46 protein-coding genes (2 of these 46 cut by a window edge) are annotated in these 57,671 nt (G+C 45.7%); 21 read left to right on the top strand and 25 right to left on the bottom strand.

The genetic code is table 11. The features are described 5' to 3' along the window. The 5 genes from nuoL to KUA49_RS13265 form a co-directional block, all read left to right on the top strand. Positions 1-1,828 carry the 3' portion of an NADH-quinone oxidoreductase subunit L gene (nuoL, locus tag KUA49_RS13285; protein ID WP_203039501.1) on the top strand. The gene continues 128 nt to the left of window position 1, outside the view, so the window shows 1,828 of its 1,956 coding nt (coding positions 129-1,956); the start codon falls outside the window, past its left edge; its stop codon occupies positions 1,826-1,828. 33 nt (positions 1,829-1,861) lie between these two features. Then, a complete protein-coding gene (locus tag KUA49_RS13280) occupies positions 1,862-3,361 on the top strand; it encodes a complex I subunit 4 family protein (protein WP_218411564.1) in 1,500 nt (499 codons plus the stop codon). A gap of 15 nt (positions 3,362-3,376) precedes the next feature. Further along, positions 3,377-4,828 carry an NADH-quinone oxidoreductase subunit N gene (locus KUA49_RS13275; protein WP_218411565.1) on the top strand — a complete coding sequence of 484 codons (1,452 nt, stop codon included), beginning with the start codon at positions 3,377-3,379 and terminating at the stop codon, positions 4,826-4,828. A gap of 152 nt (positions 4,829-4,980) precedes the next feature. Further along, the gene (locus KUA49_RS13270) at positions 4,981-5,166 is read left to right on the top strand and encodes a DUF4250 domain-containing protein (protein ID WP_203039495.1); all 186 of its coding nucleotides are present in this window, start codon (positions 4,981-4,983) and stop codon (positions 5,164-5,166) included. Between the two features lie 84 nt (positions 5,167-5,250). Continuing rightward, positions 5,251-6,144 (top strand): YitT family protein, encoded by an 894-nt coding sequence (locus KUA49_RS13265; RefSeq protein WP_203039493.1) that lies wholly within the window; start codon positions 5,251-5,253, stop codon positions 6,142-6,144. A 98-nt stretch (positions 6,145-6,242) separates the two neighbouring features. On the opposite strand, the gene uvrA is transcribed toward KUA49_RS13265, so the two are convergent. Both uvrA and KUA49_RS13255 read right to left on the bottom strand, forming a co-directional pair. Next, positions 6,243-9,068 (bottom strand): excinuclease ABC subunit UvrA, encoded by a 2,826-nt coding sequence (gene uvrA, locus KUA49_RS13260; protein WP_218411566.1) that lies wholly within the window; start codon positions 9,066-9,068, stop codon positions 6,243-6,245. 45 nt (positions 9,069-9,113) lie between these two features. Further along, positions 9,114-9,818: a gliding motility-associated C-terminal domain-containing protein gene (locus KUA49_RS13255; protein WP_218411567.1), complete on the bottom strand. Its 705-nt coding sequence runs from the start codon at positions 9,816-9,818 to the stop codon at positions 9,114-9,116. A gap of 147 nt (positions 9,819-9,965) precedes the next feature. Between KUA49_RS13255 and KUA49_RS13250 the strand changes: the two genes are divergently transcribed. From KUA49_RS13250 to KUA49_RS13235, 4 genes are all read left to right on the top strand, one after another. After that, positions 9,966-11,375, top strand: coding sequence for a LysM peptidoglycan-binding domain-containing protein (locus KUA49_RS13250; RefSeq protein ID WP_218411568.1), 1,410 nt, complete (start codon positions 9,966-9,968; stop codon positions 11,373-11,375). 55 nt (positions 11,376-11,430) lie between these two features. After that, the gene (locus tag KUA49_RS13245) at positions 11,431-12,192 is read left to right on the top strand and encodes a porin family protein (RefSeq protein WP_203039484.1); all 762 of its coding nucleotides are present in this window, start codon (positions 11,431-11,433) and stop codon (positions 12,190-12,192) included. A 96-nt stretch (positions 12,193-12,288) separates the two neighbouring features. After that, complete coding sequence (locus KUA49_RS13240; RefSeq protein WP_218411569.1) at positions 12,289-13,668, top strand: MFS transporter; 1,380 nt, start codon at positions 12,289-12,291, stop codon at positions 13,666-13,668. A 97-nt stretch (positions 13,669-13,765) separates the two neighbouring features. Further along, positions 13,766-14,440, top strand: a complete 675-nt coding sequence (locus KUA49_RS13235; protein WP_203039480.1) for a hypothetical protein — start codon at positions 13,766-13,768, stop codon at positions 14,438-14,440. Between the two features lie 153 nt (positions 14,441-14,593). On the opposite strand, the gene KUA49_RS13230 is transcribed toward KUA49_RS13235, so the two are convergent. Then, positions 14,594-15,469, bottom strand: a complete 876-nt coding sequence (locus tag KUA49_RS13230; protein WP_089542826.1) for an RNA polymerase sigma factor RpoD/SigA — start codon at positions 15,467-15,469, stop codon at positions 14,594-14,596. A gap of 298 nt (positions 15,470-15,767) precedes the next feature. Between KUA49_RS13230 and KUA49_RS13225 the strand changes: the two genes are divergently transcribed. After that, positions 15,768-17,294, top strand: a complete 1,527-nt coding sequence (locus tag KUA49_RS13225) for a peptide MFS transporter (RefSeq protein ID WP_218411570.1) — start codon at positions 15,768-15,770, stop codon at positions 17,292-17,294. A 114-nt stretch (positions 17,295-17,408) separates the two neighbouring features. Here the strand turns inward: KUA49_RS13225 and KUA49_RS13220 are convergent, their stop codons facing one another. From KUA49_RS13220 to KUA49_RS13210, 3 genes are all read right to left on the bottom strand, one after another. Continuing rightward, on the bottom strand, positions 17,409-17,504 hold the full coding sequence (locus KUA49_RS13220; protein ID WP_238405158.1) for a smalltalk protein: 96 nt from the start codon (positions 17,502-17,504) through the stop codon (positions 17,409-17,411). Positions 17,505-17,680: 176 nt separating this feature from the next. Beyond that, the gene (locus KUA49_RS13215) at positions 17,681-18,421 is read right to left on the bottom strand and encodes an HU family DNA-binding protein (RefSeq protein WP_412178587.1); all 741 of its coding nucleotides are present in this window, start codon (positions 18,419-18,421) and stop codon (positions 17,681-17,683) included. A 666-nt stretch (positions 18,422-19,087) separates the two neighbouring features. Next, complete coding sequence (locus tag KUA49_RS13210) at positions 19,088-19,285, bottom strand: hypothetical protein (RefSeq protein WP_318331617.1); 198 nt, start codon at positions 19,283-19,285, stop codon at positions 19,088-19,090. A gap of 625 nt (positions 19,286-19,910) precedes the next feature. Here KUA49_RS13210 and KUA49_RS13205 point away from each other — a divergent pair. After that, positions 19,911-21,275 (top strand): hypothetical protein, encoded by a 1,365-nt coding sequence (locus tag KUA49_RS13205; RefSeq protein ID WP_218411572.1) that lies wholly within the window; start codon positions 19,911-19,913, stop codon positions 21,273-21,275. Positions 21,276-21,417: 142 nt separating this feature from the next. On the opposite strand, the gene KUA49_RS13200 is transcribed toward KUA49_RS13205, so the two are convergent. Both KUA49_RS13200 and KUA49_RS13195 read right to left on the bottom strand, forming a co-directional pair. Continuing rightward, on the bottom strand, positions 21,418-21,939 hold the full coding sequence (locus KUA49_RS13200; RefSeq protein WP_218411573.1) for a hypothetical protein: 522 nt from the start codon (positions 21,937-21,939) through the stop codon (positions 21,418-21,420). Positions 21,940-22,037: 98 nt separating this feature from the next. Beyond that, a complete protein-coding gene (locus KUA49_RS13195) occupies positions 22,038-24,062 on the bottom strand; it encodes a GIY-YIG nuclease family protein (RefSeq protein ID WP_218411574.1) in 2,025 nt (674 codons plus the stop codon). 342 nt (positions 24,063-24,404) lie between these two features. Here KUA49_RS13195 and KUA49_RS13190 point away from each other — a divergent pair, with 342 nt between their 5' ends. The 3 genes from KUA49_RS13190 (at position 24,405) to KUA49_RS13180 (ending at position 25,948) form a co-directional block, all read left to right on the top strand. Continuing rightward, complete coding sequence (locus KUA49_RS13190) at positions 24,405-24,863, top strand: hypothetical protein (RefSeq protein ID WP_218411575.1); 459 nt, start codon at positions 24,405-24,407, stop codon at positions 24,861-24,863. Between the two features lie 35 nt (positions 24,864-24,898). Continuing rightward, entirely contained in the window at positions 24,899-25,462 is a 564-nt protein-coding gene (locus KUA49_RS13185) for a DUF4468 domain-containing protein (RefSeq protein WP_218411576.1), read from the top strand. 81 nt (positions 25,463-25,543) lie between these two features. Continuing rightward, positions 25,544-25,948 (top strand): hypothetical protein, encoded by a 405-nt coding sequence (locus KUA49_RS13180; RefSeq protein ID WP_218411577.1) that lies wholly within the window; start codon positions 25,544-25,546, stop codon positions 25,946-25,948. A gap of 51 nt (positions 25,949-25,999) precedes the next feature. Here KUA49_RS13180 and KUA49_RS13175 read toward each other — a convergent pair whose 3' ends face one another. Together KUA49_RS13175 and KUA49_RS13170 are read right to left on the bottom strand one after the other, a co-directional pair. Then, positions 26,000-26,521 carry a hypothetical protein gene (locus tag KUA49_RS13175; protein ID WP_218411578.1) on the bottom strand — a complete coding sequence of 174 codons (522 nt, stop codon included), beginning with the start codon at positions 26,519-26,521 and terminating at the stop codon, positions 26,000-26,002. A gap of 138 nt (positions 26,522-26,659) precedes the next feature. Continuing rightward, positions 26,660-27,520, bottom strand: coding sequence for an Rpn family recombination-promoting nuclease/putative transposase (locus KUA49_RS13170; protein ID WP_256624743.1), 861 nt, complete (start codon positions 27,518-27,520; stop codon positions 26,660-26,662). A 395-nt stretch (positions 27,521-27,915) separates the two neighbouring features. On the opposite strand from KUA49_RS13170, the gene KUA49_RS13165 reads away from it, so the two are divergent. From KUA49_RS13165 to KUA49_RS13145, 5 genes are all read left to right on the top strand, one after another. Further along, positions 27,916-28,197 (top strand): DUF3127 domain-containing protein, encoded by a 282-nt coding sequence (locus KUA49_RS13165; RefSeq protein ID WP_218411579.1) that lies wholly within the window; start codon positions 27,916-27,918, stop codon positions 28,195-28,197. Positions 28,198-28,328: 131 nt separating this feature from the next. Then, entirely contained in the window at positions 28,329-28,730 is a 402-nt protein-coding gene (locus KUA49_RS13160; RefSeq protein WP_218411580.1) for a hypothetical protein, read from the top strand. 44 nt (positions 28,731-28,774) lie between these two features. Then, positions 28,775-31,354: a DUF3987 domain-containing protein gene (locus tag KUA49_RS13155; protein WP_218411581.1), complete on the top strand. Its 2,580-nt coding sequence runs from the start codon at positions 28,775-28,777 to the stop codon at positions 31,352-31,354. A 58-nt stretch (positions 31,355-31,412) separates the two neighbouring features. Next, entirely contained in the window at positions 31,413-32,000 is a 588-nt protein-coding gene (locus tag KUA49_RS13150) for a hypothetical protein (protein WP_218411582.1), read from the top strand. A gap of 24 nt (positions 32,001-32,024) precedes the next feature. Continuing rightward, positions 32,025-32,429, top strand: coding sequence for an N-acetylmuramoyl-L-alanine amidase (locus KUA49_RS13145; RefSeq protein WP_218411583.1), 405 nt, complete (start codon positions 32,025-32,027; stop codon positions 32,427-32,429). 99 nt (positions 32,430-32,528) lie between these two features. Here KUA49_RS13145 and KUA49_RS13140 read toward each other — a convergent pair whose 3' ends face one another. Then, positions 32,529-34,694, bottom strand: coding sequence for an alpha/beta fold hydrolase (locus tag KUA49_RS13140; RefSeq protein WP_218411584.1), 2,166 nt, complete (start codon positions 34,692-34,694; stop codon positions 32,529-32,531). A 223-nt stretch (positions 34,695-34,917) separates the two neighbouring features. On the opposite strand from KUA49_RS13140, the gene KUA49_RS13135 reads away from it, so the two are divergent. Continuing rightward, the gene (locus KUA49_RS13135) at positions 34,918-36,381 is read left to right on the top strand and encodes a DUF1846 domain-containing protein (RefSeq protein ID WP_203040237.1); all 1,464 of its coding nucleotides are present in this window, start codon (positions 34,918-34,920) and stop codon (positions 36,379-36,381) included. 120 nt (positions 36,382-36,501) lie between these two features. Here KUA49_RS13135 and KUA49_RS13130 read toward each other — a convergent pair whose 3' ends face one another. The 10 genes from KUA49_RS13130 to KUA49_RS13085 form a co-directional block, all read right to left on the bottom strand. Continuing rightward, complete coding sequence (locus KUA49_RS13130; RefSeq protein WP_218411585.1) at positions 36,502-36,867, bottom strand: DUF86 domain-containing protein; 366 nt, start codon at positions 36,865-36,867, stop codon at positions 36,502-36,504. Further along, positions 36,860-37,153: a nucleotidyltransferase family protein gene (locus KUA49_RS13125; protein ID WP_218411586.1), complete on the bottom strand. Its 294-nt coding sequence runs from the start codon at positions 37,151-37,153 to the stop codon at positions 36,860-36,862. The genes KUA49_RS13130 and KUA49_RS13125 overlap by 8 nt, the downstream gene beginning before the upstream one ends. A gap of 67 nt (positions 37,154-37,220) precedes the next feature. Continuing rightward, entirely contained in the window at positions 37,221-37,640 is a 420-nt protein-coding gene (locus KUA49_RS13120; RefSeq protein WP_218411587.1) for a rhodanese-like domain-containing protein, read from the bottom strand. Between the two features lie 98 nt (positions 37,641-37,738). Further along, positions 37,739-38,680 (bottom strand): HipA domain-containing protein, encoded by a 942-nt coding sequence (locus tag KUA49_RS13115; protein ID WP_218411588.1) that lies wholly within the window; start codon positions 38,678-38,680, stop codon positions 37,739-37,741. Between the two features lie 15 nt (positions 38,681-38,695). Then, a complete protein-coding gene (locus tag KUA49_RS13110; protein ID WP_203049051.1) occupies positions 38,696-39,052 on the bottom strand; it encodes a HipA N-terminal domain-containing protein in 357 nt (118 codons plus the stop codon). A gap of 12 nt (positions 39,053-39,064) precedes the next feature. Then, positions 39,065-39,271, bottom strand: a complete 207-nt coding sequence (locus tag KUA49_RS13105) for a helix-turn-helix transcriptional regulator (RefSeq protein WP_022111675.1) — start codon at positions 39,269-39,271, stop codon at positions 39,065-39,067. Between the two features lie 159 nt (positions 39,272-39,430). Beyond that, positions 39,431-39,784, bottom strand: coding sequence for a type II toxin-antitoxin system HicB family antitoxin (locus tag KUA49_RS13100; RefSeq protein WP_218411589.1), 354 nt, complete (start codon positions 39,782-39,784; stop codon positions 39,431-39,433). A 12-nt stretch (positions 39,785-39,796) separates the two neighbouring features. Continuing rightward, on the bottom strand, positions 39,797-40,060 hold the full coding sequence (locus tag KUA49_RS13095) for a type II toxin-antitoxin system HicA family toxin (protein ID WP_218411590.1): 264 nt from the start codon (positions 40,058-40,060) through the stop codon (positions 39,797-39,799). Positions 40,061-40,235: 175 nt separating this feature from the next. After that, complete coding sequence (gene yidC, locus KUA49_RS13090) at positions 40,236-42,173, bottom strand: membrane protein insertase YidC (RefSeq protein ID WP_218411591.1); 1,938 nt, start codon at positions 42,171-42,173, stop codon at positions 40,236-40,238. A 121-nt stretch (positions 42,174-42,294) separates the two neighbouring features. After that, the gene (locus KUA49_RS13085) at positions 42,295-43,899 is read right to left on the bottom strand and encodes a CTP synthase (RefSeq protein ID WP_203049049.1); all 1,605 of its coding nucleotides are present in this window, start codon (positions 43,897-43,899) and stop codon (positions 42,295-42,297) included. A 137-nt stretch (positions 43,900-44,036) separates the two neighbouring features. Between KUA49_RS13085 and KUA49_RS13080 the strand changes: the two genes are divergently transcribed. After that, complete coding sequence (locus KUA49_RS13080) at positions 44,037-45,341, top strand: DUF3078 domain-containing protein (RefSeq protein ID WP_218411592.1); 1,305 nt, start codon at positions 44,037-44,039, stop codon at positions 45,339-45,341. A 271-nt stretch (positions 45,342-45,612) separates the two neighbouring features. On the opposite strand, the gene KUA49_RS13075 is transcribed toward KUA49_RS13080, so the two are convergent. The 4 genes from KUA49_RS13075 to KUA49_RS13060 form a co-directional block, all read right to left on the bottom strand. Then, on the bottom strand, positions 45,613-46,755 hold the full coding sequence (locus tag KUA49_RS13075) for a porin (RefSeq protein ID WP_218411593.1): 1,143 nt from the start codon (positions 46,753-46,755) through the stop codon (positions 45,613-45,615). 230 nt (positions 46,756-46,985) lie between these two features. Further along, complete coding sequence (locus KUA49_RS13070) at positions 46,986-53,825, bottom strand: CotH kinase family protein (RefSeq protein ID WP_218411594.1); 6,840 nt, start codon at positions 53,823-53,825, stop codon at positions 46,986-46,988. Between the two features lie 2 nt (positions 53,826-53,827). Further along, complete coding sequence (locus tag KUA49_RS13065; protein WP_118311832.1) at positions 53,828-54,112, bottom strand: hypothetical protein; 285 nt, start codon at positions 54,110-54,112, stop codon at positions 53,828-53,830. Between the two features lie 10 nt (positions 54,113-54,122). Next, positions 54,123-57,671 carry the 3' portion of a hypothetical protein gene (locus KUA49_RS13060; RefSeq protein WP_256624744.1) on the bottom strand. The gene runs 678 nt beyond the window's last position, so the window shows 3,549 of its 4,227 coding nt (coding positions 679-4,227); the start codon falls outside the window, past its right edge; its stop codon occupies positions 54,123-54,125.

Below are 57,671 nucleotides of genomic sequence, written 5' to 3'. Positions count from 1 at the left end.
ATTCGCGATGTCTGTCTATACAGCATACGAGTACTTCTTTGCAGTGGGTCGCGATGCCTCAACAGGTATGTACCCAACTGTTACCGTATTTAATTTCACATGGTTGAAGTTTACTGAGTTGCTCACCTTCAACATCGGTTTCCGCCTGAGCCCAATCTCCGTATTGATGCTCATCGTGATTACCACCGTCAGCTTCATGGTTCACATCTACAGTTTCGGCTATATGGCAGAGCGTGATGAGAACTACAAGGTTGAGGAATATGAGAAGGGTATGCAGCGTTTCTACGCTTACCTGAGCCTCTTCACCATGTCAATGTTGGGCTTGGTAGTAGCTACCAACATCTTCCAGATGTATCTTTTCTGGGAGTTGGTGGGTGTGTGCTCATACCTGCTCATCGGTTTCTACTATCCAAAGCATGCTGCAGTTCATGCCAGCAAGAAGGCGTTCATCGTTACCCGTTTCGCTGACCTCTTCTTCTTGATCGGTATCCTGTTCTACAGCTTCTACGTAGGAACCTTCAACTACGACTTGAATGCTCAGCCAGAGTTGAACTCTGCTTTGGCAGGTGCAGCTTGGGTAATGCCAACAGCGTTGTTCCTCATGTTCATCGGTGGTGCCGGTAAGAGTGCGATGTTCCCATTGCATATTTGGTTGCCAGATGCGATGGAGGGTCCAACACCTGTTTCTGCGTTGATCCACGCTGCTACCATGGTTGTAGCCGGTGTTTATCAGGTAGCCAGCCTCTTCCCAATCTGGGTACAGTATGCTCCTGAGGCTTTGCATTATGTAGCTTACATCGCAGCCTTCACTGCATTCTATGCAGCAGCAGTAGCTTGCTGCCAGCGTGATATCAAGCGTGGTCTGGCTTTCTCTACTATTTCTCAGATTGCCTACATGCTCGTAGCTCTCGGCGTTTGCTTCGCAGTAGATAACCACCACGGTGGTTTGGGTTACATGGCTGGTATCTTCCACTTGTTTACCCACGCTATGTTCAAGGCATTGCTCTTCCTCTGCTCTGGTGCCATCATCGTCATCATCGGCAGCAACTTCAAGGATTACATGGGCGGTTTGCACAAGTACATGCCTATTACCAACATCTGCTTCCTCATCGGTTGCTTGGCGATTGCAGGTATTCCTCCATTCGCAGGTTTCTGGTCAAAGGATGAGATTATCTCAGCATGCTTCCAGTTCTCTCCATTCATGGGCTGGTTCATGACAGTGGTAGCCGGTATGACCGCATTCTACATGTTCCGTCTCTACTACGTAATCTTCTGGGGACAGAGCTACTATGAGCTGGATCCAGAGAACCGTCGCAAGCCACAGGAGGTTCCTTTCGTGATGTGGGGTCCATTGGTATTCCTCGCCATCATCTCTTGCCTCTGCGGTTTGATTCCATTCGGTCACTTCGTATCTGCTACAGGTCAGAGCTACGATATCCATATCGACATGAGCGTGGCAACTACATCTGTGATTGTTGCAATCATCGGTATCGGTCTGGCTACTTACATGTATGCTCCTAAGAAGACTCCATTGGCAGATGCTTTGGCTAAGAAGATGCCTAAGTTGCACAAGGCAGCCTTGAATCGTTTCTATATCGACGATGCTTGGCAGTTCTTCACCCACAAGATTGTCTTCGGTTGCTTCTCAAAGCCAATCGCATGGTTCGACCGTCACGTTATCGATGGTACCTTCAACTTCATGGCTTGGGGTACACAGGAGGCAGGCGAGACCATCCGCCCATGGCAGAGTGGTGATGTTCGCAGCTATGCTATCTGGTTCCTCACCGGTACCGTGGCATTGACATTGTGCCTGCTCGCACTTCTTTAATGAAAGTCTCACAATTAAGTAAATAGAAAAGAAATGAATTTAAGTATATTCGTCATAGTACCACTCCTGATGTTGCTCGGCCTCTGGTTGGCACGCAACGACAAGCAGGTTCGTGGTGTGATGGTAGCCGGTGCCAGCGTACTGCTCGCACTCTCCATCTATTTGGTGTTTGCATTTCTCGAAGCTCGTGAGACAATGCCAGCCGACCAAGCTCCGATGCTCTTCACCTACTGTGTGCCTTGGTTTGAGCCATTGCACATTAACTATTCACTCGGTGTGGATGGTATTTCAGTGGTGATGATTCTCTTGACATCCATCATCGTGTTCACCGGAACATTTGCCTCTTGGCAGATGGAGCCAATGAAGAAGGAATACTTCCTCTGGTTCACCCTCTTGAGCATCGGTGTATATGGCTTCTTCATCTCTATCGACATGTTCACCATGTTCATGTTCTACGAGGTAGCGCTGATTCCAATGTACCTCCTCATCGGTGTATGGGGTAGTGGTGCAAAGGAGTATTCAGCCATGAAGTTGACTTTGATGTTGATGGGTGGTTCAGCCCTTTTGGTTATCGGTATCCTGGGAATCTACTTCTACAGTGGTGCTCAGACCTTCGAAATCCTCGATATCGCTCACCATACCAATGGTGCTCATGCGATTCCAGAGAGCGTGCAGAACGTGTTCTTCCCATTGCTCTTCATCGGTTTCGGTATTCTTGGTGCCCTGTTCCCATTCCACACATGGTCTCCTGATGGTCACGCAAGTGCGCCAACAGCCGTATCTATGTTGCACGCCGGTGTATTGATGAAGCTTGGTGGTTACGGTTGCTTCCGCATCGCCATGTTCCTCTTGCCAGCTGCTACTCACGGATTCTGGATCAAGGTGTTCCTCGTGCTGACTACCATCTCTATCGTATATGGTGCTTTGTCAGCTTGTGTACAGACCGACTTGAAGTACATCAACGCTTACTCATCAGTATCTCACTGTGGTATGGTGCTCTTCGCTCTCTGTATGATGACCGAGACAGCCGCTACTGGTGCAATCCTCCAGATGTTGTCTCACGGTTTGATGACCGCCCTCTTCTTCGCCGTTATCGGTATGATTTACCATCAGGCTGGTACACGTGACGTACGTTACCTGGGTGGTTTGATGAAGATTATCCCATTCCTCTCAGTAGGTTATGCAGTAGCTGGTTTGGCTAACCTCGGTTTGCCAGGTTTCTCAGGTTTCGTAGCCGAGATGACCATCTTCGTAGGTTCATTCCAGAATGCAGATACATTCCATCGTGTATGTACCATCATCGCATGTACCTCAATCGTAGTAACAGCGGTTTACATCTTGCGTTGTGTTGGTAAGATCCTTTATCAGAAGGTTCCTAATCCAAAGTTGGAGAAGCTTCACGATGCTACCTGGGACGAGCGTATCGCTGTAGCAGGTCTGATTGCCTGCGTTGCAGGTCTCGGTATGTTCCCACTCTGGGCAGAGGAGATTATCATGGACGCCGTAGGTCCTATCTTTAGTGTAATCATGTAATAAATATCAGAAGAAATGAATTACAGTCAATTTTTAAATATGATTCCAGAAGCTACCTTGATGATAGTTCTGTTGATCACTTTCATTGCTGACTTCTGCAGTTCCAAGAGCGCAGACCGTAAGTGGTTCAATCCTCTGGTATGTCTCTTGATGGTGGCTCACATCGCCTTCAACATCTTCCCTACAGAAGCCTCAGAGGCATTTGGCGGCATGTACACCACTGGTCCTGCTGCCGGTGTGTTGAAGACTATCCTGGCTCTGGGTACCCTCATCGTGATGGTACAGGCTAAGGAGTGGTTGAGCCGTAAGGACACAGCCTTCAAGGAGGGTGAGTTCTATATGTTGATTATCTCTACCTTGCTGGGTATGAACATGATGGTAAGTGCCAACCACTTCCTCCTGTTCTTCCTCGGTCTCGAAATGGCATCTGTGCCAATGGCCTGCTTGGTAGCCTTTGATAAGTACCGTCACAATTCTGCTGAGGCAGGTGCTAAGTTCGTTTTGACCGCTACTTTCTCTAGTGGTGTGATGATCTATGGTATTTCTCTGCTCTATGCAGCTTGCGGAACCTTGTACTTCAACGATATGGCTCATGTGATTTCAGCATCACCATTGACCATTGCCGGTATGGTATTCTTCTTCAGTGGTCTGGGCTTCAAGATTTCCTTGGTTCCATTCCACTTCTGGACAGCCGATTCATACCAGGGTGCACCAACTACTGTTACTGGTTATCTGTCAGTAGTTTCTAAGGGTGCTGCAGCGTTCACACTCTGCGCCATCCTGATGAAGGTGTTCCAGCCAATGGTAGAGTACTGGACCGTGTTGCTTTACATCGTGATTGTACTTTCTATCACTATCGCCAACCTGTTTGCCATCCGTCAGAGCGACCTGAAGCGTTTCATGGCATTCTCTTCTATCTCTCAGGCAGGTTACATTATGTTGGCTGTGGTAGGTAACTCAGCGATGAGCGTGAGCGCCCTGACCTACTATGTATTGATTTATGTAGTAGCCAACCTGAGCGTCTTCACCATCATCTCATCTATTGAGGAGCACAACAACGGTACTGTTCAGATGGACAGCTACAATGGTTTGTACAAGACCAACCCACGTCTGGCGTTCCTGATGACTTTGGCATTGTTCTCATTGGGTGGTATTCCTCCATTTGCCGGAATGTTCTCGAAGTTCTTCGTGTTCATGGCAGCGGTTGGAACTCACGACATCCACACCACATTGGGCGCCTGGGCTTACGGTGTAGTATTCATCGCATTGGTAAACACTGTTATCAGCTTGTACTACTACCTGCTCATCGTGAAGGCAATGTTCATCAAGCACAGCGATAATCCGCTTCCTACATTCCAGAGCGCATGCTCAACCAAGTTGGCGCTTGCTATCTGCACAGTAGGTATCGTAGCATTCGGTATTTGCTCATTCGTCTTCGACTGGATTTCAGTGGCAGTGAATGCGTAAAGATTCAATAAATTAGAAAAATCCCAGTAATCGTCAAAGATTGCTGGGATTTTTTTTTGTTTTATCTAAAATTTGCAGTAACTTTGCACCCGAGTAGGCATTGTGCCTCCTCTATAAATTATTAATTGTAAATTATAAATTATAAATTTAAAATGGATAAGTTACCAATGAATGATGTTCCGATGCTGGTAAGCGCCATCAACTTCCTGCTTCGTGACCACGAGTTTGATACACTCGATGAAATCTGTAATCACTTTAACGTGAACCGTGCGGCATTAGAGGCGAAAATGGCTACCCAAGGCTTTGAGTGGTCAGAGCAGCAGAATAAATTCTGGTAAAGAGCACCCTTTCAACTATAAAGAGTGCCCTATAAACTATAAACTATCAACTATTAGTAGTAAATTATAAATTATAAATTAATTATGAATCCTCCTCGACCCTTGTGGAAGTCTGTACAAGACTATGTAATGATTGCGATAGGAATGATTTCCTACGCCATTGGATGGAACGTATTCCTCTTGCCTACCAATGTGACGGCAAGCGGATTGCCAGGTATTTCCAGTATCATCTATTGGGCAACCGGTTGCCCTGTGCAAATCCCATATTTCATCGCCAACGCCACCTTATTAATATGTGCGTTCAAGATTTTGGGAGCTAAGTTCTGTGTCAAGACCGTTTATGCCGTTATCGTGGTAACCGCCTTGACCTCCTTCTTCTCCAGTCGTTTAGGCGATATTCATCTCTTGGAAAACCAACCTTTATGGGCTGCTTTCCTGGGTGCCGTTTTCTGCGGCTGCGGAATCGGACTCGGTTTCTCTGTTGGTGGAAGTACGGGTGGTACGGATATCATTGCCGCCATTGTCAACAAGTATCGCGACATTTCCTTAGGTAGAGTGATTATGATATGCGACATCTTCATCATCAGTTCCAGCTATCTGGTGGTTCACGATTGGGAGAAAGTGTTATATGGTTATGTGGTTCTTTGCGTTCAGGCATTCTGCATCGACCAGGTGGTGAACAGTCGCCGTAGAAGTGTACAGTTCTTCATCATTTCGCAGAAGTATGAGGAGATAGGCAAGCGCATCAACGTGGATGCTGATAGAGGAGTAACGGTGGTGAACGCCAGCGGTTTCTATTCCGGTCAGGATGTGAAGATGCTCTTCGTGCTTGCCAAGCAGCGCCAGGCTCCAGCCATTTTCCGCCTTATCAGCGAGATAGACCCGAATGCTTTTGTCAGTCAGAGTGCCGTGATCGGTGTTTATGGCGAAGGCTTTGATAAGATTAAGTACAAGGCTAAGAAGGAACATGGAGTATAGGCTTCATGGATAAAATAACTCCGTTTCAATTTCGTGTATGAATATTTGTAAAGTACACGGAATTGAAACGGAGTTTTTTTTTCTATCTTTTTTTCGCTTTATTTCTTCAGCATCTGTGCCAGAAACTTGCTGGTGTAGCCTACGCCGCTTTTCACCATGTCTTCCGGTGTTCCGGCAAAGAGGAGCTTTCCGCCACCTCGTCCGCCTTCCGGACCCATATCAATCAGCCAGTCGGCAAGTTTTATCACATCCAGGTTGTGCTCGATGATGATGACCGTGTTGCCTCTATCTACTAACTTCTGAAGCACATCCATCAGCATGCGGATGTCTTCGAAATGCAGTCCGGTGGTTGGCTCATCCAGGATATAGAGCGTCTGACCCGTATCTCGCTTCGAAAGCTCGGTGGCGAGTTTTACTCTTTGGCTCTCTCCGCCCGAAAGGGTAGTGGAACTCTGACCTAGTTTTATATATCCCAAGCCCACACTCTGCAAAGCCTTGATCTTGTTGAGAATCTGAGGCACGTTCTCGAAGAACTCCACAGCCTGGTTGATGGTCATATCCAGCACGTCGGCAATGCTCTTTCCCTTATATCTCACCTCCAGGGTTTCACGGTTGTAACGCTTGCCGTGGCAAACCTCGCAAGGCACATACACATTCGGCAGGAAATTCATTTCGATGGTCTTGTAGCCGTTGCCCTTGCATTCGTCGCATCTTCCACCCTTCACGTTAAAGGAGAAGCGAGCCGGCTTGTAGCCTCGAATCTTCGCCTCAGGGAGTCCTACGAAGAGGGTTCGGATATCGGCGAAGACTCCAGTGTAGGTGGCAGGATTGCTTCTCGGAGTTCTGCCTATCGGACTCTGGTCTACATTCACCACCTTGTCTATCAGGTCGATGCCCTCGATGCTGTCGTATGGCATCGGCTTCTTCAAGCTGCGATAGAAATGCTGCGAGAGAATCGGCTGCAGGGTCTCGTTGACCAGGGTTGATTTTCCCGAACCGCTCACACCCGTTACCACGATGAGCTTGCCCAATGGGAATTCCACATCCACATTCTTCAGGTTGTTACCCCTGGCACCGTGGATGGTGATGCTCTTGCCGTTGCCTTCGCGTCGTTTTTCCGGAACCTTTATCGCCATCTTGCCGTTCAGATACTGGGCGGTGATGGTGTCGGTCTTCAGCATTTCTGCCGGAGTTCCCTGGAAGACAACCTCGCCTCCCTTTCTGCCTGCCTTCGGACCGATGTCGATAATCCAGTCGGCGGCACGCATCATGTCTTCATCGTGTTCCACCACGATCACCGTGTTGCCCAGGTCGCGAAGTTCCTTGAGGCTTTTCAGAAGTCGCTCGTTGTCGCGCTGGTGCAAGCCGATGCTAGGCTCGTCGAGGATATAGAGTACATTGACCAGCTGACTGCCAATCTGAGTAGCGAGGCGGATGCGCTGACTCTCACCGCCCGAGAGCGAAGCCGACTGGCGGTTGAGCGAGAGATAAACCAATCCCACGTCGAGAAGGAAGTTGACACGGGTGTGCAGTTCCTTGATGATTTCGTGCGCCACCTTCGCCTTCATGGCAGGCAGATGCTCTTCCACCTGTTCGAGCCACGAGCGGAGTTCGGTGATGTCGAGGCTTGCCACCTCAGAGATGTTCTTGCCCCAGATGCGGAAGGCGAGCGACTCCTTCTTGAGTCGCAGACCGTGGCATTCCGGGCAGTCTACGGTAGAGACAAACTGGTCGGCCCATTTCTTTCCGGCGGAGCTCTCATCGTCTTCCATCACCTTCTGCAGGTAATCCACCACGCCATCGTAGGCGCAGAAATAATCCGAAGAAGTATCCACCTTCTCCTTGGCAATCTTCACGTTTTCCAGACAGCCATAGAGGATTTCCTGCATGGCATCTTCGGGAATCTCGCAGATAGGCGTCTTCAGTTTCAGGTCGTATTTCGCCAGCAGTGCCTCAATCTGCCAGAAAATCATCTGGTTCTTGTATTTTCCCAATGGCACGATACCGCCTTCGTAGATGCTGAGCTCATCATCCGGAATCACCTTCTTGAGGTCGATTTCGCCCACCTTTCCCAGTCCCTTGCAATGCGGACAGGCTCCTTCTGGGGAGTTGAAGGAAAACATGTTTGGCGCCGGGTCCTGATAGGCGATTCCGGTAACGGGGTCCATCAGTCGCTTGGAGAAGTTTTTGCCCTCTGTAGCGCCTTTTTCGATAACCATCACCATTCCGTCGCCCAGTTTCATCGCCGTAGCCACACTCTTGCGGATGCGTTCCTCGTCGTTTTCCTTCACCACGAGCTTGTCAACCACCGCCTCGATGTTGTGGTTCTTGTATCGGTCGATTTTCATACCTCTTTCTATCTCCCTGATTTCGCCGTCGATGCGCACGTAGAGGTAGCCCTTGCGGCGCAATCCCTCGAAGAGTTCACGATAGTGACCCTTGCGCATGCGCACGAGTGGGGCGAGGAGGAAGATGGCCTTGCCCTCGTATTCATCGAGGATAAGGTCGATGACCTGCTCTTCCGTATATTTCACCATCTCCTTGCCGCTCTGGTAGCTGTAGGCCGTTCCGGCACGTGCGAAGAGCAGGCGCAGGTAATCGTAAATCTCGGTGGTGGTGCCCACGGTGGAGCGCGGGTTCTTGTTGGTGGTCTTCTGCTCGATGCTGATCACAGGGCTCAAGCCTGTAATCTTGTCCACGTCAGGGCGCTCCATGTTGCCCAGAAAATTGCGGGCGTAAGCTGAAAAGGTTTCGATGTATCTGCGCTGACCTTCGGCGAAGATGGTGTCGAAAGCCAGCGAAGACTTGCCCGATCCAGAGAGACCGGTTATCACGGTGAGGGAGTCGCGCGGAATCTCTACATCAATGTTCTTGAGATTGTGAACTCGTGCGCCCCATACATTTATTTTTTCTTCTGAAATCATGCTCTTATCTTTCTTCTGAAATGAAACTTCATTGCTGAAATCAAATCATTGTCCTGAATTGTTTTGTGTTTCTGTGAATCCGCGCAGCAGATTTACATCTTTCTTGATGTTATACGTCTTGCCGTCGGCACCCTTTGCCTTGACGAGGCAGAAATAGACGCCATCCTTCACCGGCTTGCCCTTGTAGGTGCCGTCCCATCCTTCGGCAGGATGGGTCCACTCGAAGAGTTTCTGTCCCCATCGGTTGAAGATGTAGCCATGAAAGTCGGTGATGCTCTGGTAGCCGTCCTTCGCCTTGTAGATGTCGTTGATGCCGTCGCCGTTGGGGCTGAAGGCATTCGGCATGAGCAGCACGCTCTCTGAGATGGAGAGGGTGAAGGGACTCTCCTCGTTGGTTGTCTCTATCTCCAGTTCGCCTTGGGTAAACTTGGCGTAGAGCACCACGCGGATGCTTCCCGACTCGGTGAAGTCGAAGTCGGTGTTCTCCTCATACCTTATTATATATGGCTCCTGAGCCGCGTCTTTGTAGAACCTCCATTCGTAGTAGGCGTCCCATCCCGCATAGTCGGCAGGGTGCGCTTCAAAGGTGGCATGAACTGGTGCCGAACCGCTGTAGGATTCGTCGGTGGTGGTTTCGCCGTCAGGCCCCGTGAAGGCAGCGGTAGGCGTTGCCGATGGATAAACATCATCGGCATGAATGTGCCCAAAAACGAGCAACATGATGCAAAGTATCGTTATTTTTAGTCTCATTTTACAAATAATTTGTGCAAAGATAATAAAAAGCTTAGAGATTTTGGGCTAGATGCGAGATTTTTTGTATTTTTGCAGGTGAAAAGTTGAATTATTGCCGTGAAAGGCATGATTTCTGAAGATATTAACATTAAATTTGGAACGATTATGAGAAGAAGTATGAGATATTTCTTGATGATTGTGGGATTGACTTTGAGTATGGGTGTTTTCGCCCAGACCACCAAATGGCGTGACATTTATACGGTGAAGAAGAAGGATACGGTGTTTGGCATTGCCAACAAGTACGGACTGTCTTTGCCGGAACTGATGGAGGCGAATCCGGAGATGAAACAGGAGGGCTACGTCTTGCAGAAGGGTGCCACCCTGTTTATTCCTTATGAGAAGGATTTGAAGAAGAACCAGGAGAAAGCGGGGAATGCTGCCGGGGCTTCGGCTGCTGCCGCAACTGCGGGCACGGGGGCTTTAGCGCCTGCCAAGAGTGCTGCTGCGCCTGCCGTGGTGAGCAACGCCGTGAAGATTGGCGTGATGTTGCCTTTGCACGATGTGGATGGCGACGGAAAGAGAATGGTGGAGTATTACCGCGGACTGCTGATGGCTTGCGATGAGTTGAAGCAGAAGGGAATCTCTACCGATGTTCATGCCTGGAACGTGCCGATAGATGCGGATATCCGTACCACCCTGCTGCAGGAAGGTGCCGACAAGTGCGACATCATCTTCGGTCCGCTCTATACCAAGCAGGTGGCTCCGCTGACGGGCTTCTGCAAGACCTACGGCATCAAACTGGTGATTCCGTTCTCCATCAATGGGGATGACGTGGAGCGCAACAAGGAGATTTTCCAGGTTTACCAGAGTCAGGAGACGCTGAACGAATCCACCATCCAGGCTTTCCTGAAGCGATTCACCAATGTGCATCCTATCTTCGTAGATTGCAACGACTCTACATCGAGAAAGGGTGTCTTCACCTACGGACTCCGCAAGGAGCTGGAGAAGAGAAACATCAACTATAGCATCACCAACGTGAATTCCAGCATCGACCAGTTTGCCAAGGCTTTCCTGCCTAGCAAGCAGAATGTGGTTATCCTGAACACGGGCCGCTCACCACAGTTGACGGCGGTGCTCAACAAGCTGGATGAATTCGACAGCAAGTATCCGGGAGCAGCCATCTCGCTTTTCGGTTACACCGAATGGCTGATGTACGCCAAGTACAACTTGGAGCGATTCTATAAGTATGATACTTATATCCCTTCCACCTTCTATTATAATGCCAGCTCGGCAAAGACGCAGAGTTTGGAGAAGAATTATGCAGCCTGGTTCCATCAGCCGATGATGATAGCCCAGCCACGTTTCGCCATCACGGGCTACGACCACGGCATGTTCTTTATCCAGGGATTGAAGAAGCAGGGTGCCAGCTTCAACGGGGATGGCCAGCAGGTGAATTATCAGCCTGTTCAGACTCCTCTGCATTTCGTGAAGACCAGCAGGGGCGGATACAGAAACAAGAGCTTCCAGCTGATTCACTATACCTTCAATCATCAGATAGAGGCGATTAAGTACTAGTTTATAGTTTACAATTTATAGTTTACAATTTATAGTTTATAGTTTTGAGTTGATAATGAATAGATATTTTGGGCTGCTGGTTCTGTTGCTGGCTTTCGGAATCCCGGTTTCGGCACAGATAGGAGAACATCGCAACGACTTTAGCATCGGATTCAACGGCGGATACGTGATGAGTTCGGTGGGCTTCGAACCGGATGTGCAGCAGAAACAGCACGGGGGAATCACCGGAGGACTCTCGCTGAAATATACCTGCGAGAAATACTTCAAGACCATCTGCTCCATCTACGCCGAGGTGAACTACGCCCAGGTGGGATGGAAGGAAGATATCCTCGATATCGACAACCAGCCCGTGATTATCACGGATACGAAGCAGGCGATGGCCTACAGCCGCACCATCAACTATATCCAGGTGCCAGTGTTTGCCCATCTGGCATGGGGTAGAGAGGAGAGGGGATTGAACATCTTCGTGAATGCCGGTCCGCAATTCGGATTCTATCTGAGCGATTCGAAAGATACCAACTTCGACGTGAAGAACATGCCGAAGACGGATAACGACCGCGTAAGTCCCGTGGTGGCGCAGGATACCATGGCCATCAAGAACAAGTTGGATTACGGCATTGCCCTGGGCTTGGGTGCTGAATACAGCATCCCGAAGGTGGGACACTTCCTTGCCGAGGCGCGCTACTACTACGGATTGGGCAATATCTACGGTGCGTCGAAGCGTGATTACTTCGGAAAGAGTAACTACGGACAGATAGTATTGAAACTCTCTTATCTCTTCGATATTACAAGAACGAAGAACGTTAGGAGAAAGTAGTTTACAGTTAATAGTTTATAGTTAATAGTTTATAGTTAATAATTAATAGAAAATAGAAATTAGTGATAATCAAATTATCATTTATGTTTTGAAACGATGAGTACAACAGAAAAAATTCAGATGAAATTGAGCGACTCGAAGTCAGCTCGCTGGACCGCCCTCTTCATTGTGAGCGTCACGATGATGTTCGGTTACTTTTTTACAGATGTAATGTCTCCGCTGGAGCCACTCTTGACAGCAGCCAAGGGGGCAGAGAATGGCCTCGGACTCGGATGGAGTTCGGATGAATACGGCTTCTTCTCTGGAGCCTACGGATACTTTAATGTGTTCCTCCTGCTCCTCTTCTTTGGTGGACTCATTCTCGATAAGTTCGGCATCCGTTTTACGGGTATCCTCTCTACCGTCCTGATGTTTGGTGGAGCCTTGTTGAAGTGGTACGCAGTGGGGCATGAGTTTGCCGGATCAATGACAGTGCCATTCTTTGGTACTTATAGTACACAGGTAGTCATCGCTGCTCTTGGCTTCGCCATCTATGGCGTGGGCTGTGAGATATGCGGTATTACCGTGAGCAAGGTTATTGTGAAATGGTTTACGGGTCATGAGCTGGCTCTGGCAATGGGCGTGCAGGTGGCTACGGCTCGTTTGGGAACAGCCGCTGCCCTGGGTGCTTCTCTTCCTTTTGCCAAGGCAATGGGCGGCGTATCTGCTTCTATTGGCTTGGGTGCAGCCTTGCTTTGTGCCGGTGTGCTGGTCTATCTGGTTTATTGCGCAATGGATAAGAAGGAGGATGCTTCAGCAGCTGCTGCGGCTACTGAACCGGAAGAAGGATTCAAGTTCTCCGACCTGGGTGGACTTTTCAAGACAACAGGTTTCTGGTATGTAGCATTCCTTTGCCTGATGTTCTATGCAGGTGTATTCCCATTCCTGAAGTTTGCCACCAAGCTGATGATTTTCAAGTATGGTGTTGATGCTAATATGGCAGGTCTGATTCCTGCGATGTTGCCATTCGGTACCATCTTCCTCACTCCGCTCTTCGGCAGCGTATACGACAAGTATGGCAAGGGTGCCACGCTGATGATTATCGGCAGTTGCCTCCTTACTCTGGTACACGTAGTCTTTGCCCTGCCACTCAACTCATGGGTGCTTGCCATTGTGATGATGCTCATCCTGGGCATTGCCTTCGGATTGGTGCCTTCTGCCATGTGGCCATCCGTGCCAAAGATCATCCCAATGAAACTCTTAGGAACTGCATACGCACTTATCTTCTATATTCAGAATATCGGACTGGCTCTTATTCCGGTATGGATTGGTAAGGTGAACCAGGCAAACACGGGTGCTGATGGTGTAATCGACTATACTGAGACGATGACCATCTTTGCAGCCTTCGGCGTGATTGCCATCGTCATCTCCTTCCTTCTCCTCCTGGAAGACAAGCGCAAGGGCTATGGCCTGCAGCAGCCTAATGTGAAGAAATAAATGAAGTGAAGAGTGAAGAACGGAGAGTGAAGAATTCGTTTGCTTTTCGTTCTTCAGAATCTCTGAAAGTATAATTCTATAAAAGAAAGGAACAACCATGAACCCTACAGCTGAATCATTGATTAAGGACTATGCTGACCCTATAGAGCAGCAGGAGATAGACAAGTTTATCTGTTCGGAAATGGGCAGACAGATTCACCGATACATTAAAGGAATGTCGGGAACTAAACAAGCTATGCTCAAGTTTGAGGAAAGATTGGCAAGCCTCTCTGTTCCGGAGAAGGAGAAGGCGATTGCCAAGTATATCGATTTGAACCGAAAGGCATTGGACGGTTTGGACTTGAAGATGATTTTGGTTCGTTCGGTGGCAAACTATTGCGATACGTTCCAGTATATGCTGGACTTCGTGAACGACAAGCGCAAGATGGTGTTCTACTATCATCGCCTGAAGGAGAAGTACATCCGTTATCACGAGGTGTTCGAGGAGAACGGCAAGTTTGGCATGAAAGACCATCAGGGCAACGTGATGCTTCAGCCCGTGTATGATTTTCTCCGCACGTGCTACATCTACAATGATGACCTGAGCATCATGCCGGTAATAGCCGAGAAGAATGGCAAGATGGGATTGGTCATGCCAGACGGCAAGGACACCATCGTAGCCGATTTCCTCTATGATGAAATCTGTCTCAGAGATGAGTATCCTTATTTCGAGGCAGTGAGAGACGGAATAAGCGGCTTGATAGATAAGAATGGAAACTTTGTGAATAGTTAATAGTTAACAGTTTATAGTTAATAGAGAAAGGGCAATCAGATTGGGATGAACCAACTGATTGCCCTTTTTCCTTCGTTGCTATGAGCAACTTAGTTTTTATCTAATTTTCTCTCGTCTTCAAATCCGAATAAACTATAAACTATAAATTATAACTTATCCCAAGTATTTCATCAAGATCTTGATCTTTCCGCTTTCACGGAGCTTGATGATACTCTTTTCACGAATCTGGCGCACACGCTCGCGGGTGAGGTTGAACTCGCTGCCGATTTCCTCCAAACCCTTCTCGTGGCAACCGATGCCATAGCAGTAGCAGAGAATCTTGCGCTCGCGCTCTTTCAATACAGTGGCCAGCACACGCTGCAGCTCACTTGCCATAGACTCGAAATCCACACCCTTGTCGGTACGGCTGTCATCGCCCGAAGCCATCACGTCGACCATGGCATTGTCATCGTCATCGCTACCAAATGGAGCATCAATACTCATGTGGTGATTGTCAGCCTTGATGGTCTGGTCAATCTTGCTTTCCTCCATCTTGGTAATCTGTGCCAGCTCGGCAACAGAAGGCTTGCGCTGGTTCTCCTGCTCAAACTTGCTGATCTCTGCGCTGATCTTGCTCAACGCACCCACCTGGTTCAAAGGCAAGCGAACGATACGGCTCTGCTCAGCGATGGCCTGGAGAATGCTCTGGCGAATCCACCACACTGCGTATGAGATGAACTTAAAACCACGAGTCTCATCAAATTTCTCGGCAGCCTTCACCAAACCGATGTTTCCCTCGTCAATCAAGTCGGTAAGACCCAAACCCTGGTGCTGGTACTGCTTAGCAACAGACACCACGAATCGGAGGTTTGCCTTAACCAGTTTCTCCTTGGCACGCTCACCCTCGCGTCCGCCTTTGCGAATCTTCTGGGCCAGCTCAATCTCCTCGTCGATAGAGACCATAGGTTCTCGACCAATCTCCACCAAGTACTTGTCAAGTGCTTCGCTGGAACGGTTGGTAATACTCTTGCTAATCTTAAGTTGTCTCATAAATATCCTTTTACCTTTCTATTTTGTTTTTATCTTATAATACTGTCGGAATCCACCTTTACGGTTTCGGGCTGCAAAGTTACAAAAAAAAATGCAATCTTGTTGTAATAGAAATGGAAAACTTTTGCAGGATTTGTCTGTATTTTAGAAATTTAGCCGTTTTTGAATATAAAAATGGTATTTTATGTTAGGTTTTTGATGCAACAAGTTTGAAATATCGAAAAAAATGTGTATCTTTGCACGGAAATTGCGAGAAAAGAATAACTAAATAATAAATAATAGAAAAAAATAAAAAATTATGTTTGAGAATCAACCAAAAGGTCTATGGGCCTTAGCTTTGGCAAACACGGGTGAGCGTTTCGGCTATTACACCATGCTTGCTGTGTTCTTGCTCTATTTGCAGGCCAACTTCGGTTTTGAAACCGGATTGGCAAGTACTATCTACTCCACATTCCTGATGATGGTTTACTTCCTGCCTATCATCGGTGGTATTGCAGCCGACAAGTTTGGCTTCGGACGTATGGTTACCACGGGTATCTTCATCATGTTCATCGGCTATCTGGTCCTCTCTCTTCCTCTTGGCAAGGACACCGTTGCTGTAGCCGCCATGGGCGTTTCGCTTATCCTCATCGCCCTGGGCACCGGATTGTTCAAGGGTAATCTGCAGGTGATGGTAGGTCGCCTCTACGACGAGCCACAGTATTCCAGCAACCGTGATTCCGGTTTCTCGCTTTTCTACATGGCTATCAACATCGGCGCCATGTTTGCTCCTACTGCAGCCATCAAGATCATGAAGTGGGCGCAGGAGAGTCTGAGCGTATCAGTGGCGGATTCATACCACTTCGCATTCGCCGTGGCTTGTGCTTCGCTCATCATCAGTATCGCCATCTACTATGCCTTCAGCTCCACCTACAAGCACGTGCTTGCTTCTGAGAACAAGAGCAAGGACGATAAGACTCCTGCCAAGGAGACCAACGAGCTTTCCAAGGCAGAGACCAAGGAGCGCATCATCTGCCTCTGTCTCGTATTCGCCGTGGTTATCTTCTTCTGGATGGCTTTCCATCAGAACGGTAATACATTGACACTCTTTGCCCGCGACTATACTCAGAAGACTTCAGAGGGTCTGCAGTCAATGGCATTCGATGTTACCAACCTCGTGGCCTGCATCTTCGTGGTTTACGGATGCTTCGGATTGGCACAGAGCAAGACTGGCAAGGGTAAGGGCATTTCGTTCGGCGTAATCGTTGCAGCCATCGCGTTCCTCTTCTATAAGTATAGCAACCTTGAGGGTGCGGTAGAAGTTGAGGCTCCTATCTTCCAGCAGTTCAACCCATGCTACGTAGTGGCATTGACACCAGTGAGTGTAGCCTTGTTCTCTTGGCTCAACAAGATTGGCAAGGAGCCAACATCTCCTGAGAAGATAGGTTTGGGTATGCTCGTAGCCGCTCTCGGTTTCGTATGGATGGCAGTAGGTTCAATGGGCTTGGAGCTTCCTTTGGCGCAGGGTGATCCTGCTACTGAGGGTACACGTGTTAGCGCCAACCTCCTCATCTCTACCTATCTTATCCTTACCTTTGCCGAGCTTCTACTTTCTCCAATCGGTATTTCGTTTGTATCGAAGGTAGCTCCTCCAAAGTATGCAGGTTTGATGATGGGTCTCTGGTTCGGTGCCACAGCCATCGGTAACCAGCTGGTCATGGTACCAGGTATCATGTGGGGTCAGAACTTCAACCTCATCACCATTTGGGGTGTTCTTGCCGGCATCTGCCTTGTATCTGCTCTCTTCATCTTCTCTATCATCAAGAAGTTGAATCGTGTAAGCTAAATCAAAAATTTCATCTATACAAAAAAACGAGGTAACAGGTTGCGCCTGTTATCTCGTTTTTGCTTAATGACCCTTAATGACACTGACCCTTAATGACACTTTTGGGATTGTTGCTTACATGCAGCTCGTTACGCCGAGCGAGGTGGCGATGGCCGTCAGGATGCTGATGGCTATCTGAATCACCATTTTCCAGGTTTCCTTTTTCATCATCTTTTATTTTTTAGGCACGGATTACACGGATTACACGGATTTTTTTCACAATTATACGGGTTCTTGATGAGTTTTATAATCGGCTTTATTTACAAGAGTGCCATAAGTCCGTGTTATCCGTGTAATCCGTGCCTTATTATACTCTAGGCAAGATATTTATGGCACTCTCTTATCGGCTAGAGAGTAATGTGCTCGTTGTCGCCGTTAGAACCGCCGTCGGTATTGCCGCCGGAAGTACCCGTGTCACCCTTGTTGTCGCCTTCAGAACCGGTGGTTCCGCTGCCCTCGGTGCCGGTGGTTCCGCTGCCACCAGCATTGCTTCCGCCGCCAGTAGTGGTGCTTCCGCCGTTGCCGTCGTCGCCACCATCAGGGTCGATAGGCAGGTTGAGGTCAACGTTGGTCTTGCCCTCCTTGATGGCCTTGAGCACAGCAGCCTGGGCGCTGCGGCTAGCCACGAGGTTAAACTCGGCGTCGTCGAGCAGGTTCTTGAACTCCTTGCCAGGCTCCCACTGAACCTTCACCTGGGTGATGTTCTGCGCCGTAAACTTGTCGGCAGTCTCTGCGCCCTTGGAGCCGAGCAGGAGAGAGAAGTCACCCAGGTCGCCCAGACGAATCTTCTTGCCTTCGAGCAGCATCTCTCTCATGCAGTCTACTGCCATGTAGAGGATGGCGCTGATGTCAGCTCTTGAATACACACTGCCGTGAGAAGTGATGTGCTTGGCAAACTTCTCGATGGTCATCACATCGGTATACTGCGAGATGGCGAACGCATTCTGCTTCTCGGTCTTCACGAGGTCAAGGTCCTTCTGGTCAGGATTCTTACCCTCCTGCTTAGCCTGGTTGATGCGTGACTTTGCCTGGTTGATCTCCAAAAGGTTTGCGTTCACGCTGCGCATTACGATGCTGTAGTTAATCATACTCTGTTTCGTTTTAAGAGTTCTATAAAATCACAACTACCCAGAAAGCCCCGTTTTCTGTGCTTTTTCTGGTCTTCATTGATGACCGGCGCCTGCCATCATTTAAGACCCGCTGCGGTCTTCTATGATGACCGCCCTGAGGCACAAAAGGCTGTTCTTTCGATTGCCGGTGCAAAGATACGAAATTTTAAAGCCGAAATCAAGTTTTTACGGAAATAAGATGGTAAAAATGGCGTAAGTGGTTGATATATTGCAATTTAACCCAATGCTATTTTTACACGTTTCTTGCAGGAGTAACTTGCTGCGCTTCTGATGAAGAATATGCAGATGGTGCAAAGCGTGTCATTAAGGGTCATTAAGAGAATGCAAATGTCATTAAGAACTATAGTATAATATAAATATTATTTATATTATACTATATAGATATTTGCGCCCCCGAAAACCTTAATGACCCTTAATGACACTGACCCTTAATGACACCCTAGTGTTATGGAAAATTTATTCTGAAAGGAATGGTGTTGTGTTTGTAAAACGTTGATTATTAGTGCAAAGAGATTTTTGTAGACTGAATTGTTTTCTTGTTGTTTTACTTCGCAAAGAGTATGAAAATGCTATTTTATACCCAACGTGCTGCTCTTCTTGTATTGCGTTTTTATGTCAAATATGTTAATAATATTCTCGAAATGCCCATTTGTGCCCCTCTTCAACCTGCCTTGACCCCTCTCTTTTTACCCTTCTGTAGGGGTGAAAAGTGCCATCGGCGGCACATTTTTTTAGCCCCGAGAGCCAATTTCTGCTCATGATTCCTTGAAAAATCATTTCTTTCTCTCTTTCCATTTTCCGTGCAGATAAATAATCTTTCATAACAAAGATAATATAAGCATATTTTATCAAAGACTGAAAATATGCAGGATAAACGGATATTGAACGTAATATAATATTTTGATGTTTTGGTTTTGTTTAAAAATGCAATAAATCCCTCTTTGCCCATGTTTTTTGAAGTTTTTTCTCATTTTTTTGTGTTAATCTATATAAATATGCACGTTTTTCGCAATTATTTTGTAACTTTGGGGGCGAATTCTGTGCATGATGCGCAGAAAACTTCACTGGTGTTGCTATACAGTGATTGAGTTAGTAATCGTCAAGGAGGGTTTAACCCCGCCAAGACATTTGTTTAATTTGAATCGGATCCACTTTCAAAGTGAACTCGACTCTTTAAAAATTTTGAAGTAAGAAACAGAAAGTAAAATAGATAGAAATCATAATACGATAGACGCTGATTATCTGACACTTCTACGATATTCAGAACCTGCAAATTCAGAAATTCAACAAGAAGACGGTGACAGCAAGGCGTCCACTCCTCTACGGCGTGGGCTGTACTTGTTTGTACCTTGTTGAAGGTTCTTGCAGGTACCCGAATATCGGTGCTTACAGGGAAACCTACGCCGCTTATTTTTTTGTTAACATTTTAACCTGTATAAGTAAAACGATGGAAACAGAAGAACAACCTTTTAACGATAATCGTTACGTCTTTCTCCTGAAAATTACTTCAGAAGAAGATTTGTTGGTAACGGATGAGGCTACAGGAGAAAAGAAATACACACCTGTAACTAAGGATGATGTTGACCAGTTTAAGAGAGAAGCAGAGCATCTATCTAAGGAGATTCGTCATGCTATGGAAGATTTTCAATGGAAAACTGAAAAGCGAAAGGATCTTACTCATTACAATCATATTTACCAAAACCTTGCCGAGCAATTGACAGATTTTCTTGAATATATTCATACGCTCCATAAGAAAGTCTATATTAGCATCTACAAAAGCTATGATGATGAGCTGATGGCCATCTATAAGGAAGTTTTGGAGAAGGTACTGAATGACATTCAGGATATTGCTCATAAGCATGTAAACTATTTTTTGGATGTAGATGACTATGGACAATTTCTTAGTGACAATGCTATTTATGCTCAGTATGAGAAGCTAACTGCTCAGACTAGTGCTGAGTTTCCGCATTTTATAGCTAATTTGAAAGTTTTTATCTCTACCGGATTGAAGTTGGCTTTGGAGAAAACCATCGCTACAATTACCCGTATATACAATGATTTTAACGACTTGTGCAGAACCCGTTTTTCCCGCACTGATCAGGAGGCTGTGATTATTTATCATTATATCAAGCGAGATTTTGACGAGCATATGTTACCGGCTCATCTGGAGCATGAGGCAAAGGTGCAGAAGCGTCACATGGAAAGCAGGAGAATGGGTTTTACTAAAGTGGATTTACAGAAAGTGATGGTAGAAACGATAGATAAATACGGAAATTATAAGCTATGTGGAGATTGGTATAATAACATCAATGAAGAGGATGAAGAAGAGCTGGTCCATACACTTGTCCGAGAGCAGGCTTCACCGGAAGATTTTGTCAAGCTGTTCAAGTATCAGGGTGAGTATGGAAAGTTGGAGGAGAAGATAGCCCAGGCTGATGACTATGAGCATCATGGCGATTCTTTATTTGCCAACTGGGTGGATCCATTTAAGTTAGAAAAGATGTTGAAGTTCTGGATAAAGGGCAACATGACCAAGCAGCAGAACTGGTACATAGTGTGGTGCCTGATGAAATATACGTTCCACATGGTGAAGGAGGGTAAAGACAAGAATGCCTTTGCTGCCCGCATGAACCTGATGTTTCCTGATGTAGAAAAGAAATGCGTGGTAGATTCGTTCAGAAAGCAGGAAACCCAAAAGAACCACAACCTCCATTTTTCGGAGTGGCTTGCAGATTCCGATCCCGACTATCATATCGCTCATGAGCTGTATTATAAGTTGAAGAAGATGGAGGATTATAAGAGAAGTATTTGAGAGAGGGGAAGACTATCTTACTTAGAGAGAGGTGGGACATTCCCCAACCTCTCTCCAATGTAAACGTAATCTAGACTAATTTTTATTACATTACGCTATCCTCATTTAGAGATAGTCATTTCATTATAGAGTGCAGTTACACCTACTTCTTACATAATTTTAGATTTGCTAATTGTGCCGTTCTCTCTTTTTTAGCTTCAGCAATAGCGTCAATAGCATCATCCCAAAATCTATATCCCCATTTTTCAGAATATTTTTTTATGTATTCGATTACACTAGAAAATTCTAGTTTTAGATATTTATCTATAGTCGCATCTGTTATTACTTGACCATTAAAATATGGATTTGAATATGTATTAAATAATTCTTGCAACAATATTAATTTACCGAAATATTCTTCTTCTTCGGTAGGTTCAAATAACATCACATCATCTGGAAGTGGGTCATTAACCCATACTCGTCCTTCTTCTTTACATAGGTTAATGTACCATATTGCCCAATCAGGACTTTCCATAACAGCTAAGCCTGTTCTTCCAAACTCAATTTCGTTTGTAAACGAGTTTCTGTAAAATTCAGCAACTGCTACTACGTCACCATATTTAACGTCAATAGCTTTAATCTCTTTTCGGCCTTTTACATCAGGCCATTTCAGTTTGTATTCCATTGTTAATTATTAATTTAAAATATTATTTATACTTATTGTGTTAACCGTTAATTAGCTATGATTATACATAATGATAAAACTTTCTATATATAGGTCTCTTACTTTTTAAGCCACACCATTATTGCTAACCATCCATTCTGTAACGCAACTCTGTATGCAGCAGGGCTACCTTTTTTAAATGCACTACGAGACTCATACTTATGTGATTCTATGAATACATTTTCACGTGACCATTTATAATTATAGCTCTTTGGGCGCTTTAGCCATGTCATTTCTTCTATCCACCCATTATCTATAGAAGCTCTATAAGCACCAGGATTCCCCCATCTGAACTCGCTGCGTGAAGAGTATTTATGAGATTCGTTCAATGTATTCTGCTTATTTTGCCAATAGCCCTTAGGCTTTACATTAGAAATGAACCAATTCATCTCTTCTATCCATTTGTATTTTACAGCTTTTGAATATGCAGTTGGCGCCATCTTTTTAAATTCCATTTTAGTTGAATATTTGGCACCTTCTTCGAATACACGTTCTTTTGTCCAATAGCCTTGTTCTTTCACTTTAGTTTTTATCCAAGGCATTTTTTCCCATAGATTGTGTTTGAATGCATAATCATACGCAGCATGACAACCCTTGAAGAAATCTGATCTCGTTGAATACTTTTTAGATTCTTCTATGACATGTTCTTCATTTTGCCAATAACCTTGAACGGCTTGATCATGAGTTAGCCATGTCATTTCAGATTCCCATTTATGTTTCCTTGCAGAATAATGAGCAGCAGAAGACTTCAGAAAGAATTCATTCCAAGTTTTATATTTCTTCGATTCTTCAAAGACATGTTCTTTTACATTCCACCAACGAGGCGGTTTTCTTTTGCTGTAGAACCAAGGAAAAGTTTCTTCATTCATCATCTTGTATTTAAGAGCTGCATCATAAGCACCTGCAGCTTTTGTAAAAAACTCTGTAGGCGTTTTATATTTTTCTGCTTCTTTTATTACTTTGTTTCTTGTCCACTTATATACGAGACTACCCAAAGAGCCAATGTTCTCACCTGTAGCATTGATATTATTAAGCAATGTATAGTGGAGTATATCTCTGTAATAAAGGGATTGTATTCGCTCTTCACGCTGTCTTTCAATAATCGTGAGACCTTCTCTCAATATCTTATATTTTGGGACGTTTTTACCTATGCTTGTAAAATATTTAAGCACAGGGTCATCTTTCTTGGTTCTGTGTTCATAATCCCTGCGATCAATATTGTTGGTGGCTCCTACATAAGCATATTTCTTGTCCTCATCAATATAAACATAAATCTTATGTATAGGTCCTTGGATGGCACGTTCATACCCCTTTGGCTGGAACCATGTCATTTCTATAAGCCACCCGTTTTTCCATGCGGTAGCATAAGCAGAAGGAGCTTTACGGCGAAAATCACTTTTATACTTATATTTTTGGGCTTCTTTGAAGACTGTCTCCTTATTTTTCCAATGCCCTTTTTTCATACGATTTGCTTTCTTGAGCCAAGTCATTTCATCCAGCCACATATTGTCAAGCGCACTTTTATATGCAAGATAATTTCTCTTACAAAACTCGGTAGTTGTTTTGTAATTATGAGATTCTTCCAAAACGTTTTCCTTGATTTTCCAATAGCCTTTGGGTTTGCTATCAGTTCTCTTTAACCAAGTCATTTCTTTCAGCCATCCCTTTTTCTTTGCAGAATTATAAGCAGCAGAACATCCTTCTCTGAATTCTTTTAAAGTTTTATACTTATGAGATTCATTAAATACATTCTCCTTTAATTGCCAAAAACCTCGTATGACACTTTTTCTTTCAATCCAAATCATTTCATCTAACCACCCATTTTTTCTTGCTACTGTATATGCAGAGATATTTTCGCGGATAAAATCAGTTAAGACAGAATATTTTTTTGATTCTTCAAAAACTGCCTCTTTCGTCCATTTGATTGGTTTTGGTGCAGGGTGAACCAACCAAGTCATTTCGTCTAACCAACCATTTATATATGCAATATGGAATGCGCCAGAACTCGTTTTTTTGAATTCTGATCTAGAAGAATACTTCTTGCTTTCTTCCAATACATTTTCCCTTGTCCATTTTCTTGCCATAGCTCTATAATTTTTATTTTATCAATGATAATTATTTGCTTGCAAAGATATATAAAAATCCGCAATAATGCAAATAACTGCGTCGTTATCATTATGTTTTTTAACCATCTTTAAGTGTTAATGTATTTTATATGGCTTTTTATAGAATGTTGCTTCTTTAATCTAATATGTGAATTAAAGTTAAGTTATAGCGTAATAGGATATTTTCTCTATTGAATTAGTCTGATTATCAAAAAAAAGAATTACTTTTGCAGTGAGCTTTGTAGGGTGGTTTATTAACTGCTTCTGGAGCTACAATCGGTTAGGATTATTAAATATTCTATAACATATAATGATGTGATTATGAAGAAACGTGTTATTTTGGCGATTATGACAGTCGCAATGAGTATGAGTATGAGTGCGCAGGTACAATTCTCTAGATTTAAGTATTACGTTGCAAATATTATGGACTTTAGCCATCTCCAGTTGGAAGCGAAGTTTAAGGTAACTGGTGAAAGAAATATAAAGTATTTGCATGTATTTTACTCTCCTCTTAATAGTGTAGGAGATGCTATTGTTGATGAGGATGGTCACAAATATTTTCATATATATTGTACTGGCCCTTTTGAACCAAAGAATAGTTATACTAAACATTTTGATCCTTACTTTTTTGTTGGTAAAAAGCCATCTCCATTTCCTTCCAAGATAGTCATCGATTACATGGGTGGAGGTAGTGATACTATCCAAATTACAAAAGATAATATTAAGAAATATTTTCCATGCCTTAAATGGGTAGATGTTGACTACAATAGAAAATTTTAGTTATATAATTGAATAATTATTTAGATAAAATGAACATGAAGAAATATTTTGCAATATTGTTCCTTTGTCTTTTTGTGGCAACTTTCTGCCAAGCTCAGGCTAAAGTCGAGAAAGCTGAATGTGATACTACTAACTATAATCTCACAATGGTATTATCATGTCCACAATCAAAAGATGTATTATACCGTTCTGCAAAAGAATGGCTTGCTTCTCATATTCCTGGTTTCCAACAGAAATTACAGTATGATGATAAGGAATATGGTACAATAAAGTTTAGGTATTCAACATATCTCTCTTCTAAGAAGAATTATCGTCAAAAGACCACAATTGATATGACTGGTACTATTGATTATATGGTTACTATCAATATCAAAGATGGTCGATTTAGAATAAAAACTGAAGATGCTATGGCAAATTGGCAAGAATCTTTTATATTTAATGGTACAAGACAGTATAATGGAAGAAAAAGCCTAGAGTTGAAAAACTATTTTATGTGGTCAAAAGATGAAAATGCAGTACTAGTATATTCGTCTGATGTGGGTAAAATCGCCTCTGGAATTTGGTTAACTGCCAAAGAACTGGAAAATGACGATTTTTAATTATTTGGAAAAATATCGAAAGAGTATTCTTTGTGTTTAGATTGGATAAGTTATGTATAATACTTCAATTTTATTTTTAATATGGATGACGAAAGAAAATATAAAATTTCTTCAATGGTAGGTACTACAGTGCTCTTTGGTTCCTGTATTGGGATGAGTTATTATAACGGTGAAGAACCTGAAGGCTATGAAAGCATTCATGAAAAGTTGTCTATGGATACTATTATCACCAGCAGTTTGATCACGGGGATAGTGTTGGCTATAGTGACATGGTTGCTTCTAACTTATTGGGATTGTTTTAAAAAGGCAAAAGAAAAAGAAGATGCAACAACATGGATTCTTTTTAAGAAGGACGTATTCTGTAAAGACACTTTGTGGACATTAGCAATTCTGATAGTTGTTTCAGTTCTAATGGTATTTTTGGGAATGGCGTTTATCGGATTGGCTATTTTCTTTTTACCTCTATTGAAGGGAAAATTTAAATGATGGCAGGATTATTATTCTGCCATCATCAACTTATTTCAACAATTAAGTTTATCAAAGAAATGAGCGGACAAATACTTTCAATGCGCCTGGAACAAACAGAAGTATAAGTAATAAAACTGGGCAAAAGATAATAACGCCAACGATTATTACCATAACAGCAATTATTGCCAACACATTCTTTCCACTATCTACTTCTTTCTTTTCGCTGATTTCGTTTGATGGCATTTCCTTGTGAAAAGTATATTTCTTGTTCGCTATTTTGTTGTCAACCAACCATGACGCTATAGAATTAACGTCAATTTTCTTGCATCCTTCTGGCAAAGTTTTGAGCGTATTCTCGGAGACTTTTTCACCAATGATTACAGCCGTATAAGAATCACTTTCAGTAACCTTATAGCCGGCTTTCAGCAACATATCTATCATTTTGCCTTGCGTACCTATATGGACCTCATAAATTCTATCTAAGATATCTACACCTTCGCCCTCAGCCTCTTTATCCAAAACACGATCAGGCATTCTTCCGATTATTCGGATGATGTCTTTATCTTTGGATAAGTCTCTAATACTGTCCATATTCATAAAAGTTGTTATTATTCATCCTACCAATATTTTCCTGTGCCGCCATTACGATCTTTACGAGACCAGGCATTACTGGGTTTGTTAGTAAATACACGATTCCGTATTCCTTTGACATTAATGAATAGAGATTTATCATTTTAGTTTCTCAATCTCACTTTTTGACAAATCTGTTATTTGCATAACTGTTTCTATATCCATGCCAGCATCCAACATCTTTTTTGCTATTTGGATAGCCATCGAGTTTTTACCTTCCTCACGCCCCTTTTCCAAAGCCGTATCTATAGAGTTCTTGACATCACGATACGCCTTCAAACTATCCTCATATTCTTTCAACTCTGTTGGGGTGAACTTCGCAATCTCGGCCTCCTCAAAGAGTTTAGTAAACACTTTCTCTTTCAAGGCAGCAGGACGTTCATCCAATCGGGAGAGGTTTTTCAACACATACAACCACTTATCATAAAGCGTGACAAGCTCATCCTCTGTTTTGTTGAACTTCGCTATCTCAACATACTTGAAAGAAAGTTTGTCATTAAAAACCTTAAGAGTCTTCTTGTCAAGCAAGCCCACATCATGGTTGATATCATTTTTGTCAAATGCCTCTTCTTCCAAGTCGAAATTCAGCAGAGCAACAGTGTAAACATGTTCAAGCTTGAAGTTCCATTCAGCCCCCTTTGGAGCCTGTTCACGGATAGGAAAAGTAGAATAGAACAAAGAACGATCCTTGAAGTACTTCTGATAAGCATTCTGCATCTCAACGATGAACTTTTCGCCACGCTCATTTTCGCAATATACATCAAAGATGGCCTTGCGCTCGGCAAAAACATCACCAACGTGCTCACTATTCAAGTACTTCACATCCTTGATGACCTGAAAACCATCAAACAGTGAATTCAAGAAATTGATGAGCAAATCCTTGTTAGGCTTTGTTCCAAAGATACGCTTAAAACCGAAATCGGTAAGCAAGCTAATATATCGTTCTTCTATCCGTTTCATATCTATTTCCTTTTAAAACGTTTAACTGAATTGTAGTGCAAAAATAAGCATTTTTTTTTGAATTATAAATATTTCGTGTGTTAAAATGTGGGTTGTGGGGGTGATTTTTCCCAAGATTCCCAAGATTTTTCCCAACGTTGGGAAAAAATGAGGGATTTTTGGGGGGAAGGGGAATGATTTTTCCCTTTTTCTTTACTTTTTAGCTCTCTCTTTTTTCTTCTTCTTACTTTTTCCCAAGAAATGCCCGATTTTTCCCAAAATCACGGGTTTTTCGGGGAAGGTGTGGGAAAAGGATTGTTTTGCCTTGGTTTTCGCAGTACTTTTGCATCGTCGAAGAAACAAGACAACGCCGAAATGGTTTGGTGATCTTGAAGCATCTTCTTCATTATATAATTATGAATGCTCAGATTATGAGAGTGGTGAAGCAGGGCGAGGCTTTCGCCGTGCAGAGCCAGAAGAGTGAGAACGGACAGATGATGAAATGTAACATCATCTTGCAGGAATTGGGTGGCAAGTACGAGAACCAGTATGCTGCCGCTATGCTGGGCAATATGGCTCAGTGCAAGTTTGCTCCGGGCACGATAGTAGCGGTGACGCTCCGATTCATGGCTCATGAGTACAATGGTCAGGTTTATCAGGATATCCTGGTTACGGATATTGAAAAGCTGGGCAAGTAAAGCAGAGGCTTGATAGGCAAGTGTTTAATCTTGAATTGAAATAGGTGGAGTAAGAATTGTCCCGGGATAATTTGCGCAAACTGAAACTTATGACACTTCTTTCGTTCATCCTTATTTTAATTGAAGATTTTATGAAAAAGGGACAGAATAAGCAGGTAAATAACCAGCAGGTGAATAATAATGGCTGCCAGCATGTGCAGCTGGGTGGTATGGCTTTCTATGATGAGAGCAAGTGTTTCCTCTTTGCACCTAGTGAACATGGGGCAGGAGTGAAGGTGCAGGGATTCCGCTCGCAGGGCGTTGCCCAGCAGCTTTCTGATGGAACTTTTGATTTCGTGATGAAACCACGAATCCGCTCGCAGTCAGTGCTGATCAGAAAACTGGCGCACGGTCGTGTGAGCAAGACCAAGGATGGAGCCATCCAGCTCACCTTGAAGGTGTTCTGTGATGAAGGAATCAACATCGGCAGCGCGCTGGTAAAGGAGGCGGAAGAGGCTGCTGAGGCTGTGGTGGATTATCAGTTGAAGCGATAGAAGTTATGGATGTTCAACTTAAATTGATAGGTAGAAAGACATAGATGAGTTGCTATTTAATTAAGGTGGAGAACGGGCACAAGGTGGCCCGCTCCATCACCTCGGAAGAGGATTACAGAAAGATTCGTGGAAGCTACGAACAGAAGGCGAACTTGCGACTGGCGCGCGAGGGAAACGACGGGGCGAAGCGAAGACTGGTGCAGTTTAACTACTCCGGGCATTATCCGCAAGGTGTGGTGAAGGGCACGAAGCTGCCTAGCCGGGCTTTCGGCTTCGACCTGGATGATAAGCAGGATTTCGAGAAGGCTGCTAAGCTGATGCTGCAGGAACCTGAAAAATATGGTTTGCTGATGCTGGAACGCAGCGCACGACAGGGCGGTCATGCGGTGTGCAAGCGAGAGATGGGCAAGACTATCCTGGAGAACCAGGTAAGAATTGCCAAGATGATGGAGTGCGAGATGGATACTTCGGCTCACGATATTAACCGAGTTTATTTCACAACTTCTGCTGATGCTGAAGATTTGCTCTATCTATCGCCCGAACTCTTCAAGGATGATTATGAAGAAGCTGCCGTGGCGGCTGAAGGCAAGGTGCTGGAAGAGCGTGAGAAGTATGGGCAGGAGGAGTTGCCTTCAGGTGCACACAAGGCGAATAAGCATTACAAGCCTTGGTTGGAGAAGGTTGAAGAGAAGGCTTTTGATTCTCAGAAAAATCTGGGTAATCAAGAGAATCAGAAATCTCTTGAAAATCAGATGAATCCTCAAAAGGTTCAATCCTCTCAGAATTCTTCTAAGAATCAGGCTCAGCCTGCTTCCGCTTCATCATCATCTTCATCTCCTTCATCATCACCTTCATCCACTTCTTCATCCAGTAATGATTACCTCGGAATCCCATATTCCGAAATCATCCAAAAGTGGTGGCAGATGTATAATGACGGGCATGAGCCAGTTCGCTCCAACCGCAACACGCTGACCTTTGAGCTTGCCGTGAACCTTCGCCACATCTGTGGCTTCGACCGCAATCTGATGGCTCAGGTAATTCCCTGCTACGATGGTTTCCCTGAGCAGGAGAAGATGGCTTGTATCAACTCGGCGCTGAACGAGAAAATCACCCAAATGCCTAAGCGACTGAAAGATGTGCTCGCTGCTATCCGACAGGAAAAACTGAAGCTGGGGGCTGCTAAGGGCGGAAGTCAGGAAGACAATGAGGCGTTGGTCAATGCGCTGGATGAGGCGAATGCCCAGGACGATCTGTTTTTTTACAACGCCCTGCCCAAAATGCCACTGGGCGTGAAGGATTCGTTGGATGCAGTGGGTCCGGCACTGGCAATGCCCGTGATTACCGCCATCTGCCCCGCCATCGGAATGCTGGCTACGGGCGTAAAGGTGGCGGTTCACGGCAAGATGAACTCGCTGAACCTCATCTCCTACATCGCCGGTGATTTTGCCTCTGGAAAGGGAAGCATTGACCCCGTGGTGGATGCATGGACTTCGGAAGTGAAGGATATGGACAAAATGTATCAGCAGAAGGAGGACGAATGGCGAGCCAAGAAGCGTGCGGCGAAGAACAAGAAGGAGCAGCCGGAAGAGCCGAAACTGCCCGTAAGATGCCTGACGCTGAACAACACCGTGGCGAATTTGGCTGAAAGATTAGCTAATACGGAAGGCAAGCACGCCTTCTCGTTTACTCCAGAAGCCGACACTGTGGCGCAGAAATGGAAATCGGCGATGAGCGACTTTTCCGTGATGCTCCGTCAGGCTTACGACGGTACGAGCTACGAGCGTGAGGCTAGAAGCGCAGACGCAGTGAATGTTCACATAGACAGACTGTTATGGAACGTGGTGATGTGTGGAACGCCTGATGCGCTCTATAGAGTGGTGAACAATTATACGGATGGTTTTCAGAGCCGTATTACCGTGGCAAGAACCCCAGACAACACGTTTACTCCGTTGACGGATAATCTGTATGTGCTCACCGAACGCCAGCGCGACCGCATCATGCAGGTAGCCCATCTGCTGCCTCTGATGGAAGGCGACGTGGTGCTTCCTAAGCTGGAGGAAAAGGGTAGAGAATGGCTGGAACAGATTCGCCTGGAGACGATGAAGAATGATGATAAGGTGAAAGCCCGTCAGCGTTTCCGAATCTGTCCTACCACGATGAGAATGATGACCTGTATCCTGCTCTGCAAGGTGGCTGAATCGCTGATTCAGAAGCACGGTTTCCAGGGAGCGGAGAAGCTGTTGAAGCAGAATCCGCAGGCGTGGAAGGATTTGATAGTGAAGATGCAGACGCCTACCATGCTGGGCGTGTTCAATGTTCTGGCTGATTATCAGTTGGACAATGCACTTTACTTCTTCCGCTCCCGCATCGAGGATGCTTTCTCGTCGAAAGATTATTGCGGACAGTCGCCATACGACCGCACGCGCAGGGGTAGAAACGATTCCATCTTCGAGCGACTTGACGTAACCTTCTCCTTCGACCAGGCTCAGCAGCAGAGCATTTCCGTGAAAGGGGCGAGTGCTACTCATGAGTCGGTGAAGCAGATGTTGAAGAACTGGAAGCAACAGGGCTTGATAAGCGTGTTGCCAGACAAGCGTTATCAGAAAGCATCGCCTACCGTTTAAGCGTGTCATTAAGGGTCAGTGTCATTAAGGGTCATTAATAAATTAAGTATAAATTATCATGAATATTACTATATTTCGCCGTCGCTTCACTCCATGGGGTGTAGATGGCACATTGGTTATTAACGGAGTATATTTCACCGGCACCGTAGAACATCCTAAGAAATTCCTGCCTGCAGGTCGTTACAAGATTGCTCCTGTACCTATCAAATTTCAGAAGAAAATTGAGGTAGAGGTGAAGGAGACTGAAGAGGAGAAGGAGAAGACCAAGGGTGTGAAGAATGAGAAGAAGTTTAAGACAGAGATTGTAGAGGAGGTAAGAACCATGCCTACGATTCTGCAGGAGAAAGGTCGAGTTTCGAAGAAGCCTGTGATTCGCAAGCCTTATCTTAAGCCAGGTTTCGGTCCGTTTGCCCTGAAGTATGGAAGCATCGTGATGGGCAAGTCGTTGAAGACTGGACTTGTGGCTAACAACGAGGAGAAGTTTCAGGAGTTTTGCGACATGATCAGTGATGCTTTGCAGAAAAAGGAAAGAGTGACGCTGGTTATCAAGAACTGGGGAAAAGACGATATTCCTAAAGAGTATATGGTTGTTCTTCCCAATAATGTTCCTGCGAATAATATTCCTGCAACTAACAATCCCCAATAATTATACATTGTACATTATTATATTATGCGTAAGATTAAGGAAATCATCATTCATTGCAGTGCGACCCAAGAGGGTCGCAACTACACAGTAGCCGATATCGACCGTTGGCATCGTGAGCGTGGCTTTTTCAGCATCGGTTATCATTTCGTGATTTATCGTGACGGAAGCATCCATGTGGGCAGATCAGTAGAAGAGGTGGGCGCCCACTGCAAGGGCCACAACACCGTGAGCATCGGAGTATGCTACATCGGCGGCTTATCCCAGACTGGCAAGCCAAAGGACACCCGAACCCCCGAGCAGAAGGCGGCGCTGAAAGCGCTGATTGAGCAGCTGAAGGAGGAATATCCCGAGGCGACGGTTCATGGTCACAACGAGTTCTCCGCCAAGGCTTGTCCTTGCTTTGATGTAAAGAAGGAATTCGGGGAGTAGAAACAGAAAAGAGGGTGCGTCATAAATCCATGACGCACCCTCTTGTTTAATTATTTTCTTCAAAGATTTCTTTCTTCAAATAATAACTTCTTCAAAGCTTTACTTCTTCAACCATTTATCCAGCCATCCGAAGAAGGTGCGCTGCCAGAGCACGCCGTTCTGTGGCTTCAATACCCAGTGGTTCTCATCAGGATAGATGAGGAGTTCGGCTGGAATACCGCGCATGCGGGCTGCATTGAAGGCACCCATGCCCTGGTTGGCGTTGATGCGGTAGTCCTTCTCGCCATGGATGCAGAGGATAGGAGTATCCCACTTGTCTACAAACTTATGAGGACTGTTCTCGTAAGTCTTCTTGGCGTTGACACTCTTATCCTTGTTCCAGTAAGCATCCTCATACTCCCAGTTGCTGAACCAAGCCTCCTCGGTATCGGTGTACATGCTCTCCAGATTGAAAGCTCCGTCGTGGGCGAGGAATGCCTTGAAACGCTTGTTGTGGTGACCGGCGAGATAATATACTGAGAAACCGCCGAAGCTGGCTCCCACACATCCCAGACGATCCTTGTCTACGTAAGGCAGATTCTTGGTAGCATCATCGATGGCTGAAAGATAATCGTTCATGCACTGACCCGTCCAGTCGCCTGAAACCTCCTCGTTCCATGCACTGCCGAAACCAGGGAGACCACGGCGGTTAGGCAATACGATGACGTAACCGTTGGCTGCCATAATCTGGATGTTCCAGCGGTAGCTCCAGAACTGGCTCACCGGACTCTGAGGACCGCCCTCGCAGAAGAGGAGGGTAGGGTACTTCTTGGTTTCATCGAAATTAGATGGCAACATCACCCATACCAGCATGTCCTTGCCGTCGGTGGTCTTCACCCATCGCTGTTCACACTTGCCCAGGTTCAACTGGCTCAGAATGTGGTCGTTCTCGTGGGTAATCTGTTCTACCTTGGTGCTCTTGGCATTCTTACCAGGGGTAACGATGTAGATATCTGTAGGGTGGCTCATGCTTGCCTTGGTAGCGAGAAGCTTGTTGCCGCTGTTGGCAAGCGAGATGCTTCCGTAGTCAGCCCACTCATTGGTAATCTGCTTCACTTCGCCCTTGAAGTTGGCCTGATAGAGGTTTAGGGTTCCGTGCCAAACGCCGATGAAGCTGAGGCTCTTGCTGTCCTTGTTCCATACGAAGCCTTCTACGTTTGAATCAAACTTGTCTGATACATAGTTCTTCTTGCCTGTGGCGAGGTCGTATACGCAGAGGCGGTTGCGGTCGCTCTCGTAGCCGTTGCGAGCCATGCTCTGCCAAGCGATGTACTTGCCATCAGCAGAGAACTGAGGGTTCACGTCGTAACCCGGATTGTTCTTCAGATTCTCAGGCGCATTCACTGCCTGGTTCTTCATGCTCTTGGTAGCATCAATCTTAGGCTCTACATAGCCAGCCTCCTTGCAGATGTTCTTGGTCTCGCGCGTACCTATATTATAAAGGAAGATGTCAGAGTCGGTAGAGATGGCATACTGTACGCCCTCCTTCTTGCGGCAGGTGTAGGCGATGGTCTTGGAATCAGGGCTCCATGCCAGCTGCTCGATGCCTCCGAATGGTGCCATAGGGCACTCGAATGGCTCATCCTTCAGAATATCCTCGCCTGCGTTGATGGTGCCGTCGGCAGCAACATCAGCCACGAACGGGTGGAGAAGGCTCTCTACGTAGTGGTCCCAGTGGCGATAATTCATATCGGTGACGAGGCGACCGGTGGCGAGAGGCAGATCGGAAGGATTCTCCTTGATGGTTCCGTGGTAAGGGAGTTCCTTGATGAGGATTACCTTCTTGCCGTCAGGGGAGAAGCGGAAGCCCTGGATGCCCAACTTGTCGTTGGTGAGCTGCTTGCGGCCGGTGCCGTCTGGGTTCATGCTCCAGAGCTGGCCTCCGCGGATGAAGGCAATCTTCTCTCCGCCCTGAATCCATGCCGCATCGGTCTCGCTCTTGGCATCAGTGGTCAGTGCCTTCTGGTTCTTGCCGTTGGCATCCATGATGAAGAGCATCTGATGGCTCTTGTTCTCCTTCACACTGTAGTAACCTACCTGGTAAACCACCTGCTTGCCGTTAGGCGAAGCTTCGGCGCCACCAATTCTTCCCATCGCCCAAAGAGCCTCTGGGGTCATCCGGTGGTTTTCCACCTTGATGTTGTTCTTTTCAATCATAGTCTGTGCATTGGCTGAAGTTGCGCTCATGGTGAGTGCTGCTGCAGCCAGAATCATTGCTTTAATCATATTTTTGTGATTTTATTGAATATTCGGTGCAAAGTTACTGCAAAAATTCGATTTGGCGAAAGGATTGCGAGTTTATTTCTCTTTCTTGTGGCTTATCTGTCACTTTTTAGAAACTTTATCTTCATATTTGTCTCGTAATTCAATAGTTTTTTGTAATTTTGCAGGCGATTTGTTTTTTAAACGATAAGGATATAGAATTCAACTCAAAGAAAGATAACACAATATGAAGTTAGGATTTGACAACGAGAAGTATTTGAAGATTCAATCCGAGCACATCAAGGAGAGAATCTCTAAGTTTGACGGAAAGCTTTACCTGGAATTGGGAGGCAAGCTTTTCGATGACCACCACGCCAGCCGCGTTTTGCCAGGTTTCCAGCCTGATAGTAAACTGCGCATGTTCCAGAAAATCAGCGATAGCATCGAGATTGTTATCGTAATCAGTGCCGCCGACATCGAGAAGAACAAGAAGCGTGCCGACCTGGGCATTACTTACGATGAGGACGTGCTGCGCCTTCGTGGCGAGTTCCAGAACCGTGGCTTCATGGTGGGTTCTGTTGTCATCACCCATTATAACGGTCAGCCTGCAGCCATCGCCTTCAAGCAGCGCCTGGAGCGTGAGGGCATCAAGACTTTCTGCCATTATCTCATCGAGGGTTATCCTCATGATGTGGATCTCATCGCTTCTGACGAGGGCTTCGGCAAGAATGATTATGTGGAGACCGAGCGTCCGCTGGTGATTGTTACTGCTCCGGGTCCTGGTAGCGGCAAGATGGCAGTCTGCCTGAGTCAGCTTTATAACGAGAACAAGCGTGGGGTGCGTGCGGGTTACGCCAAGTTTGAGACCTTCCCTGTCTGGAATCTCCCATTGAAGCATCCGGTGAACATCGCCTATGAGGCTGCTACTGCCGACTTGAACGATGTGAACATGATTGACCCATTCCATCTGGAAGCATACAACAAGATTGCCATCAACTACAACCGCGACGTGGAGATTTATCCTGTGCTCAACGCTTTGTTTGAGGGTATCTACGGAAGCAATCCATACAAGTCGCCTACGGATATGGGTGTGAACATGGTGGGTTTCTGTATTTCGGATGATGAGGCTTGCTGCGAGGCTTCGAAGAACGAGATTATCCGCCGTTATTATGCGGCTACCAACAAGTTGGCTGCCGGTGCGTGCAACGAGGCGGAGATCAGCAAGATTCAGATGCTTTTCAAGCAGGCTAATATTACCACGGCTTATCGCAAGGTGACTGTAGCGGCTAAGGATCACAAGAAGGCGACGGGTCATACTTCTGCTGCGATTGAGTTGGAGGATGGCACGATTATCTGCGGTCACAGCAGTGAGTTGCTGGGTTGCAGTGCGGCATTGCTGCTGAATGTAACCAAGCATCTGGCGGGCATCGACCATGAGCTGAAGCTGATACCTCAGTCGATGATTGAGCCTATCCAGCATACGAAGGTGAACTATCTGGGCGGTCATAATCCTCGTCTTCATACGGATGAGGTTTTGGTAGCTCTTTCTGTTCTTTCAGAGAATGATGAGAATTGCCGAAAGGCATTGGAGCAGTTGCCAAAGCTCCGTGGCTGTCAGGCTCATTGCACCGTGATGCTGAGTGATGTGGATCAGAAGATTTTCAAGAAGCTTGGTGTCAGCATCACCTGCGAGCCGGTATTGAAGAAGTAGATTCGGCTTGGATTCTGTTGAAGAAATAGATTCGGATAAAATAAAATACCCCCGAAGGGGTATAGTTAATCGTGAAGTTTGATTAATTATACCTTTTCGGGGGTAATTCTTGAGTGCCAATTAATAATGATGAAGTAAATCTTCGATGATTATTTTCAATTCTGGTAATCCGTTTTTGATAGTATCATATACGATTGTTTCATCGACATTGGCATATTCGTGAGAAATCATATTTCTCATGCCATATATTGCTTGCCATGGAATGTTGGGATAAGCTTCTAAAGGCTTTTCTTCTACTTTTAAAAGTTTACCCACATGTTCACCAATTACCTGTAGTCTCATAACACAAGCATTGAAGGCCATATACTTAGTTGGGGAAAGCATGAAATCATCAGCTGATTCCACATCCTTGCTCCATTCTTGTATTAACTCGATTGATTCTTTGATTTCTTCGAGCTTGTCGTGGATGGTACTGCGATTATACATAAACGGCCTCCTGATTGATATTTGACTGCAATAAAGGGCGGAGCGATTTGCGGAAGCGAACTAAATCAACTTTGGTATTGAATAGTTTACTTAAAGCCTCATGTAAGTTATGCATGAGCGAGAGAGTTGGCTTTTCTACTTCCACAACAATATCTATATCACTGTCATCTGTATTTTCGCCTCGTGCAACCGAGCCGAAAATACCGAGTTTAGTGATACCAAAGCTATCTCCAAACTGTTGTTTGAAGTTGGCTAATTTTTCTAAGCTTTCTTGTAATCTAACCATAACTTGTATCTTTAGTTGCTGCAAAAATACGGAATAATTCTAAAATAACCAAAACTATTAGCTATTTTTATCTTTCAACCGGCATTCCGAGCTTGGTCCAGTTTAGGATTCCGCCTTCCATATCATATACCTTGAAGCCTTGCTTCTTCATTTTCTGGCAGGCACCATGGCTTCGCTTTCCGCTTCTGCAATAGATGTAGTAGGTGCGGGATTTATCAAGCTTACTGATGCCGGCATCGAATGCTTCGGGATTGAGGTAATCCAATTGTTGGGCACCTGCCAGATGTCCTTCTGCATATTCCTTGGAAGTGCGGACATCTAGAATGATGCTGGTTGTATCTGCCTTTGCCTGGTTGATAAAGGTCTGTGGAGCCAATACGATGATGCCGTCGGATGGGGCTGATTTTGATGATTGGCCAGCCTGTGCTGAGCAGCCGGTGGTTGATAAGCCAACAGCTGCTAAAAGTGATAAGAGTATTTTCTTCATTTCTTTTATTTTGTTTATACTATTCTTATTTTTTGTTTTTTTTATTCTCGTTTGTTCTGCTTGGCGGAAAGAATTGCAGAAATAATTTCAGAAAGAAATTATCTCAAAGCCATGACTCTGCTGAGAATCAGTTTTTTATATTCTTTCTTCATGCTATCCGGCAGAAAGGAGGCTTCTATCAGGTCGAGCCATTTCACGATGGAGCGACGGAATTTCTTGGCGATGTTGTTGATTACCTTTTCGCTGAGTCCTGATGCGGTCATTACCTTGATGAAATCTGCTTTCTGAATCTTTCGCTTTCTGCCATTGAGCGTCAGGGCGAGTTCTTCTGTATCTTCCGGCATTACAATCTTGGTGCAGAGAAGGTCGTAGGCAGGGGTTAAGCCATAGCCCAATTTGCGGTTGTTGTAGAGCGAGAAGTTCTTGAGGTGCATGTCGGCGTTGCCGGTAATCCACGAGAAGATGACTAACTCCCAATAGTTCACGAGGTCGAGCTGCGAGAAGGAGGAATACTTTTTGATGAGTTTGGCTACCTGCTCGTAGGATCCTTTGTATTTGTATTCGGTGAGACGCTCGGACAGCTGGCACATATCCTCCATCGGTATTTTTGTTCCATCGTCCTGGCGGTCTATTCTCCGGGTGATGTAGCAGAGTTCGCCATCGGCAAAGCGAATCAAGCCATGGGGAACCACGGCGATTTTGGCGGCTTCTGCGAGGTGCATCGTGAGGTCTTCTATTTCGGGAAGACAGCGATAGCGATCGGTTTGGGGCTTGAGGATGTATTTTCCCCAAAGGCCTACAATGGTGAAGCGGGATGGTTCGTTCTTTCCGCCTGGGTTTACATCGAGCGAGAGCTTTGCCTGCACACCCGTGAGGGTGGTTTGGGCACGCACTACTTGCTTTGCCAGGTCGCCGATTTCCTTTCTTACATAGGGTAGAACAGGGGCTTCCTTGGTGCCGAAGAGTTTCTTGGCACAAGCAGGGTGGTAATCTACCAGGCCTGGCTTGAGCGGTTTATAGCAATATAGACATTTTTCCATATTTCTTTCTCCTTTCTAGTTTTGGGGTGAAGCATTTGTTCCTTCTGCAGGGGAGTCATCTACTGGGATGACGCTGACGGCTCCGATGCAATCCTTGCAGCAGGCGAGGAGGAGTGACATTCTATCCCGCTGGTTGATTTTCCAACTGCTTTCTGCGATGTTCAGCAGCCATCCTTCTGGGATTAACCCATCGAAGAAGGGAAACAGTACGGTATCGTGGTAGGGTTCGTTGGATAACGGGAGTGTGAGGCTCACGGCTTCGGCTTGACTTGATGCCAGGTAATCTGCATCATAGGCGAAGGTGAAGCCCGTTTCATCTTCCGTCAGCAGACCTACGTATTGGTTGTAGAGATAAATCTTTCCTTGTTTCATAAAATTCTATTTTTATTCTTTTTTGATAGGAACGGGGCCGATTTCCTGGCCGAAGAGGAGGAGAACCTGATTTACTTTATCGAGTCGCAATGTTTCCTTTCCCTGCTCCAGTTCTCTTACGAATCGGAGACCTACGCCCGATTTCGCGGCCAAATCTACTTGAGTCAATCCGAATTGCTTGCGCATTTCCTTGACGTATGATGATAATGTATTGCTCATATTTTATTCATTTTATACCCTTTCGGGTAAAATCCTACTATTAAAGATATTATATTATACCCTTTCGGGGACAAATATACGAATAAAAAATGAAAATACCCCCGAAAAAGGTATAATTTATAATATCATTTAACAAATTATACCTTTTCGGGGGTAATGTTATGCGTTTGTGACTGGAGTTACTCCTGTAACATTAGCTAGTGTGTCACGAATAAAACCATTGATGGTTGTTCCTGCTTGCATCGCCATCATTGCAATACGGCTATGAATTTCAGGAGTAATGCGGATATTCAAGTTGCCACTATAAGGTGCACGAGGTGTCTTGCCATTGGCTTTACAGAAAGTCAGATAGTCATCTATTGCGCCTTCAAAATCCCTTCGTAGTTCATTGACATCTTGACCTTCGTAGGTAATCATATCCTTGCTCATTCCGAGAACCTTGCCATATAAGCAATTGTCCTCCTCACTATAATCTACGCTACCCGTATAACCTTTATATTTTAATAATCCCATATTATGTTCCTCCTATTTATTAATATATCCATTAGCTTTTAGAAATGTGAATACTTGTCTCATAACATATCCTTTGATAATATTTGAAGGATGAGGCTTGTGCATGATGTAGCTATTGCCATCTATGTCATTGACAAATATGACTCTTGAACCAGAAGTTGTTCCTTTGTTTTCCTGATGAAACCCATAGCAGGAAAATACACTAACCATCTCGTCGAAAGTAAAATCTTTCGGCAGACTATAGAAGCGTTTCAAAAGTTTATCTTTCTTGTTCATTTGTCACATTCTTTATGTATTCGACTGCAAATGTAACTAAAAATAGTTACACTGCCAAGCTTTTGGGGCTTTTTAACAATCTTTTTTTGGCTTTAATTATGTAATCATATAAAAAAAGCGTAATGAACACCTTTTCTGGGTAATCCATTACGCTTTCATTTTTATCTAGAAAACTTTATTTTCCGAGATTATTCTTTTTCTCGTTCAGTTCAGCCTGCTTACGCATCATCTCTTCCTGCTGCTTGCGCTGCAACTCCTGGAGGGCCTGCATTCTGGCCATCAAGCCGCTTGCCTTCTTAGGATTGTTTTTGTTCTCCTGATAGCGCTTCTCCAGAATGGCGAGGAGCTTCTCGTCGTTGGTGGTCTTGCGCAAGGTCCACATGATTGCGGCACTGAAGAACAAGGAGATGAAATAGTAGAAGTTCAAACCTGCTGAGTAGTCGTTGAACATGAAGAAGAACATCAATGGCATGAGATACATCATCCACTGCATCATCTTCATCTGCTCTGCCTGCTGACCTACCATCTGATCACGCTGCTGGCGCATCGTCATCCATGAGTACAACAGGTTGGCTACGCAGAAGAGAATACAGGTCAAACTCAAGTGGTCGCCAATCAACCAGATGTTGGTGTGCCACTCGAAGATTGGGTCGAAGGTGCTCAAGTCGTTCATCCACAAGAACTTCTCACCACGAAGCTGGATGGCGTTAGGAACGAAGTTGAACATCGCAACCCAAACCGGCATCTGAATCAGCATTGGCAAACAGCCTGACAGTGGGCTTACACCATACTTAGCATACTCTGCCATCATCGCCTGCTGCTTCTGCATCTGATCCTCTGGCTTGTTGAACTGAGCGGTAGCTGCCTCGAGCTTTGGCTTCAACACACGCATCTTGGCAGAACTCATGTAGCTCTTCTTCACCATAGGGTAGGTGATGAGCTTCAGGAGCAAAGTGATGAGAATCAATACGATACCCATTGGGAATACATTGCTCAGCCAGTCGAACACGTAGAGTGTGAAGAAACGGTTGATCCAGCGGATGATAGGCCATCCCAGATAAACGAGCTTCTGGAACTCCAGATCCTTGCCGAAGGTGCTCTCCTTCTCTGTGTTCTTCAGAATCTGGAAGTCGTTAGGACCGAAGTAGAACTCAAACTCAGACGCCTTCTTGCCGGTTGGGTCGAAGGAAGTCTTCATCTTAGCCTGGAACTGCTTCAGGTAGCCAGTACCCTTTTCCTGAGGAATAGAAGTCATGAAGGCATCCTTGTCGAAGTTGTCCTTAGCCACCATGATGGCAGAGAAGAACTGGTTCTTGAAAGATACCCAGTCGATAGTCTCTTCAATCTTCTCGTCGATTTTCTCGCTGCCCTCGTTCAGATGGTCGGTGCCGCCCTCTGCCTCATGATAGGTGAGGGTGGTGTAGCGGTTCTCGAACATGAATCCACGCTCCTGTTGGCGCGCCTTGTCGCTCCAGTCGATGCTCATCTTGTTGCAGTTTGGCGAGAACAGACCAGACATTCCCTCAGCCTGCAGGCTCATGTGGAGCATGTAGCCCTTGCCCAGGGTGTAAGTCATGCTGAGGGTCTTGCCAGGGGCAGCCACAGCAGTCATGGTTACAGAGTTCTTGGTAACGTTGGATGGAGTGAAGTAGAGGTCGCTGGTGATGATGTTTGCTTCCTTTGCCTCGAGCATGAACTTGAGGCACTGGTCTTTGCCGTCGAAGAGCGTAACGTCCTTCTGGTCGGCAGAACCATCTTTCACCTGGAGGTTGTGACCCACATACCCCTTGATTACAGCTTTCTCTACAGTGCCACCCTTGGTGTTGAGAGTAAGCGCCACTTTCTCGTTTTCGAGCGTTACAGTCTTAGCCTGTCCCTTCAAAGCCGAGTAGAAGAGGGCGGTAGAATCTGCCTCGATTTTTGCTTTTGCATCAGCCTGGCGCTTATCAGCGGCAGCCTTGCTTGCTTTTTCCATCTCGGCATGCTTAGCCTTGGCGATGGAGTCCTGAACGAATGCCGTTCTCTGTTCTTCGGCTGATGGCTGGTTGTACCAGCTGAAACCTATCAGCACTACGGCAATCAGGAGGAAACCGAAAATGTTGTTTTTATTCATTCTTATTTTTATTGTTTTATTTTCTCTGAAGAGACAGCAAACTCTATGCCTTTCTGCTGTCTGAAGAGACAGCCATCCGCTTTTTCATGATGAATGCAGCAGAATCTTAGCTCTTTTCCTGCTATTTCTTGTTAGCGATGGCGGTCTTTACAAAGTCAACAAACAGTGGGTGTGGTTTCAAAACCGTGCTCTGGTATTCTGGGTGATACTGTGTTCCTATATACCACTTCAAGCCCGGAATCTCCACGATTTCTACCAGGTCGCTCTCTGGGTTGCGGCCCACGCACATCATGCCATGCTTCTCGTATTCCTTCAGGAATTCGTTGTTGAACTCATAGCGGTGGCGGTGGCGCTCCTGGATATGCTCCTTCTTATAGATGTTGAACACGCGACTGCCCTGCTTCAGCACGCACTCGTAGGCTCCGAGTCGCATGGTTCCACCCATGTTTGATATGTTCTTCTGCTCCTCCATGATGTCGATGACATTATGCGGAGTCTTCTCATCCATCTCGCGTGAGTTGGCATCCTTGTAGCCCAGCACGTTGCGGGCGAACTCGATCACCATCATCTGCATACCCAGGCAGATGCCGAAGGTAGGGATGTCGTGGGTGCGGGTGTAGTGGGCAGCGATGATCTTGCCCTCGATGCCTCGCTGGCCGAATCCAGGACAGATGACTACGCCATCCTGACCCTTCAGCTGCTCAGCCACGTTCTCTTCTGTGAGATATTCTGAGTTGATGAATGTAATCTTCACCTTGTGGTCGTTGTAGGTGCCGGCATGCGAGAGGCTCTCGCGGATACTCTTGTAGGCATCCTGCAGGTCGTATTTTCCTACGAGACCGATGTTTACCACCTCTGTAGCCTTGTTTCTGCGGTCGAGGAAAGTTCTCCAAGGACCCAGCGCAGGCTTCTCGCCGATAGGTTCGCCCATCTTGCGGAGAATGGCGGTGTCGAGGCCCTGGTTCTGCATGTTTACAGGCACCTCGTAGATGCTAGGAAGGTCTTCGCTCTGGATTACGCAGTCTAAATCTACGTTGCAGAAGCTAGCCACCTTCTTCAGGATTCCCTCTTCGAGATGCTTCTCGGTGCGGAGAATCAGAACATCTGGCTGAATACCTACGCTCTGCAGTTCCTTCACGGAGTGCTGGGTAGGCTTTGTCTTCAACTCGCCTGCTGCCTTGAGGTAAGGCACGTAGGTGAGGTGCACATTGACGGCGTTCTTGCCCAGTTCCCATTTCAGCTGTCGGATAGCTTCCATGTAAGGGGCACTCTCGATGTCGCCGATGGTTCCGCCAATCTCAGTAATCACGAAGTCATAGTGATACTTCTTGCCGAGCAGCTTCACGTTGCGCTTGATCTCGTCGGTGATGTGAGGCACCACCTGGATGGTTTTACCGAGATAATCGCCACGACGTTCCTTGTCAATCACTGCCTTGTAGATACGACCAGTGGTGAGAGAATTCGCTTTTGTAGTCTGAATGCCGGTGAATCGCTCGTAGTGTCCGAGGTCGAGGTCGGTCTCCATACCATCTACCGTTACATAGCACTCACCATGCTCATACGGGTTCAGTGTACCCGGGTCGATGTTGATGTATGGGTCAAACTTTTGGATAGTAATGTTGTAGCCTCTTGCTTGAAGAAGTTTACCGATGGATGATGAGATGATTCCCTTACCCAAAGAAGAAACCACACCACCGGTAACGAAGATGTACTTTGTTTCAGCCACGATATATATAATTTAAATTAGAATAATTTTGGGTGCAAAGTTACGATATTTTTGCGAAATACCAAAATTATTTGGGATAAAGCCCTTGGATTTATGAATTATTTATTACCTTTGTGCCCGAATAGATAAAATAAGGTATGAAAATAAGATTAGGACTACTCGTTTTGACGATTATTGCAGGGGCTGTTTCGGTAGAAGCACAACGCCTGCACAAGCGCACAGTGGTGAAAAAAGATACTGTGAAAGTGATGGAGCCAACCCTGGCAGAGAGTTATGCTGATTCTCTGTCGGCTCTGCGTGCCCGTATCGATTCCATCCAGCCCGTCAGGATGGATTCTGATGATTCCAGGTTTGCCAAGCTCTTTACTCCCCTCACGTTCTATCGCTCGCCTGCCAATCGATTCCTGCGATTGAAGCCTCAGGCTGGAGTGGGTGATTCGCTGGATGTGGAACTGGATGCTGCCTTGCTGGATATCTATCTGCGACGCCCAGATCTGGTGAAGGTGACCCAGCGCCATCTGGAAGAGGTGGGCGCACCTATCGTGGCTGACAACAGAAACAAGAAGCAGAAGCGCGACATCATTGAGGATGTGGCACCGAAGGCGATTGAACCGGATGCGGCACCGATGGACATCGTCATCTTCCGACCTAACTTCTGGACTTTCGCAGGCGATTACTATCTGCAGTTCCTCCAGAACTACGTGTCGGACAACTGGTACAAGGGTGGCGAGAGCAACTATTCGCTGCTGGGACGACTCACCATGCAGGCCAACTATAACAACAAGCAGAAGGTGAAGTGGGAGAACAAGCTGGAGATGAGATTGGGCTATCAGACTTCCAAAGGAGATTCCGTGCACAGCCTGAAGACTTCCGACGACTTGATCCGATACACCAGCAAGTTGGGACTCCAGGCTTCCCGCAAATGGTATTATACCATTCAGATGGTGGCGCAGACGCAGTTTGCCCATGGCTACAAGAGCAATGATAAGTTTGTTTATTCCGATTTCTTCTCGCCATTCAATCTGAACCTCTCTGTCGGTATGGATTATTCGGTGGATTGGCTCAACCACAGGTTGAAGGGTAGTGCCCATCTGGCTCCTCTGGCGCTCAACTGGAAGTATGTGGGCCGTGAGCGGCTTGCTACAAGATATGGTTTGAAGGAAGGTGAGCACGGGATGACCGATTACGGTTCGGAGTGTACCTTCGATTTGACCTGGCAGGTGATGGATAATTTGAAGTGGAAGACCCGTCTTTGGGGATATACTACTTATAAGCGCGCTGAGATAGAGTGGGAGAACACGCTCACCTTCCAGTTCAACCGCTATATTTCATCGAATATCTTCCTCTATCCTCGTTTCGACGATGGTGCGAAGCGTAAGGATGGCGACAGTTATTGGCAGTTTAAGGAATTCATGTCTATCGGATTCTCTTACTCTTTCTAGAAAAATTCGCCCCGCACGCCCTGTGACGGTTTGCCCCATACGCCCTGAAAGGGCAGAAGCTCCCAGCCCAGGGCAACACCCTGGGTTAAAAGCCGCAATCAACAATGCCGCCCTGTAAGGGCAAAAGCTTTAAAAATATAAGAAAGCTTTTGCCCTTACAGGGCGGTATTGTATATGTCCATAATACCCAGGGTGTTACCCTGGGCTAAGAGCTTCTGCCCTTTCAGGGCGTATGGGATGTGGCTTATGACACACCCTCTTGCTGTATCTGTTAGAAGCGGAAGCAGAACTCAGCATCAGCCATGGAGTAATTGTGCTTGGCCAGCGTCTTGTCGTTGACCAGCGCATACTCGGTGAGGATGGTGATTCGCTTGCCGATGTGGAAGTTCAAGCCTGCCTCATACTGGGTCTTCTGCATGTTATTCTTGCCGTTAGGCTGATACATGTCGTAACGTGCCTTGATGTCGATTCGGCTGTTCTTCGGCAGCTGTGCCAATGGGGCAATGACCAGGCCATATACACCCTGTGCCTTGTCACCGATTTTTGCATTCAGATTGCAGTCCTTGGCGTTGGCATCGTTGAAGTTGGTGATGCTCTTGGCAAAAGCCTTGCCGGTAGAGTGGATATACTCAGAACGTACGGTCCAGCCATCTTTCTTGTATTCGAAAGAGAAGGCGTAGCGATTCTGATTGAGCTTGCGGACACCTGAGCGAGTCTGGATGTCGGCTGTATAGCTTGCATCATGCTCGTCGGTCCAAGTTCCCTTTCTGGCATAAGAACCGGTCCATCCGAAGGCACCGATACGCATGCCGCTTACTGGCATTACCCATACGCCACCAATCACATTCTTCTGCTGGTCAACGTCCTTGGTATTGGTTCCCTGTCCGTTGAATACACCAATCTGATAGTGCAGCAGGTTTCTGCCGCTGGCATTCTTGAGAAAATCACCCTGAAGCTGCAAACCGATGTCACGACCATTGGATGCGTGCTCGCCGGCACGGTCGCTGAAACCAGCCAACTTGCTCACGTTCTGGGAATAACCCATGAAGCCCTGGTCGATAGGGTGCATCGGATTCTCAAAGGTGAATGGGTTCTTAAACTGACCCACCTTTACCTTGAAGTACTCGTACTTCTGCCATTCGGCAAACAGATCCACCATTCTTGGGCTTGAACCCAGGTTGGAGGTGTTGCCGTTAAACTGAATCTGAGTCTTCCAGTAGAAGTCGTCTGCAATGCGACCCTCCAAGGCGATACGGCCCATTCGGATGTTGAACGAGTTGGATTCAGCGTTCTTCTGTCCGCTGTACTGATATTGGGTCATTCCATACCCCGACAGTTTTACGTTGCTCAACCACGAAGGCAATTCGATGGTCTGCTTTTTTTGTGCACTGGCTGAGACCGTGGTCAAAGCCATGAGCGCCAGGATGATATATAATCCGCAAAACGAAATGTTCGCGCATTTTCAAACGAAGCGCATCATTTTCAAAAACGAAACGCAACTTTTCAAAGTTATCCCCATACCCCAAAAATCTCAAAAAAATCGACCGGCTTCGCCGGAATTTTATACATTTGAAGGCAGTTAGAACACCATCCTAACTGCCTTCTTTCGTTTTGTCGCTTCGCTCCACGCTTTGACGCTTTCGCTTACGCCACCTCGCTAATCGCCTTAAACGCACTGACGCTTTGCGCCCAGACGATTTGACCGCGGAAGGCCAGACGCGAGCCGACACTCGCACTCGCATACGAGGCATCGTTATTCGCATACGCAATTACGACACCGCCATTCGCATGCGCGTTGTAGCACCCACGATAAACCACACGGCTTGCAGCTGTGCTTATCCAATACACATCACTATAATATGTACTTGATGAACCGCTCACATTACCCACTGGTACCACATCCATGTATTTGCCATGATATACGGCTGTTACCCAGTTTCCGCTGTTAGTAGTACCCTTGACCATTCTTGTGCTTCCATCTGGCATCCATATACGCCACTTGCCAACATTACCACTGTCATTTGGCAAGTCAACATTATCCATCATGTCGTACTTGTTGCCAAATATGTCTTCATAACCCAGGCAGCAAGTATTATTCACTTGTTTGACATCTATAGAGCCATATTCGCCATTTACCTTGTACCAAGCATATTGGTTCACCAAGTCATCAATGAGTGAATTTGTAACATTCTCGTTGATGGCCTTTGCTGCCTTGTAACCGATGGTGTCTGTCATACCGTATGCCATTGTTCCGCCTGTTGTTCGCATGTTTGTGTGCTGACCAGCACCGCATTGATCTTGGGCATCTCTACGACCATACTTTGCAAAAAATAGGTTGGCAATGTCGCTGTGCATACTTGCGTCTATCTGTTGCATACCTCTTTGAACGCTGTAATAGTGGAAATCGCCCCACGTCATATTTGACGTAGTACTACCACCTGTCACAACAGCACGAAGTTTGTCACCTACAACTGAGCTGCCTACAGTTGCGCACAAATATTCATCCTCATTGACCCAATCAGGTTCCATGTCTTCAATCTTATCGCTATTACTCAATACCACCTTGTCGAACTCAGCAGTCAGCAATATGGTGAAGTTGAGATATGTCGCTCCAGAAGGAATGTCGGAAATCAAATACATTCCAGCCTCAAACTTGTTGCTGAGCGTTGGCACAACAATAGTCTTAACCACCTTCCCCGAATCATTGGTGAATATACTACCCACAAGGTTGGTACCAGGAACGGAAGGGAAACGAACACGCTTGTACCCCGATACTGGCACACGACAAACAGCATAGCTACTATCGGCTGTATATGAGTTTTGCAAGGTGTCCTTGCCACTCATTACCTTATATCCTTTTCTGTAGTTGTTACTGCTTTGTATCTCGCCAAGCAAAATGACCTTTGCTTTTGGCACTGATGGCATGGCAAGATTGCTGCTATAACAGCTGTAGTGCTTGTTGTTCAGGTAATCATTGACTCCCTTTATCCATCGGTGTGGCTCGTACATCATAATATCACCTTCTGAGCCATTCAACTTAGCTGCTGTGCAATTTACCACGGCTTCCGCATCCGCATAATAGTTGGAATTTTCATCATGCAACGGATAGATGGTGACAACGCCGTCAAGGTTGTTTGCTGTCGTATCAATGCCTGCAATTTTGACAGAACGTGTCGTTGGCTTTTTTGTTACCTTGGCAAGGACACGATGGCGTTTCTTCAAAAGTGCTGTAATGTGACCGCTTGGAACATAGTCATTGCCGTACTTGTAGCCAGTCTTATTGTCAAGGTTGGACACGTTGGCATCATCTGCCACGCTGTCATCAAACTCTATCATGGTGTACTCAGGTTGAATGATATTCAGCTCAGGGAAATGTTCCTGCCACTTCCTGTATTCCTCATCGGCAATGTATGTGGTGAGGCGATATGTACCGACCAATCGGCATGAATCAACATTGCCACCGTTCTCATCCACGCCACCCATTGAAAGCATATTTTTCAGCAAGGTTCCGTCACCTTCCATGTCTATGCCTGTGACACGTAGATATTTCACGTTGCTGCATCTGTTGTAAAGCGTCTGCCAATTTATCAATGGACAATTATCCACCACAAGGCGTGTGACATTTGACGTGCCTTCGAGTGTGAGGCTGCTGTTTGTGAGCTTGCCAAGATAGCGAAGTTCCAAGGTTTGCAGCGTTGAAGGTAATACTACGGTCTTCAATGGTGAACCTTGTGCGAAGCTTACGCCTGTCAAGGCACTCTTGCCAGCACGGAATGTTTCCAACTTGGTGTTTGCGCTCAGGTCAATACCTGTAAAACTTGAAGACTTCAATCCAGTCATATTGAGTGAGCGAAGGTTCCTGCATCCGTTTACAAGCAATGCGTTGAGCGTTGTCTGAGTGGCAGAGCAACTGACATCAAGTGTGCGAAGTGCCGAACAGTTGTTGAGATTGAGCGTCTGCAATATGGCATGGCTGACATCCGTGAGGTCAAGCCCCAAGATACGACTTGCGCCATAGACATATTGAGGATCATTCACAATCAAGTCCGTGTCAAGTGTAAGTTGAACTGTGCTGCCAGTATTCTCTGCCAGTATTGCGCTCTGGTGTGGTGTGCCACTCGTATAGCCGTATCCGAAATAATAACGTTCGCTGGATGTTATCTTTATCTTTCGGTTGTCGCTTCCGAACTTGTAGCCAAAGTAAGCTGCAAAGCTGTCCTTTCTGTATGTACCACACACATATTTACTATCCAACAGCGCAAAGCGGTTTTGGATGGTGAAAGTACGGTGTGCGTATCGGCTTCCCTGCAAGGCATAGAGGTAATCATAATAGTTGGTACCATCTGCTGTTGTCACGCCTTCCGTCAAAGGAGTGATATACTTGTATATGCCATCCTTATTGTATATGCGTTCACACCAGTTGCCCATCTGCTCCACATTGAACACGTTCAGCACATATTCGAGGCTCATGTTTGAGCGAATCTTGTCAGCCACTTCTCTCAGTTTGTCGGGGCATCCCCTCACAAGCTCCCAAAGTACGCTGTCATGTCCAGCGAAGGCATAGGAGCCAATGCTTTCATCCATTGTTTCCCATGTAATCGTATAGTCATATTTCAGGACGGAATCGTTGCGCTCACCAAAGATGGTGTCCATGTCGTATGGAATGAACTGCCAATGTATGCCGTCCCATGTCACAAGCATCATATTCTTGGCACGGTTATCCACTGCCATGAAATAGTCTGTTATTATATACCAGGCAAACGGGCTGTCGTTGTCGAAGTAATCTTGGTATTCCGCATAAAACTTGGTTGGATTCCCCTTGCATGACAGAATCCAAGACCAAAGACGTTTTACCGCTGCCTTGTCATCCTCGTTAGCGGTCGCCCAGGTATCATCTGCCTTAAATCGGAACTCCAAAGCATTGGCGAACGTTCCCATATCAGCCGTACCGAAAAGACAAAGTGCCTCAGAGTTATTCAGAAACTCCAGACAGATACATTTGTTTCGCTGTCCGCCCAAAGTAGCCTCATCGTTGAATCCCTCGATCCCCTCAAAGCCATAGATGGCCGCACTTCCACTTTTCTCATTGTTGAAGTTATATTTGCCAAGATAGATGTTTTCACCAGTATTGTCATTATCATAGAACAAATCTATTGGGAAACCATCCACACCGATACGGACATCATAGTTGCCAGTATATGCCTTTTGCGGTGGTGTGAGCCATCCGCAACGCTTCCAGATGTCATTGACGATTCTCACAGCTCCAGTGTTGTGGGTTGAAGAGGAATCCGAGAAATCTGCCTTCAAGCAGAAAATATTGATCGGACGTGCGCCTGGCTTGAATGAGTACATACAATCTGGAACTTCCGCGCCATTGACATACAGTTTTGTACCATACTTGCTGGAACGACCGAAATATAAGCGGTAGTTCTTTCTTGGGTATGTGGTTGAGGAAGTTCCTTGTATGCGCAATCCGCACTGATAGATGATGAAGTCGTACTCCTTGCCATAGGCAGAATAAAAGTAAATGTCAACAGGAACCTCAAACTTCTTGTTGTTTGTCTGATTGACCAAATTTACATCACCCACGATGCGCATCACGCTCTTGCCCTTGGCTCTAAGTTTGTCCATATCGACATCAGTACCCTCATCATTCATCACCTGATTGTTCTCGAACAACACCACCATTTCATCCGTTGTCGGACGGTCAACCATATAGTTGGCAAGTTCCTCATCATCGCCAAGCGCACGGTTATAGACACGGATGTTTCTCAGTTCAACGTCTGCGCTGTCGCTTCCTACCTTTATGTTGACAGGTGACGATTGCAAAAGGCTGTCTGTGTTGGCGTACTGCTTTGCACCACAAAGGATGCCGTTCACATAGAGTTCCATCAAACGGTTGCCTAACTTCTCTTGCACCACAAAGGCTATTTTTAGATTCAACCCACTCGCAAAAAGTGTATTGACCTCCGAACCTGCCCCAGTTCTCATTATTGCCTCTTGCGTTGTCAGCTTAAAACCGACATTGCCATTCATACAATCAATGACAACACCGTTTCTGTCTGTCACATTAGAGCACATCAGTTCCATTTCATAAGTGGCTCCATTGGTCGTGGCATCGCTCTTGAATGGGGCATAACCAATTTCGATGTTTGCGCCGTTGGTCAACTTTAATGCGTCCCCCGTCCATCCGTTACTTTTCCAGTCGAACCCTTTGAACGTGGTTTTGATGCCGTTATAACTCCATTCAGACGGTGTGCTTTCGCTGTTGCTACGACCAGAGGCTGTGAGCTTCAACTGCAAGCCTGATGTTGTCTCGGTTATGTCAATGCCACTTTCCTTCACGTCAATGTAAAACTTGTATTCTGTGACACCACATTTGAACTTCATTGGCACAGTTCCCTTTTCGAGGAATCGGTTTGTATATATTTGTGTGGTTCTTGGCACGTTCACGTTCTGTGTCTTGATGTCGTTGCGATAAACGCTCACGTCCGCTGGTGTCGTTGAAGGATCGTAGGCGACAAACTCAAACTTCACTTGCTCATATTGCCCTATCTCCAATGATGGTGTCAAGTGATTCGTTGTAAAAATACTACCGTCCGAGTGTGTCATCATTGTTCCAATAAATGGTGTGTTGCTTCCAGTTTTCAGAATGTCAATGTAGATACTGTCACTCTTTAAGGTAAGGTCTGCACTTGCCTCCATTTCCGCTACCATCTGTATGGTATGTCTTCCAACGCTGTATGCGGTCATGGACAATGAGAAACTGCTGTTGGTTGTTCCGCTGCGTGTTATGGTGTGGGCATTCTGTTGCTTGCCGTCCACATAGAGTGTTACAACCTTAGTACCCGAACCGCTTACGGCGTATGGGATGCTGATAGTTTCGTTCGTGCCATAGCCACCTTTGGCTATCGCCTCCGCAAGATTGAAGCTGCTTGTGAGCGTAAGAGTAACAACCTTTACACTCACATAGCTCTGTTTGGTCTGTTTCTTTCCTGTTGTAGGGTCAGTGGTGGACGCTTTCACATAGATGTCCGTAGTGCCGACCTGCAAATATTTGGAAAGGTCAAGCGTATAGCTACCCTTGCTCACATCCTCGATGGTGTCATGGTACATGGTGATAGAGCCGCGTTTCATTTCTATCTCAATGGTAGCTTTCTGACCAGTGGATGTGCCTTTTTCGTCACCGCTGCTATATTGGTGGTCGTAGGTGTATGTAAGTTGTGCATTGCCACCTTCCTTGATGACCAGATTGTCAACAGATGAACCCAAAACAATCTTTGTGGTGGAAGAATCTCCACCACCGCCACCTTTACCTGCAGGAATGTCCAAGCCTACAACTTCCGCACCACTCTTGTTGGTTAAGGTAAGATGTACCGTGCTTTCATCCTCACTAAGTTCCGCATTGCCACCAAAGATGGTGTTAGCCTCCACCTCATTGAACTTTGCCGTTACCGCTGAGTTCTGCACAGGGTTTGTGCTGTTTGCGTCAAGGCTTTCATCAATCTCAGTTTCCTTGATGGCCACATTCACATTGCCAGTGGAATCAGGTGTTTGCTTCGTGCCATTTACCGTTATACTCTTGACAGTCCCTGCACCGCCGAAATCTTCCCAACTTGAAATTGATTCCCAGCTTGAAAGATTCGTGCCAATGAATTGCTTGGTCTCCCACTTGCCTTGTGATACCTCATAAGTTATGCAACGTCCCTTGGTACGCTGCTTTTCCTCCACTGCTTTGATGGCAGTGGCAAGCGTATAGTAACCGTTTTCAAGCGGAACTTGCTCAGTCACATTGTACGTGTTACCGCCACCGCTGCCACTGATTTCAACAAGGTCATTTTCTTCATCGCTCCAAACATAGAGAACATCACCACAAAGATAAACCTTGTTTTTCTGTATGCTTGAAACATCCTCACCACGGTACAATTCCGCATTGGGAACACCTTCAACAGCCCAGTTGCCGTAATACTTGCCACCCACATAATAGGCAAATTGCTTTTGGCTCTGCACATAGACGATTACACCGCCCTTGGCAATGGATGATTGAAGTTGTATTGTGGCAGATTCCACCATATAGGAAAAACGTGCCGTTGCACCATTGAAAGCAGCCTTGGCTACATTCTCGTATTTAGCCACAACCTCAGATGCAGCAGCCACAGCATTATTAGCTTCTTCCGCTGCATCAGAAGCTGCTGACGCGGCTGCATTGGCTGCACTTGCAGCAGAATTTGCGACCTGTGTGATAGAATACACGGTTTGCGCTGCTTCCGTTGCTCGATTTGCTGCACTTACTGCATTTGCCACAGCATCCTCCGCTGGTTTGGTCAGCAGCTTTATTGGCGCACTCACTACTTCCTCACCTCGTAAGGCTGGAAGGCTCATGATACCGTCCAAGGTATCTACTTGCTCCAGTTCATCTACACCTTGCGATTCAGCTTTCATCGCATTGAGTAGTTCTTGCTTCTCTTCGTTTGTCAATGCCATAGTTATTCGTTTTTATCCGTTTGACAATTTAGTTGCTCATTCAAAGCGTCTATGATACTTGGAAAACAATAGTGTTCCACAAGTTCTTTTATGAGATTGACTTCATCATCGGAAAATTCCGTTGCACCATTGCTCTCATATATTTTGAAAGCCAAATGATGTGCTTTTATTCCCATGGAACGAGTGTAAACCAAATTTGCAATGGTTTCACGAGCGTCACCTGTTTGCTTTCTTTTTTTACTAATCCCTACAGGAATAGTGAAATTTTGAAAATCTATTTTTGCCATATCTTGTTTTTTAACGGTTTATGTCTAATACTTGACCATAATAGGAGCCACTAACATAAGTAAGGGCTATGCTTACACTGTCACCTTTTCCTAAGCAAAGTTGGTCTGTGTTTCTGTTATCATCACGCCAATGTCCTCCATCATGGTTTAGCAAATCGCCATCACCATTTATTTTAACATAAACATTGTTAGAACTCTTTGAGCTATTTATGATTTTAACAGGGACACAAAAGGTTTTACTTTCTTCTATTCCAAGCTGCAATCGTATTTCATCCAATTTTGGCAAGGAAACCCATGTGTTACCAGAAGAATTATTAAAAGCGGTCAATGTCGTACCATGGTCGAGTGTTATGATGTAAGCTGTACCTGCTTTTGTTGTATTGATAATTCTACCAATTTCTAAGAATCCTCCATCACATACAATAGCTCCTTTTGTATAAAGTGCAACATCACGACTCAAGACATTATCACTTATTATTTTCACTGCTGGCAAATAACAGTCACCAGGATCAGGATTCATCTGCCGATAAAAATAACCAGCACAATTGCACCAGGAAGTTGATTCTGTCTGTTGTGGGTCTGCACCATTGCCAATAGCAACCTTTATGTTAGCCACATCACCTGGCTTGAATACTCCTACTTGTGATTGTAACTTAATCAGTCCTGGTCTAATTGCCGCTAAATCTTGTTTATAACTATTATCTGTCCATTTTGCTGGGTCGCCATAATACAAGCCTTGGTTGTCTATCAGGAAATATCCTATTTTGCCTTCATAAGCCTCAATTTTACCTTTTATCTTGGCATTTTGTGCCTCAATGCTACCATCCTCCAATATTTTGAAATTTTCGTTGGCAGTCACAAGTCCTTCCAGCTTGATGTTGTCGGCACAGATATGCACACCGCTTTCCAAATTTCCATTTTCATCTTTTGTGACGAATGCGGAAATGTCTGCCTGTTTGACAATGTTCTTGTCTTCATCTACCGCTGTGGCAAACATACCTGCAAAAGCCTCGATGCTGACATAATTGCCAATTTTCTCATTCAATCCCATCATGTCAGAATTGTACTGTCGCAACCATTCTGCATAGTCTGTAGCTGTCACAAGTCCAGCTTGGTTTTTCAGACTTCCATCATCATTGAATCTTTGGCTGATAAGTTCATTGTACTTTGCTGTTGTTATAATGTCGCTTTCTGCCAACACATTGCCGTCCTTGTCAAAATTTTGGGCTGCAATCCTTACAAGTTTTTCGCTTTGTTCAAAAAGTGTTTTATACTTGTATGCCAATGATTCCACACGGTCAGTTGAGAGAATGAGCATATACAGATAGATGTCGCCTGTGAAGCTCAGTTTGAAATCACCAGTACCGTTCCAAAGGCCATTGCAAGAATATTGCTTGTAGCCATCAGTTTCAGCAATTTTCTCTTCAACGTGCATAGAGTTGAAATTTTCAAAGCCAGTTTTATCAACATTCTCAAACTCCACGGTCAGTGTGCCAGCCTTGGCACATCGGTAGAAGAACGTGAGGAAAACAGGAATGGCCTCTTTGGTTCCGTCTTCTCTTGTGGTCATTGGTGGAATGCTCTGCAAGTTGGTGTTCTTTTGGCTGATGTACTTGTTTCTGATGCGTACAACAGTTCTGCCCATGTCCTTGCAGACACTTGCGCTGTTGCCACGTTTCGACAAAGCCTTTCCGTTAGTCCATATCCAACGATTGCCAGCGAGGAAGAAAACAGTTTCATTCTCTGTTGCCCATTTGTCCATGCCATCAGAAAATGATGGATTGTTCAAGTAGCCTCGATCACTTGCAAAGTCCTGTCTCAGTCCTTCAACAGCGGATTCAATCTTTCCTTCCGTTATCTCAAACTTGGTCTTGATGTCTTCACCAGTCACCAAGAGGAACGTGCCACGCAAGTAGGCATTATCGGAATATAGACCGTTTCCATGTGGTTGATTGTTGGAAGGAAACCAATCATCCTTGATTCCGTCAAGATTGCCAAGTCTTGCACGCAAGGCATTGGTGAAGCTCTTGCCGTTCACACCATCCATGACATCAATCCTGGGCTGTCCGTCTTCTGTGGCTGATATGAGTATGAGGTTTTGGCGATTGCCATTTGTGGTGTTGCCCATCAATACACATTCATCGCCTTCTGCTGGTTCCGTCTTGTCAAACTCTTCCTTGGCTACGAGAATGCCGCCATCGCTCATACCTGCCACCTCCACCCAGTAGCTTTTCAGGTTTGCACCTGTGAAGGTCTGGCATCGCATCAAGTCATGTGCTACAAAGGTGTTCTCTTGCTCGAAGTGAATAAGGAAATAGCCATCTTGCTCTTCAACGCTCTTTACCTTGCCATTGGCTGCACTTACGCAAATCTGACCACCGACACTTCTGACCTTATTTATCAAAAGTTCAAAGATGGTCATTATCTGGCGCACGGTCAGTTTGTCAACAGTAAGATTGGAAAGACCACTTTCATCAATCCAAAGCTGCCATCCCTCACCATTGAAGCCATCAACAAACTTGGCACTTCTCAAAAGTTGGCGCACAACCATTGTCAACAGCTCACCATTGCCTTTGCCATCCAAGTGACCACCTGCAACGCCCTCCACAAAGTCACCGAGGTCAATGCCCTCATCAAAGATGATTTTCTTTTTTGCTCGATCAATTTTCTTCTTGCTCAAAAACTCCCTTTGGCTTCTTCGAGCTGAGAACAGATTTGTGTCAGTTGGCAAAGTATTATCCCATGTACGGATGATGTCTGGAAAACTTCCAGATGTGCGTTCACGTGTATAGTTTTTGATGTTGGTCAAGCTGTCATTCACCTGATCCAATGTGCCACTTTGGAGCGCATCACTGATTTCCAAGTCCACTTGTGACGGCAAAACAACCTTTCTTGTTACTTTGGTTATCCGGCTGCTTCTATATCCTGTGTCTGGAAAAAACTTCTCACTTTCAAGCCTTACCCTGCGACCAACAAACAAGTCTGCATTGTTATGTTCCACCCAAACATGGTCGGTCTTGCCTTTGTAGATGCTGATGTCTTGCCAGTGTTCAGCATTATATTGGTCAACAGCCGTGCGGAACTCTTCTTCTGCAAGCGTGTAATATTCATCTGGCATTCTGATGTTCCAAAGAATGTAATGGTTGCCCTCTTTGGGGACAAGATTGCCACCTGGCAGTTGCGTGTCATCATCGTATGGCCATATTGTGATAATTTCAAACTCACGTGTCTTGCTGTCGAAATTCACCTCAAAGTAATGGTCATCATCCGTTCCAAGACCTGCGAGTTCACCATCTTGGAAGGAAACACGCTTTACCTCATTGGCAAGCTCGTATTCATTTGGGTCGAAATTGAGCGTGTCATCCTTGAAGTAGTAGATGATGAAAGGATTGCCGTCATCATCCGTCTTAGTCTCCGAGCGCACACTGCTAACCATACCCAAACGGCGTGGGTATATGTCAGAAAAGGCATCTTGCTCATAATGGTCATATATGCCGTATTCCTCAGTATGAAGTTCGATGTATTTCAAGCCACCAGGCAACATCAATCGATTATGCCC

Origin of the sequence: Segatella copri (assembly GCF_019249655.2) — a bacterium.
Lineage (GTDB): Bacteria > Bacteroidota > Bacteroidia > Bacteroidales > Bacteroidaceae > Prevotella.
Note: the sequence above shows the minus strand (reverse complement) of the source record. Positions and strands in the feature narration are given on the sequence as shown.

Bases quoted from the DNA above. Each gene is read 5' to 3' on its own strand.
- KUA49_RS13280 (WP_218411564.1), top strand. From the start codon at position 1,862: ATGAATTTAAGTATATTCGTCATAGTACCACTCCTGATGTTGCTCGGC.
- KUA49_RS13275 (WP_218411565.1), top strand. From the start codon at position 3,377: ATGAATTACAGTCAATTTTTAAATATGATTCCAGAAGCTACCTTGATG.
- KUA49_RS13270 (WP_203039495.1), top strand. From the start codon at position 4,981: ATGGATAAGTTACCAATGAATGATGTTCCGATGCTGGTAAGCGCCATC.
- KUA49_RS13265 (WP_203039493.1), top strand. From the start codon at position 5,251: ATGAATCCTCCTCGACCCTTGTGGAAGTCTGTACAAGACTATGTAATG.
- uvrA (WP_218411566.1), bottom strand. From the start codon at position 9,068: ATGATTTCAGAAGAAAAAATAAATGTATGGGGCGCACGAGTTCACAAT.
- KUA49_RS13255 (WP_218411567.1), bottom strand. From the start codon at position 9,818: ATGAGACTAAAAATAACGATACTTTGCATCATGTTGCTCGTTTTTGGG.
- KUA49_RS13250 (WP_218411568.1), top strand. From the start codon at position 9,966: ATGAGAAGAAGTATGAGATATTTCTTGATGATTGTGGGATTGACTTTG.
- KUA49_RS13245 (WP_203039484.1), top strand. From the start codon at position 11,431: ATGAATAGATATTTTGGGCTGCTGGTTCTGTTGCTGGCTTTCGGAATC.
- KUA49_RS13240 (WP_218411569.1), top strand. From the start codon at position 12,289: ATGAGTACAACAGAAAAAATTCAGATGAAATTGAGCGACTCGAAGTCA.
- KUA49_RS13235 (WP_203039480.1), top strand. From the start codon at position 13,766: ATGAACCCTACAGCTGAATCATTGATTAAGGACTATGCTGACCCTATA.
- KUA49_RS13230 (WP_089542826.1), bottom strand. From the start codon at position 15,469: ATGAGACAACTTAAGATTAGCAAGAGTATTACCAACCGTTCCAGCGAA.
- KUA49_RS13225 (WP_218411570.1), top strand. From the start codon at position 15,768: ATGTTTGAGAATCAACCAAAAGGTCTATGGGCCTTAGCTTTGGCAAAC.
- KUA49_RS13220 (WP_238405158.1), bottom strand. From the start codon at position 17,504: ATGATGAAAAAGGAAACCTGGAAAATGGTGATTCAGATAGCCATCAGC.
- KUA49_RS13215 (WP_412178587.1), bottom strand. From the start codon at position 18,421: ATGATTAACTACAGCATCGTAATGCGCAGCGTGAACGCAAACCTTTTG.
- KUA49_RS13210 (WP_318331617.1), bottom strand. From the start codon at position 19,285: ATGAAAGATTATTTATCTGCACGGAAAATGGAAAGAGAGAAAGAAATG.
- KUA49_RS13205 (WP_218411572.1), top strand. From the start codon at position 19,911: ATGGAAACAGAAGAACAACCTTTTAACGATAATCGTTACGTCTTTCTC.
- KUA49_RS13200 (WP_218411573.1), bottom strand. From the start codon at position 21,939: ATGGAATACAAACTGAAATGGCCTGATGTAAAAGGCCGAAAAGAGATT.
- KUA49_RS13195 (WP_218411574.1), bottom strand. From the start codon at position 24,062: ATGGCAAGAAAATGGACAAGGGAAAATGTATTGGAAGAAAGCAAGAAG.
- KUA49_RS13190 (WP_218411575.1), top strand. From the start codon at position 24,405: ATGAAGAAACGTGTTATTTTGGCGATTATGACAGTCGCAATGAGTATG.
- KUA49_RS13185 (WP_218411576.1), top strand. From the start codon at position 24,899: ATGAAGAAATATTTTGCAATATTGTTCCTTTGTCTTTTTGTGGCAACT.
- KUA49_RS13180 (WP_218411577.1), top strand. From the start codon at position 25,544: ATGGATGACGAAAGAAAATATAAAATTTCTTCAATGGTAGGTACTACA.
- KUA49_RS13175 (WP_218411578.1), bottom strand. From the start codon at position 26,521: ATGGACAGTATTAGAGACTTATCCAAAGATAAAGACATCATCCGAATA.
- KUA49_RS13170 (WP_256624743.1), bottom strand. From the start codon at position 27,520: ATGAAACGGATAGAAGAACGATATATTAGCTTGCTTACCGATTTCGGT.
- KUA49_RS13165 (WP_218411579.1), top strand. From the start codon at position 27,916: ATGAATGCTCAGATTATGAGAGTGGTGAAGCAGGGCGAGGCTTTCGCC.
- KUA49_RS13160 (WP_218411580.1), top strand. From the start codon at position 28,329: ATGAAAAAGGGACAGAATAAGCAGGTAAATAACCAGCAGGTGAATAAT.
- KUA49_RS13155 (WP_218411581.1), top strand. From the start codon at position 28,775: ATGAGTTGCTATTTAATTAAGGTGGAGAACGGGCACAAGGTGGCCCGC.
- KUA49_RS13150 (WP_218411582.1), top strand. From the start codon at position 31,413: ATGAATATTACTATATTTCGCCGTCGCTTCACTCCATGGGGTGTAGAT.
- KUA49_RS13145 (WP_218411583.1), top strand. From the start codon at position 32,025: ATGCGTAAGATTAAGGAAATCATCATTCATTGCAGTGCGACCCAAGAG.
- KUA49_RS13140 (WP_218411584.1), bottom strand. From the start codon at position 34,694: ATGATTAAAGCAATGATTCTGGCTGCAGCAGCACTCACCATGAGCGCA.
- KUA49_RS13135 (WP_203040237.1), top strand. From the start codon at position 34,918: ATGAAGTTAGGATTTGACAACGAGAAGTATTTGAAGATTCAATCCGAG.
- KUA49_RS13130 (WP_218411585.1), bottom strand. From the start codon at position 36,867: ATGTATAATCGCAGTACCATCCACGACAAGCTCGAAGAAATCAAAGAA.
- KUA49_RS13125 (WP_218411586.1), bottom strand. From the start codon at position 37,153: ATGGTTAGATTACAAGAAAGCTTAGAAAAATTAGCCAACTTCAAACAA.
- KUA49_RS13120 (WP_218411587.1), bottom strand. From the start codon at position 37,640: ATGAAGAAAATACTCTTATCACTTTTAGCAGCTGTTGGCTTATCAACC.
- KUA49_RS13115 (WP_218411588.1), bottom strand. From the start codon at position 38,680: ATGGAAAAATGTCTATATTGCTATAAACCGCTCAAGCCAGGCCTGGTA.
- KUA49_RS13110 (WP_203049051.1), bottom strand. From the start codon at position 39,052: ATGAAACAAGGAAAGATTTATCTCTACAACCAATACGTAGGTCTGCTG.
- KUA49_RS13105 (WP_022111675.1), bottom strand. From the start codon at position 39,271: ATGAGCAATACATTATCATCATACGTCAAGGAAATGCGCAAGCAATTC.
- KUA49_RS13100 (WP_218411589.1), bottom strand. From the start codon at position 39,784: ATGGGATTATTAAAATATAAAGGTTATACGGGTAGCGTAGATTATAGT.
- KUA49_RS13095 (WP_218411590.1), bottom strand. From the start codon at position 40,060: ATGAACAAGAAAGATAAACTTTTGAAACGCTTCTATAGTCTGCCGAAA.
- yidC (WP_218411591.1), bottom strand. From the start codon at position 42,173: ATGAATAAAAACAACATTTTCGGTTTCCTCCTGATTGCCGTAGTGCTG.
- KUA49_RS13080 (WP_218411592.1), top strand. From the start codon at position 44,037: ATGAAAATAAGATTAGGACTACTCGTTTTGACGATTATTGCAGGGGCT.
- KUA49_RS13075 (WP_218411593.1), bottom strand. From the start codon at position 46,755: ATGGCTTTGACCACGGTCTCAGCCAGTGCACAAAAAAAGCAGACCATC.
- KUA49_RS13070 (WP_218411594.1), bottom strand. From the start codon at position 53,825: ATGGCATTGACAAACGAAGAGAAGCAAGAACTACTCAATGCGATGAAA.
- KUA49_RS13065 (WP_118311832.1), bottom strand. From the start codon at position 54,112: ATGGCAAAAATAGATTTTCAAAATTTCACTATTCCTGTAGGGATTAGT.